The following is a 53831-nucleotide window of genomic DNA, read 5'->3' as shown; positions in this document are numbered from 1 at the left end:
AACCCCAACCCCAACCCCCACCCCCGCAAACAGCAAGGATTATTAAACTATGGCAAATTTCGAGCATCTGACTTTACTAAGAGCAGGTGCATTAACCTGGGTAAAATGGAGACAACAAAATCCTGATATAGAACCAGACTTAAGCAGCACAGACTTACATCAAGCAAAATTAATAGATACCAACCTAAGCCATGCTAACTTAAGTCTAGCGAACCTAAATGGCGCCAAGCTAAAAAACTCCAACTTAAGCTATGCAAACCTGATTGGCGCCGACTTAAGCAACTCAAATCTGAGAAATAGTTTAATGTTAAATACAAACTTAATAGCGACAAACTTACAAAATGCTAATCTTAGAGATGCGGATTTAAGTGATGCGAATTTAAAACGCGCAAATCTAATAAATGCCGATTTAATTTCAGCTAACTGTATTTCAGCAGATTTAAGTGAAGCCAACTTATATGAAGCAGAAGCAATAGGAGTATATTTTTACAAAGCAAATTTTTATAAAGCTAATCTCCAAAATGCTCACCTCGGTCACGCTTTATTATCGCGCGCAAATCTCAGCACAGCAAACTTGAACAGCGCTGACCTAAGACGCACAAATCTAAGTGGAGCTAATTTAACTTTCTCGAACCTTGAAAAAGCTAACTTAAGTAATGCAAATCTAAAAGGAGTTAATTTTAAAGGAGCAAATTTAGTTAATACAAACCTGAAAAATGCAAATTTGAAACTCGCTATTAATTTATCTATTCACCAAATTCAATCCGCGCTTAACTGGGAAGATGCAGACTATGATGAAGAATTTATAAATCAAATAACTAAGCAACTAAAAAAGGTTGATTATTAACTTTTCGGCGTTTATACTTACGTAGTAATTTAGTTGCATCTTCAGCGGAAATAGCACTACTAAATAAAAATCCCTGCATGAATTTGCAATCAAGAATTTGTAATAGTCTTCGCTGTTCTTCAGTTTCAACTCCTTCAGCAACTACATTCATATTTAAACCATGTGCTAAAGCAATTATAGCAGTGGTAATTGCAGCATCATGCGTGTTTGTCGCTAAATCACGCACAAAAGACTTGTCTATTTTTAGAGTATGTATTGGAAAATTTTTAAGATACGCTAGCGAACAATACCCAGTCCCAAAATCATCTATAGATATAGACACACCCATGCGATGCAAATCATTTAATATGTCTTTCGTTAAATTCATATTTTGCATGGCAATACCTTCAGTTATCTCTAATTCTAAACACTCCGGCGCCAATTCGGTTTCTATAAGTATTTGCTGTACCATATCTACCAAATTTGGTTGCTGAAATTGACGCGCAGACAAATTTACTGCTACCGAAAGCGATGGTATTGCCAAAGCTTTCTGCCAATACTTAGTTTGAATACAAGCAGTCCGAAGCACCCATTCGCCAATTGGTATAATTTGTCCTGTTTCCTCAGCTAATGGAATAAACTTGGTTGGAGAAATAGCTCCTAACCCACTATGCTCCCAACGTAGCAAAGCTTCCATTTTAGTAATTTTACCAGTAGTAATATTTACTTGCGGTTGATAATAAACAGAAAATTCTTCCTTCTCTAACGCATAATATAAACTATTCTCTAATATAAATAGCTCTGTAGTTTGCGTAGTAATACCAGAATTGTAAAACTGATATTTATTTCTACCCTGAGATTTTGCACGATTTAATGCAGCATCAGCATGTTTAATTAAAGTTTCTGCATCATCACCGTGTAAAGGATAAAGCGCAGTTCCAATACTGGCACTAACGTGTAGTTGATGACCTTGTATATCAAATGTAGGGTTTAAAGCTGCTAATATCCGCTCTTGTATATTTATAGCATCTTTGACATCACGAATTTTAGGCAAAAGTATAGTAAACTCGTCACCACCCCAACGAGCAATAATATCTCCTTCTCGTAAACACTGCGTTAAACGTTGAGTGACACTCTTGAGTAAATGGTCACCAACTGCATGACCTAATGTATCGTTAATCGTTTTAAAACGGTCTAAATCTAAAAAACATACAGCAAGCTTTTCTTCATTCTCACTAGCTTGTTTCAAAGCCAAGACCAATAACTCATTAAATAATACGCGATTCGGTAAATCAGTTAATAAATCGTGTAAAGATTGGTGACGAATTTTTGCTTCCGCAGTTTTTTGTGCAGTGATATCACGGAAACTCCATACTCTACCGACAATCTTGCCACCTACATACTGAGGTTGTGAATACCGCTCAAAAATTCTACCGTCTTTGAAGGTAATCGCGTCATAAACTTGTGAAGAAGGAAGCGCACACAATTTTCGGATTGTCGCAACATAATCTTTTGGGTCTTCTAACTGACTAAGTGCAGCTTTCAGAGCTTCTCGATCTGAACCAGAAGTAAGGAGAGCTTCAGAAATTCCCCACATTTGCACAAACTTCTGATTGAATCCTGTGATTTGCCCCTCATTATCTACAACCAAGATACCATCCGCCGTTGACTCCAAAGTTGCTTGATGTAACGAACGTGATTTCTCTAACTCTATCTGTATCTGATTAAAACGATTATCACATACAGAGTCAATAGGCAACGTTTTTAAAGGTGAAAAAGTCTCGTGAGTTTCTGATTCTTTGTCGTTATTGGCAAGACTTGCAAAAGCTATACCTTGTGGTTGCAAGCTTTTTGACCTTGGTAACAGCAATAATGGAAACAAGAGCGAGACTATTTTTGCTTTTAAGTGAGCAAGTAAACCAACCATTAAGCACATCATGGTAGCCGCTACTATAGTAAAACATTAGGTTTTGATATTTTTGGCGTTATTTAAATCATTTCTTGGTTCTTTAATACTTCACACTCCCTAATCATGGCGCCTTCCCACAATAATTTTGGTTAAACCAATTAAGGAGAATGAGAATAGAAACCGAGATAAGAGAGTCAAGCAAGCGAAACACCTTTTTTATTAACACTAACATGAGACTAACAAAAACTTATACACATGTATAGGTTGAAACTACTTAACGTTTTGAGGCACCATCTAGGGAATCATGCTTACACTGTATGAACACTAGTGTTTCGGATAATTGGACGCGCTTGAAAGAGGTGGTATCAATTGCCAAGGAATGATGAATTTTTAACTAATAGTAGTTCTTATAAAAATTCGATGAAGAATAAGTAGAAATAATATTAGGTGTGATGGAGGTACTGCGGGGTACAATACTTGGCAAACAGCAAGCTAATATTTTTGGTTAAGTGAGTAAAAACAATGGCAGAAACTAAAATTGGCATAATAGGTGGTAGCGGTCTATACAAAATGGACGCATTAAAAGAAGTTGAAGAGGTGCAAATTGATACACCATTCGGTTTACCATCAGACGCATTGATTTTAGGAAAGCTTGACGGTACACAAGTTACATTTCTTGCACGTCACGGTCGGAACCACACATTATTGCCAACAGAGTTACCATTTCGTGCCAACATCTACGCGATGAAAAAGCTTGGTGTTGACTATATAATCTCAGCGAGTGCGGTAGGTTCATTGAAAGAAGAAGTAAAACCATTAGATATGGTGGTTCCAGACCAGTTTATAGACAGAACAAGAAATCGAGTATCTACATTTTTCGGTGAGGGTATTGTTGCACACATTACATTCGGTGACCCTGTTTGTCAACATCTAGCTAAAATTGTTAGTGATTCGATTACTGCCTCAAACTTAGCTGATGTAACTTTGCATAGTGGTGGTACTTATGTTTGCATGGAAGGGCCAGCATTTTCAACAAAAGCAGAATCTAATCTTTATCGTAGTTGGGGCGCCACGGTAATAGGAATGACGAATTTACAAGAAGCAAAACTAGCGCGTGAAGCAGAAATTGCGTATGCGACAATGGCATTAGTAACAGACTACGATTGTTGGCATCCAGACCACGACAGCGTAACAGTAGAGATGGTGGTAGCAAATTTACAGCGCAACGCCGTCAACGCACAAAAAGTTATTACTGAAGCAGTACGGCGCCTAAGTGAGGAGGCGCCTATAAGTGAAGCGCATTCAGCATTGAAATATGCAATTTTAACTTCGTTAGATAAAGTACCAGATGCAACAAAGCAAAAGCTAGAAGTGATTTTAAAGAAATACGTGTGAAAGAGCTGTAAGCACTTCAGTGCTTAAACATTGCTTAAACCTTACGATTATTGGGCTTGAAAAACAAAACTAAAACTTGCCCAATTATTAACATTCCATACGTAAGCATCACTTGTATCTTTTTTGTCTTTATATGCATCATGTAAATCTTGCAAAAGCGCAACTGCAACTTCGCTAGGATTCGATACAGGCACAATTCGCTGTTGCTCTACTCTTGCCACTTTTGTTACAGATAGTGCAGCAAGGGTTTGAGTCAAAGGCGCCGTGCTAAGAATAAGCTGAACTTCCCACGAGTCGCTAAGTCCTTGTATAATCCACTCAAAGCCTGGGTTGGTTTGGGGAACGGTAGTAGTGGCGCCAGGTTCAATAGTGATATTTTGCAGTGATGGATTAGATGGTGCATCTTCACTCTTGTTTTGCCAAGCGTATAATCCAAAGGCATTTTTACTACTATCTAACCCTAGCAGCATTAAATAAAGAGTTTGATTCGATTTATTTTCAATTTTATATTGAATACGATTCCCTATAGAAAGTTTGTTTAATTCTATCGTCGTAAGCACTTTAGTGCTAAACGCTCGACCTCTAAAAGTTTCCCTAATCATTATTGGTTGCGAACTGGCGCCTGCGTGAGAAGCTACTACTTCGAGTGTAACTTTGACATTTAGCAGCGATGAAGCTTCGTTTTCAGTGATGCGCCATAATTTTGCAGCAAGTAAAGTTTGTAATTTTGGTGCCAGTCTTTGCGCTGCAACTTTTACTGCTTCTCCAACTTCACCTACGGTGTTGGCAATTAATTCTCCACTAAGGCTAAATAAACCATAACGACTAGATGATACCATTGCACCAGTTTCTTGAGGTTTATCTAGCAATTTACCAAATATATAATCTGCGGGTTGTTCTGCGACTGTACTCGAAATATGATTGAGTGTTGCAAAAGCACTAGTTGCGTCAACACGTTCGATACGTTCTAATTTATCTAGTCCTATATTAAGGTGGATGTTTTTTGGAATAACGCGCACAACTTCTTGAATTAATTGTCCAACCTGTAAACTAATTGGAGTTTCTGTACTAGAGTCAGTACGAAGTGAAGCTTTTGCCGTTAACCCAGAGCGTACACGCAATACCAAATTAGGTGATGAAGCTGAATTTGAGATAACAACAAACCTAGAGTTGGCGCCTATATATTCTAGTACATGCGCTGGTACACCTCCCAACCAAAGCTGTACCGCTTTACCATCTTCTTCTACACTAGTAATAGCACCTTCGGCACCACCTGAACGTACTGATTGAATATTAATATCGGCGCCTATACCGAAATTACTGGCAAATGTCCCTAACTGCTGAATTTTTTTACTGTTTATTAAAGTTGACTGTTGATTGCTGCCTAGTTGCTGTACGGTTGAATTAACTTTTTGCAAACCGAACTGCACTGTAGTTGTTAAGCTATTTTCCCAAAGGTATTGCGTCAAAGCATAAGTAAATAAACCAGTAGTAAACCCTGACATTTGTAGCTCTCTAGCTGACTGATTAGAGTTTGAGGTTGCAGATAATATTAAAGCAGGAGGTGTGGTAATTGCTTGACTTTTAAGTTGTTTTTGATACTCTAATTCATCGTTAGCGATATTAATATTATCAGGTATTTGAACCGCGCGAACTTTTAAACCACAATTTTTGCTGTGATTAATATTATAACCAGTATCAAGTACAGCAATTACATTTTCTGTTTTGAGTGCGTGTAAAATTAGTTGCAGTGTTTCTTCTAATAAATAATTAGTTTCACCTTTCTTTTCAAGACTATCGTCAAATAATATCAGTGCTTTTTGTGACTTTACATAAGTAGAGTAACCACTGAAGTGAAAATAAACTACATCACCAGGTTGAACTTGACTGTTCAAATCATTAAAAGCTTTCTGAATTAAACTCTTACTAGCTTGCTCATCAGTTAAACATAAAATATCAGACAGTTGAAAACCAAAGCGATGAATTAAGAGTTGCTTTTGTAATTCGACATCTGTCAAGCAGCCATTCAAAGTGGGAAACTGAGAGTAGTTATTAATGCCTACAAGCAAAGCCAACTTACGCGAACTTGTTTGAGCCAAAGCTTGATAGTAATCATTTCCCAAACTCAGCCACTCAGCTTCAGTTATTCCCAATACTGCGAGAATGCCGCCAATACGCTGCAAAAAAGTTCGCCGTTTCATCATTCGATACCTCAGCCCCATTTTATATCAGATAACAGATTAAAGGGCTAAAATCCTGATTGTAAAGCTGACTCAAATACTGTTTTTTAAAAATAAATACTGTATGTCGGAAAGGGGTAAGGGTAAAAAAGACCTTTCCCCTTTACCCTTTAAGCATTCACCGGGACTTGCATTGCTCTAGCTAGCTCCGCAGCAACTTCTGGACGCGAAAACTCTGGTGGTGGCAATTCTCCACGACGTAACATTTCTCTTACTTTTGTACCTGACAGGTGAACTCGTTCTTCTTGAGTGCTGGGACTTGTTTTGGTTGTCGCCATTTGCTTTGTACGCAAACAATAAAAAGCATGTTCAAACATCATTGGGGTAATGCCAAGTTCTCCAGGTTTGAACTCGTCAAAAATATACTGTGCATCGTAGGTACCATAATAGTCACCAACTCCTGCATGGTCGCGTCCAACGATAAAGTGGGTACAACCATAGTTTTTACGAATTAAAGCATGGAATATTGCTTCTCTAGGGCCTGCGTAGCGCATTGCTGCTGGGTTAATTGCTAAAATCACTCTGTCTTTGGGGTAGTGATTTTCGAGCAAAATTTCGTAGCAACGCATCCGCACGTCAGCGGGGATATCATCTTCTTTCGTTGCTCCCACTAGAGGATGCAGAAACAAGCCATCTACAGTTTCCATTGCACACTTTTGAATATATTCGTGTGCGCGATGGATAGGGTTACGAGTTTGAAAACCAACAATAGTTCGCCAACCTTTTTCTAAGAACATTTGGCGTGATGCTGCTGGGTCTATTTGATATTTTGGAAATAATGGGTGAGCATTCCGTTCTAAAAGCCATACATCACCAGCTAAATGTACTGGGTCTTGGCTGTACAGAACTTTTACACCTGGGTGCTTTTCATCATCAGTACGGTAGACTTTAATAGCTTCGCGTTCTTTGTTATAAGTATATTTTTCGGTTAGTAGCAATACACCAATATACTTACCTTCGCGGTTATCTAAACGGATATAGCTGCCCTCGGTTAGGGGTGCAGCAACTTCTTCTGATACTGATAATGTAACTGGAATTGACCAAGCGGCGCCCGATTCAAGGCGCATGTTCTCAACAACACTGTTATAGTCTGCTTGGTTTAAAAATCCTGTTAGCGGACTAAAACCGCCAATGGCTATCATTTCCAAGTCAGACACCGCACGCTCGTCGAGTTGGACTCGTGGTAAATAATTAGCCTTTGAAAGAAATTCTTCTTTCTGTGCAGGAGTGGCGATGCGGTTAACCAACTCTCCACCGTGGGGGGCAATGGCTTGTTTCTGGTAGCTCAACTTAATTCCTTCTTTCCTGTGTAATGCTATGAATGTCAAACTATTTATTAACTTATCATTTTGCCTGACTAAGAGAGAAAAAGATTAAGAAAAGGGGAAATGTATTTTCTCTTCCCCCTTCGGCTCTAAACTTCAGCTACTACTGCTTCTTCTTCTCTCTCAATGAACATTTGTACGCGAGCGCGATAATCTCTAAGAGTACTATCTACCCAGTCGCGGTCATTGCTATTGATATAAAGATGTACTAGAGGTTCTGACGCATCAGGTAGTACCAATATCCAGCTATCATCGTAAGGCTGACAGATTTTTACACCGTCAATAAGTTCTAGGTTTTGTGCTGGGTGAGTTTCTACTAAATACCGCATCAAGGCGCCTTTAACAGTCCAAGGACAGCGAACCGTATAAGTTTTGTGGATAACACGGGGTAATTCCGAACGTACTGATGCTAACGAACGTTCTTGAATTGTCAGCATTTCAATGATTTTGGCAATACAGAACATGGCGTCAAAACCAGGATGTAGTTCAGGGAAAATAAAGCCTGTATCGCCACTGCCACCGAGCATAACATTTGGATTTTTGTTACATGCTTCCATTAACGCGGTTGGGTTAGCTTTGGTGCGGATAACTTTACCATCATGGCGCCGAGCTATTTGTTCAACGGCACTCGAAGCATGAACAGGAACAACAACGGCGCCGCGTGGATGTGAGGTTAACACCATATCAACCATTAACGCGGTTAATATTTCACCACGGATAGGCATTCCAGACTCATCAACTAAAATTAGCTGTTCACCGTTTGCTGATACTTGAATACCAAAGTTGGCTTTTAAAGCTTCGACGACGTGTCCTAACTGCGTTAATAATCCTTCGCGGTTAGTTGCTGACATTGCGCTTTTATTCAAACTCGCATTGAGTACTACTGCATCGGCACCAAATTGGTCGAGCATTTGGGGTAGTACTGCACCAGAGACTGCGTAAACATAGTCAATTACAACTTTGGCGCGACTATTACGAATTGTGTCAATATGTAGAAATTTTTCAAAAGCCATGCAGTAAATGTCAGCAACCTGGCTAGGGTATGCCACATCCCCAACTTCGTGAATTAGGGCGCGTCGCATATCTTCCTTAAAAAATGCCCCTTCGATTTTCTTTTCTTTGGGCTTAGAAAGATTGATACCTTTATCATCCATAAATTCAATTAGGATGTAGTCCGCACGGTCGGGGTGTACGCGCACATGAATACCACCAGCTACACCCATTGTAGGAATAACAGTGCGTGTGATGGGAATAGCGGTTGCATCAAGGTTTTGAATGTCAATACCTACCGACATTAAGCCTGCAATTAATGACCGTGTTACCATGCGTGAAATGTTACGTTGGTCACGCGATACTGTGACTTTTGAACCAGGTTTGAGTGTAGAACCGTATGCGGCGCCTAACTTGACGGCAAATTCGGGAGTTATATCAATATTTGCTAACCCTTGAACTCCACGCTGTCCGAATAAATTGCGCTGTGCAGTGTTACCCCAAATTAAATTGAGATTTAAAGTGGCGCCAGATTCAATTTTTTTACTAGGCCAAACTCTAACAAACGGGCTGATTTGTGCTTCTTCTCCAACTGTCGATAGCGAACCTACCACTGCCCCTTCGAGTACATGGGCGCGACGGTCTACCCGTGTTCCTCGTGCTATTACGCAAGCACTTAAGTGAGCTTCATCACCAAGTATTGCACCATTCCAGACAATTGGACGTTTGAGACTAGCATCGGCACCGATTGTGACATTATCACCAACTACAGAACCAGCCTCGATTTGAACACGGGCGCCAATTCGGCAATTATCACCAATAACTACAGGAGGCTCAATTTTAGCAGATTGGTCAATGTAAGTATTTTGACCGACCCATAACCCAGGTGATACTTCGTTATAGGCAACATCTAACTTGACTTTACGTTCGAGAGCATCATATTGTGACTCACGATAAGCATCTAAGTGCCCGACATCGCACCAATACCCTTTGGCAATGTAGCCATACATTGGTTCACCCTTTGCTAGAAGTAAAGGAAATAAAAATGAAGAAAAATCAGATTCGGTATTCTCTGGTAAATAATCTAAAACTTCAGGTTCTAGAATATATGTACCAGTGTTAACAGTATCGGAAAAAATTTCGCTCGTCGAAGGTTTTTCTAAAAATCGGTTGATGCGGCCGTATGAGTCGGTAATTACAACACCAAATTCGATTGGGTTTGGAACGCGCGTTAATATCAAAGTAGCCTTTGACTTTTGCTGCTTGTGGAATTCAATTGCCCCAGTTAAGTCAAAATCTGTTATGCTATCGCCACTAATTACTAAAAAAGTTTCATCAAGAAGCTCGGCAATATTTTTAACGCAGCCTGCTGTACCTAAAGGCTGGTCTTCTTCGACGGCATAAGTCATTTGTACGCCAAAATCGGCGCCGTCTTGGAAATAATCGCGTAATGCATCGGGAAGGTAATGCAAAGTCGCAATGACTTCGTTAATATTATGCCGTTTAAGAAGATTGATGATGTGTTCGGCAATGGGGCGATTTAGTATCGGCACCATTGGCTTAGGCAGGTCGCAAGTAAGAGGACGAAGCCGTGTCCCTGAACCCCCTGCCATTAATACTGCACGCATAAATCCTCCTTAGTTATCTTTTCGACAAGTGCTGTTTATAGACGAGGTTAATAGTTAAGTTTTGCCTGCTGTCTATAGTTTCCTACGAAAGTTCATGTTTTAGGAACTTTCAAGAGAAGCATCTGGTCGAAGGATTGATCTCCCGCTAATCGAAACACTAGCTTGTTTTTGAAGAGAAAATCAAGAAGGCACGAATATGAAAGCTTAACAATTTTTAGCACTTTAGATTTTATGCAGTTTTAAAATATATCACATAATGTATCTGGATGTATCTGGAATGGGTGCCTGTCGAGTTGTAGTTAGCCCATATAATCAAGATACTGGCTGTTCGCACCCAGATTAGACTACACTAATATGTATAAATATGTATAAACTATGTTCGTGATAAGAAAAACTACCGAAGTGTAAAATCACTTGTCATTCTGTCACTTGTCATTCTGAGCGCAGCGAAGAATCTAAGGTTTCCTTATATACTAAGATGCTTCATTACATTCACCATGACAATTAAAGACACTTTTAAAACATCCTCTAGAAATACTTAGCTAACATTATTACCACTTGTGTTTGGAGTAAATAGGAATGTCTACTTTAATTGGTGTTGTATTTGTAGTTGTTTACGTCAGCGGTATTTGGAAATTCTGGAATGGGTTTGAAAGAACAAACTTTCAAAGGTCATTACCAAACCGTTTAAGCTTATCATTACTATGGCCAGTATTATTAATTACAAATAAATCCTATCGTCGCAATTTTAGAAAAGCCCTAAAGGGTTGAAAATTAAGTTAGAGATTTATATTCTTAATATAAAAATAAGATTCCTGACGCGCTCCACTGCGTTCCCAGGAATCTTATTTTTTAGTTACTGAATGTATTTATTATTATATATTACTCAGGATTTACGCCTAATTCTTTTAATCGTGCAGCTAGACGTTCTGTTTTGGCACGCTCAGTTGCCAGCATTTTTCACCTTCCCATCAAATTTTTATGTCCTGAAGATGGTTAGGAATCCAGCTATAAGTGTAACCATTCCTGGCAGTGGCGCCTCCAAAGATATCACCGTTGATTCAGAAGATGAAGTGATTCTCTCTCCCGAACAGATTCAACGTCCATTTGGTTAATTGCATGTCTGATTTACCTGCTGATTTATCGACTTTGGAAGTGGCACTCCGAAATCTAGAGTCCACAGGATTTTGTCCAAACTAATGTGTTGGGTACATTTCAGCTATTAGAAGCTAGTAAGGATTATTGGCAAAAGCTATCACCACAACGACAACAGCAATTTCGATTTTTACATGTATCTACAGATGACTAATGTCGGGTATATATAATTTGCTTACCTTAATATTGTTTCGCAGGCGCCTTTACGGTCAAAAATGCGATTATTATTACTATAATTTTTTCATTCTACGTATTTATCGCCAAAAAAGCGCTTTATAGAATATAAATGGTTGCACGAACGTTACCCCCGATTAAACTTACCTTCATTATTTCTCACTTGAACCCTCGATAATAGCTGACACTTGTTCTTTGAGTTCAGATAAATTTGACTCAACAATTTCCCAGACTAAGTTGAGATTTACCTTCAAATAATCATGAATTAATACATCTCGTAAACCTGCCATTTGTTTCCAAGGAACATCAGAATATGTAGCCTTCAGTTCCGGAGATAATCTTTTCGTTGCTTCACCAATAATTTCTAATTTTCTAATTACTGCATCTTGAATCATTGTCGTTTGCATAAATGCATCCCTTCCACCGCTGGTATATTCCTCTATTCGCTCGATACATTCTTTTATATTACTTAAATACAAGCGTTCGTCTTTCATAAGATTACAGCTTCCCTCAATACTTTTTCTCTAATTAAACCATCCAAGTTTTCTGGTTCAGCCACATCAACTTTTCGCCCTAACAATTCTGACAAATCCTGCATTAAGGCAATATAATCAAATAAACTTCGTTTTGGTTCAATTTCTACCAAAAAATCGACATCACTATTTGAAGAAGCTTCACCTCTGGCTACAGAACCGAACACTCGTACATTTGATGCACCGTGTTTAGCTGCTATTTGTAGTATTTCTTCTCGTAATGGTAACAATAATTCTTCAATTCCCATAACTGAACTTAAGCAATTTTTATAGAACCATTACTTCTAATTTTATACTTTTGATAAAAAATACACAATAGCAACGGGAAGATTTTCAAACGAATCTGTACGTTAAGCTGAGAGCAGTACAGGTAGTGCAAAATCATCCCCAGGGGCAACAAAAGCAAAACCTAAGCCCAATTCGAGTAAAAAATCACGGATATGGGAAATTAGAGCTTTTTCGAGGTCACGTTCTTGTACTTCTTTGCTTAAGCTAAGAAAATCAAAATTATAAGGGTCTTTTTTGCATGTAATATAAATTGGCGAATTTATAACTACGCTCATACCCGCCGTGCGTACTAAAAGTCCCTAGGCGTTGGGGCAAAAGTCCATTTTAATGGACTGCATACAAGAGCAATATTAATAACATCCTTATTTTAAATTAAGAATTAATACGTAGAGGTGCAAGATGTCAGTTAACTAATCTTGTGGGATGGGCGTCCTCGCCCGTCCTAATATCGGGGCGGGCAAGGATGCCCACCCCACAAGAAATGAGTGGAGATGTTTTTATTTGAAAGTCCCAAGAAATTACCTGTGTCTTGTTCGTCTATTCTTCAGGATTTATGCCTAATTCTTTTAATCGTGCAGCTAGACGTTCTGTTTTGGCACGCTCAGTAGCCAGTTGTTGCTCTGCTTGTTCTTTTGGGCTAAGTATCCAATTACAATTGGCATCATACCAGCGCAACCATAATCTTGGTACACCTTCATAAGTACCTTGCCATAGTCCTATGCCTAACTCTAATTCCGGCAACCAAATTCGAGAATTTGTAATGCTTAATTCTTGGTAACGACCTGCTGTATTTTGAAACACTCGTAAATGGTCATTATAGCGGTCAAATATTATATAGTAGGGAACGCGCAGTATTTTTTCATATACCTCCCATTTTGTTGGTGGTTTATTAATCTCTCGTAATGTTTTTCCTAAATCTTCTTTTTCTGTACCAGGAGAAAGTAATTCTACTACTACGTTTGGGGCTACTCCTTCTTGCCAAACCACATAACTTAGACGTAATTCGGTTTGTTGATAAAGACGGGGGATTCCCAAAACTGCAAACCAGTCAGGACGTTTGAACCATAGAGTATGGTTAGGGTCGTAGTATAAATTTAAGTCACTGCCAACAAATGTTTCATCTCTTGGATAGCCAGGGGGCATAAAGGTATCTTCCAACAGACGGGGTTGCCAAATATGAAACTGGTCAGGCAAGCCAGGTTCCTCCAACAATTCACTAGGAAGATCGTACATTGTCGGTAGCACTTCTTTTGCAGAGCGAGGAGGGTCTGTTTGAAACATAGAACTTAATTGTAAACCAACTTACTCTAGGTTAGCGGATGTGAGGAATTTTTGGTTGTATAGATTTTTGACGACGTAAAGCAGGCGCCCTCAGAGTGATAATCCTGCGGCGCCGCAGGATATTGGTTGTAAAACAGAGCGTTCCTTACAGGCTTGATAAATAATACGGTATTGGGCTTTAATCAAAGTCAAACTAATTTATATATAATATATCCATATTAAAGTAAGTATAAAAATGAGTTCAGAGCAAGAGCTACTAGCTAAATGGCGTGACTTACTCAAAGAAAGACAAGATGAGGTCTTAGATTTTGTTGAATTTCTTCACGTCAAAACAGTAAAACCACAACATTTGTATCGATTACAACCTTAAGTTTCTTTGTAGTAGGCATTTTTATATGATATCACCATAATCATGATACAATCATTCACTATCAGCAACGTATACACGAGTGCGTATCTCACGTTTTACTAGCTTTGCCTGAGTAAATTTTCGTGGGCGCCAACTTACAAACGCGCCCAAGATTGAAGAACGTTAACAACACAAATTACAACCACAAAAAACAAACGTTCAGTTACAGTTATTCGTGCATAGGCGCCTTTAAGAGAACTCCACGAAAAAGAATGGCCAATGTCATTCTGAACGCAGTGAAGAATCTCGCCCAAGTGCGACTTTGCGGAAAAACTATGTTTACGTTGTGCCTTAAGATGCTTCTACCTGGTGCATGACACCACAGGCTCATTCATTTTTTGGCTTACTCTAATTGAAAAACGCTGATAGAAGGACTTTAATCAAATAGCAACTTTTGTTACTTGCATAAATGATTTACTACGTATTTATCGCCCTCCGGGCAAACTGCGTTAACGCAGAAAAAGCGCTATTTTATAAAACAGATGTGTATGATTAGTATAGTTTTTATACAATTAGGGATTTAACTCACTAAAATTATTAATTTTAACTTCACCATCTGCGAAACGTGCTACTACTTCAAGCTCACCTCTCATTGCTTCAATGACCTGACGTGAATGACTAACATACATATCGGGAATAACTTACAGTAACAAAAAATAGTAATTGTTACTTAGTCCTCTAAAAGAGGACTTTTGCTATTAGCATAGTATTTTCAATACTATGCGGGTTTGCGCCATATGCGGATTTTCGACCCGATGCGAATTTTCAATCCTATGCAGGCGCCTCTATGATACGCATGAGATTTAAATAAACAAATATATTCCTTAACCTAATCTTTAAACAAATTGTAGTAAATGCTTGTTGCTCATATGATGTGTAAAAAGTAAAATGAATCCGGAATTACATATGCAAGTATATCTACTTATTGTATTTCATCTCACATTATATTGTAATCTAATTTGTTTTATTCAGAGCATTTTAGATTTTAAATGTAACTAGTTTAACAAATAAATATGCAAACTGTATTAGTAACAGGCGGCGCCGGATTTATTGGGGCAAATTTTGTCCTAAAGGCTAGACTTGAACAATGGGCGAATGTAGTTAATTTAGATAAATTGACTTACGCTAGCAATTTACAAAGTTTGGCAGAACTTCAAGACGATGGCTATAATTTTGTACAAGGAGATATTGGCGACAGTGCGTTGGTAGCTAATTTACTCGAACAATATCAACCGGATGCAGTTATCAACTTTGCGGCAGAAAGTCATGTTGACCGTTCAATATTGAGTCCGCAGGATTTTATAAATACCAACGTAGTTGGTGCATTTCAGTTATTAGAAGCTACTAGGCATTATTGGCAAAAGCTGTCACCACAACGTCAATCCTCATTTCGCTTTTTGCATGTGTCTACAGATGAGGTATATGGTTCATTAAGTCCTACTGACCCAGCTTTCCGAGAAGATACCCCTTATGCACCTAATAGTCCTTATGCAGCATCGAAAGCAGCATCTGACCATTTTGTGCGCGCGTATCATCACACTTATGGTTTACCCACTTTAACTACCAATTGCTCCAATAACTATGGGCCGCGTCAGTTTCCAGAGAAACTTATTCCTTTAATGATTTTAAATGCGTTAGAGGGTAAACAGCTACCAATATATGGAGATGGTCAAAACGTTAGAGACTGGCTTTATGTTACTGACCATTGCGAAGCTATTTATCTTGTTCTTCAACAAGGGAAAGTTGGCGAAACTTATAATGTTGGGGGTTTGAACGAACAAACAAACTTGACGGTGATTGAGAAAATTTGCACCATTCTTGATAAGTTGGCGCCGAAATCGAATTATCTTCACTCTAGTTTAATGACGTTTGTTAAAGACCGTCCGGGTCATGACCGACGCTATGCAATAGATTGTAGCAAGATTAGCCGCGAGTTAGGTTGGGCGCCGAAGGAAAGCTTTGATAGTGGTTTACTCAAAACTATTGAGTGGTACTTGAGTAACTCAGCTTGGGTAGAAGGAGTGCGAACAGGCGCCTATCAAAACTGGATTAAGCAAAATTATGAGAGTAGAAATTTGCAACGGATATAACGGATGTAACGGATGGTTGATTCGTATATTCGTAGGTTGGGTGGAGTGAAGCGTGGAACCCAACATCTAAATTATTAATAAGTGGCTATTTGAGGATTATCAAGTGAAAGGCATTATATTAGCAGGCGGTTCTGGCACAAGACTTTATCCTTTAACCCAAGTTGTCAGCAAACAACTAATGCCTGTTTACGACAAGCCGATGATATATTATCCCTTGTCTGTATTGATGCTGGCTGGAATTCAGGAGGTTTTAATTATTTCAACCCCAAAGGACTTACCTTTGTTCCAACAACTTCTAAAGGATGGAAGTCAGTGGGGTTTAAAGTTTAGTTATGTAGAGCAGCCTAAGCCAGAGGGTTTAGCGCAGGCTTTTATTTTGGGTAAAGATTTTATTGGTGATGACTCTGTTTGTTTGATTTTGGGCGATAACATATTATATGGACACGGTTTGACAGATGTCTTGCATCGCGCGGTTAAATTTACTGAAGGTGGCTTAATTTTTGGCTATCAAGTTAGTGACCCCCGACAATATGGTGTAATTGAGTTTGATTCTATAGGACGCGCGATTAGTATCGAAGAAAAACCGTTAGAGCCTAAATCTAAATATGCTGTACCAGGTATTTATTTCTATGATTCGCAAGTAGTGGATATCGCTTCTAACCTCAAACCCTCTGTGCGCGGAGAGTTAGAAATCACCGATGTAAATTTGGCTTATTTAAACCAGGGTCAACTCCAAGTGGAAGTCTTAGGTCGAGGGTATGCATGGTTAGATACTGGTACTCATGAATCTTTACATCAAGCGGCAAACTTTATCCAAACCTTAGAAGAGCGACAAGGGCTAAAAATAGCTTGTATTGAAGAAATCGCTTATAGACTGGGTTATATTGACTCTTATAAACTACGCGCATTAACTAAACCAATGGCTAAGAGTAGCTACGGTCGCTACCTAATGCAAATTTTGGATGATGAGCAAGATATTATGCATAAACAAAATATACCCGCAGTTACAGATATCAGTGATAAATTTTTAGCGTTGCTGTAGAGGCGGGTTAACAGATATTCTAAAACAGTGTTGAATATTTCATAAACCCGCCTGTACAAAATCGAGGGTTAACAGATATCCTAAAACGGTGTTGAATATTTCATAAACCCGCCTGTACAAAATCGAAAATCAACAAGGGTATTACGATGAAGGTTATACATACGGAAATTCCTGATGTGGTTATCATTGAACCGCAAGTTTTTGGAGATGAGCGAGGTTTCTTTCTTGAAAGCTACAACCAAAAAGCTTTACTAGAAAAAGCAGGCATCACAAAATACTTTGTACAAGATAATCACTCGCGTTCTGCAAAAAATGTATTGCGTGGTTTACACTACCAAATTCAGCAACCTCAAGGAAAGCTTGTAAGAGTAGTAGTTGGAGCAGTATATGATGTGGCTGTAGACTTGCGAAAAAGCTCTGAGACTTTTGGTAAATGGGTGGGTGTACATTTGACTGCCGAAAATAGGCGCCAGCTTTGGGTTCCACCTGGATTTGCTCATGGTTTTGTAGTGTTGTCTGAATATGCAGAATTTTTGTACAAAACTACAGACTTCTATGCACCAGAGTACGAACGCTCGATTCTTTGGAACGACCCTAATTTAGGAATTGTTTGGCCTCTTGAAGAAGAACCAATCTTGTCTGGAAAGGATAAGGCTGGTAAGTTACTCCAAGATGCTGAGGTATTCGTATGAACATTTTACTTACAAGTGTAACTGGCCAGGTTGGTTGGGAGTTGCAACAGACTTTGATGAGTTTGGGTGAAGTGATTTCTGTAGGACGTGGTGCTAGTCACCCAATGCAGATGGACTTGGCTCAACCGGATAGTATTCGCAGTGTTATTCGTGAAGTTAAGCCTGATTTAATTGTTAATCCTGCTGCTTATACTGCGGTGGATAAGGCGGAATCTGAAGCAGAATTAGCAATGGCGATTAATGGGATTGCTCCTGGTATCATTGCTGAGGAGGCTCTAAAATTAGGTGCCGGGATTATTCATTATTCAACAGATTATGTGTTTGATGGTAAAAGTCATATTCCTTATACAGAGTCTGATGAGCCAAATCCGCAGAATGTTTATGGAAAAAGCAAATTAGCTGGTGAACAGGCAATTCAAGCTGTGGGGGCGCCGCATTTAATTTTACGTACCAGTTGGGTATATGGGTTGCGAGGTAAGAATTTTTTGCTTACAATGCTTAAGTTGGCACGGGAACGCGAAGAGATTCGTGTTGTAGATGACCAAATTGGGGCGCCGACTTGGAGCAGGATGATTGCGGAAGCCACAGCACAGATTTTATCTCAAGCTGAGGGTAATGTGTCAGATTTTTTGGTTGATAAGGGTGGTTTATATCACTTAACCGCTAGTGGACAAACTAGTTGGTATGGTTTTGCCAAGGCAATTTTTGAGCATGATACGGGTGAACGCAGAATGCAGCGGTTGGTTGCGATTCCAAGTGAGCAATATCTAACACCAGCGAAGCGACCAAGTTATTCTTTATTGAATGGGCAAAAACTGTTTAATAGTTTTGAACTAACAATGTCTGAATGGGAAAGGTGTTTAGAGCAGGCGTTTAATTCAAATAAATAACTTCTATCCTGGCTGCTTGACACAACTTTCTAAAGCCAATATTTCACACAAAGATGTGTCAGACACCAAACTTCCATCTTTCTAACCACTATCTTTCCGAAAGAGAATAGACTTTTCTTGTAAGTATAAACTAGCAAACATATTTATCTCTGTTGAGTCTGTTAATATGTAAGTGTTACGAGGCAAAAGCGAATCTCAAAGTCACTCATCACCGAAAACTCTAGTCAATGGATATTATATCCATTAGCAGTAGCGCTTGTTTTGAGGCTTTGATAAGGAGGTAGAATTAGTTACTTCAGATATAACTTTAGACTGATTACAAAGTTAGGAAATGTAATGAAGAAGCAATTCAAACTCTAATCTAGATTGCTTCTTTGCATGAATAAAAATAAAAATTATAGTAATATAAAGTGAGTAGCAAACTTTCCAACTTTGTACTGCTAAAAAATGCTTTTGCAAATCTAGTTCGTGGAAGCTTTAGCGCCTTAATTGCAGTTATTTTACCACCATTTCTGGTGCGGACGCTGCCAACAGAGACTTTTAGTGTCTGGGTACTTATTCTACAGTTAACTGCTTATGTTAGTTATTTGGATTTTGGAGTACAAACTGCTGTAGGACGTTTTGTTGCTTATCACAACGATTTAGGAAATTTCGAGGAACGTGACCGCATCGTCAATACATCCTTTGCTATATTATGTGGTTCTGGATTATTAGCTATATTGTTGATGTTCACGCTAGTGTGGCAGTTGCCTCTGATATTCCGTACTATACCAAATAAATTACTGACAGAAACAAAAATTGCACTTTTATTAGTTGGTAGTTCCTTAGCAATTGGTTTACCATTCTCAGTATTTAATGGCGTTTTTGTTGGTATACAGAGGTACGAGATACCAGCTATAATTACAGGTGCTGGGAAGCTGACAACTGCAATATTGATTGTTATAGCAGCCAAAATGAATGGTTCTCTTGCACTAATGGGGGCTGCAATTGCAGGAGTAAATTTTATATCTTATATTGTACAGTTTCTAGCATGTCAAAGATTTAATCAAGGCATTAAGTATAGCTATAATTTAGTTTCAAAAAATGCTGCTAAAGAAGTTTTTAGCTATTGTTTTAGTCTATCTATAGGGTACATAGGGCTATTATTAGTTAGTGGAGTAGACACAACTATAATTGGTATTTTTAACTTAAGAGCAGTAGCTTATTACTCAATAGCTGCTAGTATAATTACTTTAATAGTCGGATTACAAAGCGCGATTTTCAGCCCTATTTTACCTGTAGCTGCAGTTATGGATGCACGATCTGATGCAAAGCAATTAGGTAAATTATTAATTACAAGCACTCGCTATGGGATGTTCATGTTGTTTGTAACTGGAATACCCCTAATTTTAGGCGCCAAACCTTTCCTTACCTTATGGGCTGGTCAGGAATATGCAGAAAATGGAGCAATTATCTTACAATGCTTGGTTATCGCAAATATTATCCGTCTTTCATTTGTTCCTTATGTCACACTTGTAATAGGTACTGCACAGCAACATTTAGTGATTGTTTCGCCACTACTTGAAGGGTTTTCAAATTTAATTACAAGTTTAGCTTTAGGTTCAATTATGGGAGCTACAGGAGTTGCGTTAGGAACTATAATTGGTGGAATAGTTGGTGTTACTGGTCACATTTCGTATAATATGCCTCGTACAAAAGGAATTATTTTTTCTAGATATACATTTATCAAAGATGCTTTACTTAGTCCTTCAATTTCCGTTATACCAATCTTGTTAATTTTGCCTGCTATGAGCTTTATTAATTCATCATTAATTAGTGGAATACTATTAATTACTGGTTCGATTAGTGTAACATTAGTACTTATATGGAATTTTAGCCTCTTAGATTATGAACGAAAATTTATAATTTCATTAGCCATTTCAACAGTTAAGAATGTTATTAAACTTTAGTATAATCAATCAATTTTATTCAATGTTAAAGCTCTAAAAGTTATGCTATAAACACATTTTTTACATCGTTCCTTAGCTCAAAATAGAAGCATTAAATGAAAAAATCTGAAAGAAAATTATTATCTATGGTTGAATCAAAATTTACCAAATCTGATAGTTTACAAGGCATAAATATAGACTCTATTGCTGCATTAATAGTTACTTATAATCCTGATGCTAAATTGATAGCTTGCGTTACTGCTATTAGCAATCAAGTATCCCATATTCTCATTATTGATAATGCTTCTAGTACAAATTGCAAAATAATTCTAGAAGAAGCAGAAAAGCTCAAGAATGTAAGTATTATTTTCAATAAAGAAAATGTTGGGCTTGCTACAGCCTTAAATCAAGGAGTTAGTATACTCAGGAGCCGTAATTATCATTGGGCAATCACCTTAGATCAGGATAGTACTGCTACACCAGGTATGGCTCACGAATTATTATCCACTCTAAATAGATACAGTCAAATTGAAAAAGTTGCTTTTGTTGGTCCTTACATCAAAGATGAAGGCAGTCTTGGTAGTGAGCCTAAATGGTTATCGTCAAATAAATATTTTCCCTTTCTCTTCAAAAGAGTTGAATGTCAAGGCAAAGATTTGGATGATGTAACCATAGTTATAACATCTGGTGCGTTAACTAATCTTGATATGTTTCAAACCCTTGGACCTTACAGAGACGATTTTTTTATTGATTATATCGATACTGAGTACTGCTTAAGAGCAAAAAAGAATGGCTACAAAATACTAGTTAGTTCTAAAGCTGTAATGTATCATAATCTCGGTAATAAGCAAGAAATAAAATTTTTATTTCATACTTTTAGACCGACCTTCCACAAACCATTTCGTAGATATTATATTGCTAGAAACCAAGTTGCTATGCTAAAACAATATTCCTTTTCATGTGTACATTGGCTAGGATTTGATATAGTAGCAAGCCTATATAATTTATTTCGCATTCTTCTTTTGGAAGACCATAAGAAACAAAATATTTCTATGATTTTTAAAGGATACTTAGATGGGGTTAGAGGTAAGTTTGGTAAACTATAAATCTCGAATATTTCATAGCCAATAATAGTATGGTAAATATTGTATATGCTTCGACTCTCATCTCCTAATAAGGGATTTGGATTAATTCTTCCTATTTCTTTAGCCTTTGTAGGTGCAGCAGCTGCTTTTTACGAAATATTTGGAGAAAGTAAAGATTCTCAAATATATTTGCAATATTTTGACTACATGATATCAAAGCCAAGCTGTTTTGGTGAAGGAATTTTTAATTTCGAGATTGGTTTTGAAACAACAAGTTGCTTTGTTTCGTCTATTTTAAAGTCTTCTACTCTAGTTTACTCTTTTTTTGTATTTGTTTCTCTATTACTAAAGCTAATTGTTCTGTTTTTAACACTTTTAAATACTAAGTCATCAAAGCTTAATATTAAGTTGTGTTCTTTTCTTTCTGTTTTTCTATATTTTTCGAGATTTTTCCCGCTTCATGAATTAACTCAAATTCGCGCTTCTTTAAGCATTGCATTTATATTGGTTGGCTCATTATTATTGCTCCAAGGATCAAATCTTAACAAACAAGTATCTAAAATTAATCCATTCGCATTGTTAATGTATTTTATAGCGTTTTTATTCCATATTTCAAGTATATTAATTTTACCTTTTTTACTTATTTCATTCTATATCAAATCTCGTAAAGATATTATTGTTTATTCAATTATCATATTTATATTTATCAAGTTATTTTTCTTACAAATTTTAGTTAACTTTGGAGTAGAACTTAATCCTCGTTTGAATGAATATGTGGATGCTCCAATATATTTACAACCTGTTAGCTTATTTTCACCTAGACGTGGTTTAGACGTTTTTCTTATTATCATAGGATTACGAAATTTCAATTCACAAAAACGATATTATAAATTCTATCTGAGCGTCTTCACTTTTTCTATAATTAGCCTTTATTCTTTGATGGATACACCTGTGTTTGCCCATCGTTTATCTGAGATAATGCAGGTGTTTGGTGTTCTTTTAGTGGCTGTAATGAGATATAAAAGCCAACTCATATTTACAATTCCATATGTTGTGATAGTTTCCTTTTTATCTATATATGCTTTCTTCTATACTGATGAATTTTTTGGATAAGTTATGTCGAATAATGAATTATCGGAAGAATTTTCTAAACTCGGTTTAGCTCGTTTATCTAACTTTACTTGGCTTTGCACTGCTAGAGAAACTATAAGTGTTTATGAAGGAGTATTAAAAAATTAAATATGGAAGATAAAGCTATTCTCAGTGTCTCCCTGGTTGTTTACAAAAATAACCCCGAATTACTTCGTAAGGTTATCTCATCTATTTTTGAGACTCCTTTCAAAATTCACATGACTGTAGTAGATAACTCTCCCACATCTCAATTATCGACATTATTTAGTGGAGTTAAGAATATTGATTACCTTTATAATGATAGTAATAATTATGGCTTTGGAAAAGCTCATAATATAGCTATTAATCATTTCAACGCCAGATATCACTTAGTTGTTAATCCAGATGTATATTTTAATGCAAACGTTATTCCAGAGTTGATTAAATATCTTGAATCTAATCAGGATATAGGTTTGATTTCACCAATCATTTACTATCCTAACGGTGAGATTCAGTATTTATGTAAGCGGTATCCAAGCATCTTTTTGCTCTTTGCAAGACGTTTTATACCGAAAAAATTACAAATATTATTCCAGAAACATCTAGATTGGTATGAAATGCGTGATATTGGTTATGGTAATGTTATGGATGTACCGTATTTATCTGGCTGTTTTATGCTATTTCGTAGAAAGTATTTAGATGAAATTGGCTATTTTGATGAAAATATTTTTATGTATTTGGAAGATGCTGATATTACTCTTAGAATGTCAAGAAAATATCGAACTGTTTTCTATCCGCATGTTCATATATTTCATCATTGGGGTAAAGGTTCTTACAAATCATTTAAGCTTATGATGATTAACATCCAGTCCGCAATATACTTTTTCAATAAACATGGATGGTTTTTATTTTAAATCATTAACAAAGTATGTATCTTAACTAAGCAATAACAACATAAAGCGCTCCTAGGGCAAACACATCTAAAATTAAAGCAAAAGTGGCAGCTTCGGCAGCTTCAGCTTCACTGTCATTTTATTCTGCACTCTTATGCTGCTTCGTAACTACATCGTTTTACATCAATTATTACGTATATACGTACTTTATATTTTTTAAGCTTACTTGTTTATATTTATACATATATTTCCTTGGGATGACGCTATATTTAAAGTCATAGATTTTACTAATGTTAGTAAATAGAATGATATTCACAACACCATTTAAGCAGGATTGCTTATCAACTCTGTTTATTCTAGGGGTGTGAGTAATAGTTTCTGGCGTGCGTATTGCTGTTCTGATAAAGACTGACCAATTGAAAAAACTTAACAGTTAACTGATATCTAGTAATAATTACAGATGTTTACAGAAGTTTTGTCTGAAGGTTCAGTAAGCACTAAATCCTTGTGGAGTCTCCGCAGCATCCCTGTAAGGCTTTTAGCACTCGATATTCTAGGCTTATTTATTTGTTTGAACTTAGCTGTTTGGTTACGACTAAGTGAACCAGTTGACTGGTTTAATCCCACTGTTTACGGATTTGTGCTATTTACTCTTGCAGGACTTTATTTAGCAGATACCTACAAGCCAGATACGCAAATCGCAGGTTTACGGGCGCCAGCGCGCATCTTGGTGTGTAACGTTATAGTTGGTGTAATTAGTGCTGCCTTGATTTATTTATCTGGTGCTTGGAGAGAAAATCCGCTGTTGTGGCGAAGCGTTCTACTACCAAGCTTTGCATTATTTACACCTTGGGCAGTATTATTACGGATGATAGCAGCAAGTTGGACGCGCGCACATGTTCAACAAAGTCGTTGGTTAATTCTGGGTGCAAGCGAGAATACTAAAGAATTTATTGAAGATTTCCAAGCTAAAACTCCGTTGGGACGTTTAGTTGTACTTACCGAGAAGCTTGAGAAGTGTACTGAACCCATTTACAAAAACGTCAATTGCGTGGGTAGTATTTCAGACTTCCCATCTTGGACTTCTCAGCTTTGGTCAGGGGTACTAGTAGGAAACAAACTAGAATTATCTGATGACCAGGTACGGCAATTGATGCAAATGCGACTAAAAGGGGTTCCTGTCTATAAGCTGCCAGATTTTTATGAATCATTGTGGTATAAACTGCCATCATCCTTACTTCAGGATAATTGGTTTGCCTATAGCGCTGGTTTCAACTTAATACAAGGTCGAATTGATTCAAAAATTAAGCGGATTATTGACATCATCGCAGCTACAACATTGCTCGTCGTTTTGTCTCCAATTATGTTGCTTGTAGCAATAGCTATTAAACTTGATAGCCCAGGCGCCATCTTTTACAGTCAAGTCAGAGCAGGACTCAACGGTAATCCATTCAGAGTTCATAAATTCCGTTCAATGTATAAAGACGCAGAAAAGCGGGGGGCACAATGGGCACAAGAACGCGACCCCAGAATTACTAGCGTCGGATATTGGCTGCGAATTTTACGACTAGATGAATTACCACAGATTATCAACGTCTTACGAGGAGAAATGAGCTTAATCGGTCCTCGTCCAGAAAGACCTGAATTCGACATCAAACTCAAAGAAGCAATTCCTTACTACGAAGTACGTTATTTAGTTAAACCAGGAATCACCGGATGGGCACAAGTTTTGTATCCCTACGGCGCCTCTATAGAAGATGCATACAAAAAGTTATCTTATGACCTTTACTACATCAAGAATTACTCCCTACTATTAGACGTAGCAATCGCTCTTAAGACTGTGAGAGTAGTTCTTTTAGGGAAAGGTAGATAAATTAATTCCCAAAGGGGGATCTGTCATTCTTCACTGCGTGAAGAATCTCGCGCAGATGCTTCTACCTGGTGCATGACACAGCAGGATCATTCATTTTTTGCCTTACTCTTATAATCTACTAAATAAATGAATAAAAAAGTACTAGTAACAGGAGGCGCCGGCTATATAGGTTCACATGTCGTTCGTCAATTAGGCGAAGCTGGTTATGACGTAGTAGTATACGATAACTGTTCAACAGGCCTACCTCAAGCGGTACTTCATGGTGAACTAATTATCGGTGATTTATCAGATACAGTATTTCTCCGCCAAGCATTCTGTAAACATAAATTCAGTGCTGTACTACACTTTGCTGCTAGCTTAATCGTACCTGAATCAGTCGCGCGCCCTCTCGAATACTACACCAACAACACTCGTAATACCCTAAACTTGCTCCAGTGCTGTAAAATCACAGGCGTTAACCAAATAGTTTTCTCCAGCACAGCAGCAGTTTACGGAGAACCAAAAGAAAACCCAGTTACGGAATTAACTCCAACCCAACCAATAAATCCTTACGGACGCTCAAAACTGATGAGCGAGTGGATGATTCAGGATTATGGCACCACCTCTGATTTACGCTACGTTATTCTCAGATACTTCAATGTCGCAGGCGCCGAACCAGGAGGCAGACTAGGGCAAATGTCAGATAATGCAACTCATTTAATCAAAGTTGCTTGTGATGCTGCATTAGGTAACAGACCTGAGCTAAAAGTTTTTGGTACCAACTTTCCGACACCAGATGGTACCGCAATCCGTGATTACATTCATATTGAAGACCTTGCAACAGCACATGTAGATGCTTTACGCTATCTCGAACAAGCAAATCAAAGCGAAACCTTCAACTGTGGTTATGGCAAAGGTTACAGTGTGCAGCAAGTAATTGAACGAGTTAAAGCAATTTCCGGTGCCGATTTTCCTGTCATCGAAACATCTCCACGTCCCGGAGACCCAGTATCAGTTGTCGCATGTGGCAATAAAATTCGTCAACTACTAGACTGGCAACCCAAATACAATGACCTAGATACAATCATACGCACAACCTTAGATTGGGAAACTAAGCATAAGAATTTATTTAATATACGAGAACTAAAAGTTAAAAAGCTTGAGAAGTTGGCGCCAATTTAGCAACGGATGCAACGGATGTAACGGATGGTTGATTGGTGAGGATTTTGTCTATATTATAGAAGACTGTCAAAACCGGACTGTGGTCGGCGCCTCTTATACAAAAATTGCTTGTGGCGCCGATACTTGATAAAGAGTTATAGCCAGCCCCACAGGAATTATACTAATCAACACAATACGCACTCGCTATAGCCAATCCCATAAACCAGAGAGAACAGCGCAAACAAAATTTAGCTTAAATTATAGTATTATTTATTACATAAATTTTAATTATTAAGTATTTATTGACTTGAAAGCGCCTTTTTATTTTGGTTAAAAGTATATACTGTAACTAAATAATGACACAAGAAAGGCACCTTTTACCCTTGTACTGGCAGGTCTAGAAACTCTAAACTCCTGTCAGCAAAAGGAAGTCGTGGGGGGTTCGCATTGGAAGTAATAACTGCATGTTCTATCTCCTTGTAAACTCTCTTGGCTGGAATCTTTACAAGTGCAGCAGCTTCGGTTGGAGTGAAGACAACATTCATTGTTTGAAATAAATTATTCCCTATATAGGGAACATTTTATCAAATTACGCACTCAATAACAACTAATTTCGAGGCGCCACTTATTGCTTCCAGTGCTTGATTTCTCGTTCAAATGTGGGGTATTACCCCGTTCGGTGCCAGCAGTAGGTGATACTTGGCGTTTTGGCAAGCTAGATAAACAGTCTCTTCATATTACCCAAGACATTACTCTGTACCGTGTGCCTGATGATTTAGACATTTTGATGCAAATATTAATTGGAATTATTGAATAGCACTTGCGCGGTTATTTTAACTATTTCTATTATTAAAACTAGCTCCAGTTCTGCCAGTCACAACCCACAAAAGCGAGCGTCCAAAATCTCGTACTACTCTCACCCAAGATTCTGAGATTACACCCTTTGAAGGCACAGCAACAGGTGTTATAACAATTCCTCGACTACCCAAAACAACAGTCGCAATAACTCTTGAGCGACGCATATGATAATCGGATGTAATCAAATAGAGATGCCATAACTTCTGGCTCACAAAATCATCAGCTAATGTCGTAAAATTTGTCACAGTATCAGTTGGGCGCCCATCAAGATGCAACTGCTTTAACGGCACACCAAGTTGTAAAAAAATTTGGCGATTAGCTTCATTCTCTCTTGGGAAATCAGAAACCCAAATATCTAAATTAGAATGAGACTGCCAAAACTGCGCTGCAAACTCCATCCTATCAGAGGCGCCTCCCAACACAAAAATTGCCTGTGGCGCCAACACTTGATAATTCGTTACAGTCAGCCTTACAGGAATTATACTAATCAACACAACCAAACCGACTAAAACCCATCCCATAAACTTGAAAGAACGGCGCCTATAAATCTTACTTAACATAAATTAGTAGAATTATCCCAGTAGTTCCACCGCAACATCTCGTAATATAGCATTGAGAGTCTAATTTTCAGTGATTTGCAGCCTGTAATAGTAAAATTAAATTAAAACTTAGTATTATTTATTACATTAATATTTAAAGCAATTAGAAAATCCATCAGAGTAGATTGGTTTCACATAAATCGATTTGTAGAGACCGTAAATTATCGGTCTCTACTCGCACATATACCAACCATCCGTTACATCCGTTACATCCGTTGCCAATTATCCCTTCCCACTAGGTCGTTCACCAATCCGAAGCAGAGGCGCCTCCACCTTGCCATTTTGTTCAGCTTTTTCACTCGCTTTCATTCCATAATATCCCTTGGAATGGTAGTAACCTCCATGTACATTGCTTGCGTTTACACCATTTGCAACCATTCCTAGAACCTGCTGCCCTGACTGCTCTAACTGCATTTTCGCAGCATTTGCAGCATCTGTCTGAACCACACCAGGACGCGCGACTAATAATATTCCATTTGTCAGCTTACTTACAATTAGCGCATCTGTTACCGCAGTTACAGGTGGTGTATCAACAATCACAAAGTCATAATCTTTGCTTGCTTCTTCGAGTAACGCACGCATTCGCTGCGAATCTAAAAGTGCAGCAGGATTGGGAGGAATTGTGCCGGCGGTTAGTATATCTAAGTTATGTATTGCTTCTTGTGCAATTGCTACGTACTCAGCTTGTCCAACCAAGACTTCACTCAACCCCATAAAGTTAGCTTTTTCCCAAACTTTATGCTGTCGCGGGCGCCGCATATCTGCATCTATTAACAGCACTCTATACCCCATTTGTACTTTAGCCACTGCTAAGTTAGCAGCAACAAAAGATTTACCTTCGCCAGGAACAGAGCTAGTTACAGCAATAACTCGCAGTGCTTGATCAGAAAGCGTAAAACTCAGGTTTGTCACAAGCATTTCAAAAGCTGATGTTGCGGGTGAATAAGGGTCTTTAAGCACTGGTAAGTCGTCCCCATTTCCCTTACTGCCACCAAGCTGCGGAATTGTGCCCAGCAAAGGATAACCGAGTAATCGCTTGGCTTCTTCCACACTCTTAAGCGATTTGTCCATTGCTTCCAAAACCAAGGCGGCGCCAACACCTAGTATAATTCCTAAAACTCCACCTAATGCTAAGTTAAGAGGAATTTTTGGAGATACAGGTATTTCAGGAACTTCAGCCGCAGAAACTACGCGCGCGTTACCCACCTTTTGCTGCTCTACAACTTCAACTTCTTGTAACTGCTTTAAAACTTGTTGATAAGTTGATTGTGCCACCTGCAACTTACGCTCTAACGCGCGCTGTTGTTGTTCTAATCGAGGTATAGCTGTTAGGCGCCCTTGGTAATTTAAATATGCTGTTTGTAAAACCTGCACTTGATTATTCACTGCTAACCTATCTACTTCAGATTTCACCAAATCCAAAGTCAAAGTTTGCTTGAGTTGTCCAATCTGCAAGTTTTTCTCTGATACAGGCTGTTTAGTATCAACTATTTTACCAACTCGCTTTTCTAATTGCTCCCGAAGCGCTTGTACTTTAGCTTCTGAATCCCTAACTTTTGGATGTTCTGCAGTAAAACGAGTCTGCAACACTGCCAACTCATCTTGTGCCTTTTGGTATTCAGCTAACACCTGCTGCACACCAGTCGATTGATTTAAATTTGCAAGCTCGACAGCCTGCTGCGTAGTTAATTCTAATTCTTTTTGCAAAGCAACAGAGCGACTCGATGCATCTGATAGCAGCGCTTGTGCCTTGGTAATATCACCCGACAAATCTTTAAGCGCTTCTACTCCATATTTTGCTTCCTCTGGTAACGAAACTACTTTATTCTCATCTTTAAATTTACGCAACCCAGCTTCTGCCGCTATCACTCGTCCCTCAATATTCGGCAATTGCTTACTTAAAAACTCGCGCGCACTGGTGGCATCCAAGCGGTTGACTCGTATATTATTCTCTATGTAATACTTTACTAAAGTATTAATAACATCTGCCGCGACTTTTGGATCAGTATCGCGGTAAGTCATCTCTAATACATCAGTACCTTTAACACTTTTAACTTTGAGAAGCTTAAGAAATGGTTCAACTTTTAAAGGTTTACCCTTTTTATCCTTGAGTTCTAACTCGCTAATAGTTTTCTTAACAAGCGGGTTTGAGCGAATAACCTCTGCCTCGGTATCTAAAGGACTACTAGTATTCGTCAGCGCGCTTAACGCTCCGACTTTCTCACTTAACCCAGTTAACGAAGAGGCGCCGTTATTCTTAATTAACAGCTTTCCTTGCGACTCATAAACAGGTTTTTGTGAAAAAGTAACAAGCGCAGTTAATCCAAACACTGAACCCATTACGCCTGCGGTAACAAGCCAACGTCTTTTTAATATTCGTAAATACTGCTGGAAGTCAACTTCGTTTTGATCTTCTTGATTAGAAGGCATAATTGTATTCACTCAAACTACAAAAAAATAAAAAACGTGCAGCCGCTCCTTTAAACTCACATAAGTCTTACACATATTTGTATTTTCATTAAAAAATACATTTTTATATAGATAGATCATTATATTATTAACTCTTCTAAAATATAAACTAAATATTTTATTTTACAAGTTATGTTCGTTACATTCAACACGGTTAAAGTACTGTTAATAATTCCTTAAACTTCTGAATAAAGATATTAATATTTCCTGTGGGATGGTCTGTAAGAATGCCCCGTTCTTATTTACAAAGACATAAATCAACCGCTAATAGTTTTTAATTTAGTAGTTTTTATTACACATATATTCAAATCTGGCTGATAATTCATTAAACTACATCATGTTTAATTTAAATGCAACATCATTTCATCTTTTTTTATTACCTAATGTTTTTAAAATTATCTAATTTTGTTACGTTTGTGTTTAATAAAAATTGTTGAAAGTTCCCGTACTTTATACATTTTTTAAATAAAAAAATAGATTGCCAGTAACACCGAGTACACGCAATACTGCTCGTTTAAGAATTTAAATCCCCCTAACCCACCTTCCGCGCGGGGCTAGGGGAATCAGTTATGTTATAAAAGTTTAACTGAGCAGTATTGAAAGCGCGCGTTATTATTTCGTTTCTAATTATATTTAAGTTAAAAGTAAATTAAATGTTTTCAAAATCACAATAGGCGCCATCGCAATTTAATCTGACAAAATTAAAACTCTTGTACTATATAGTTCAAGCAAGCAGAAGCAAAAACTGCGGGAAATATCAAGTAACATAGTCAGTTTTCACTTTTTGCTGTATCTTTATTAAAAATGGTAGATGTTAATCACAATTCTCCCGTCATGGTAGTTTTGACAAGGACGGGAGATTTTTATCCGATGCTTGATTTTAACGAATTGCTGGAAACCACTTTGACCATGCATCCCAATTTTGTACAAGGTCAGCTAAAACTTGGTATCCCTTCGCGCGTGGATGTGCTTTGTCATAGGCGCCTACTTCATCAAACCACACTGTAGATTGTTTGAGCAAGGGGAATATATTTAGATAAGGTATATCGAGTGAGTTGCAAGTGCGTGCAAAATATTCGGATAATTCCGCGATGCGAACATTTTGGTCGTTATCTAACGTTGGTGGGGGACCGACCATCAATACTGGATATAGCTGTTTTGCTTCGCTCAAAATTTGTCGAGCATTTAAAATAGAATTCAAAAAAGAAACTCGTGTTTTTCCACCTTCAAGAACTGTATCATTAACACCAAACGAAAATACAACTCTACCGTTATATTCGGGTTGCAAACGGTAAGTAACTTCTGGTAGCCATCGTTGTTTTAACTCTTCGCTGGTTTCGCGCCGCACTCCCAAGTTGTAGTAAGTAATATCGTAACCTTTTTGATTGGCGCCTACACAAACTCGACCAGTCCAACCCAAACACTCTGGGTCTCCGGTTCCGTTGACAAATGACTCACCAACAAAGCAAATTCTAACTTCGGGTAGATGTTCTGATTTCACTTTTATATAAAATATTTTTTGAGTAAAAATTTACTATACAAGATGTATAGAATTGGTAATTTGATTATCTTATTTATAAAATTTTTATTTGTGGCGCCTTGGGACAATTTTTAAATTGTCTATCTAAATTGTCTATTTTATGAATATAAAAAACCTATCCGTTACATCCGTTATTATCCGTTGCCAATCTTGATATTAAAATTTGTAGCACAGGGTATGAGCCTGTGCCACATTTCAGTTATCAAATTGCCGATTGCTTAACTAGACTCAGATTAATATCTGTAACCGCCACCACTTTGTTGGTTAGGTTTGTGAACAATAAAGCTAAGTACTTGACACTGCTTAATATTGTCGAAACCAACAACGCGAATGTAGCAGTTGCCGTACTGTGAACGACACTGTTGTACTTCACCTAATACTTCTTGGGTGCTACGTGCGTTGAACAAAGGTAACTTCCACATTGTCCAGTAAAATTCAGTTGGTTCTGACTGTTCGTTAAACTCAACTGCTGGAATGTAACCTTGGTTAAGGATGTACTGAACTTGCTTGGTAATTTGCACGTCAGTCAAAGGGGGAAGGTAAGAAAGAGTCTCGAAACGACGCTCTTTTGGTAAAGTTTGCATATTTCTTTGGTGCGAATGGGTATAAATACTTTATTTGAGGCGCAAATTGATTATTGGGTGGTATAATTACCCATCATCATTTGATTGCTGTTCGGGTTCTAAGTCACTGGCGCCTGGGGTAGATAAACTAATTTGCGTAATGCGTTCAAGATGCTGCTTGCGATGTTCCATATTAGCTTGCTGAATTCCTGAACGAACCATTTCTGGAAGAAATTCGCTAACTTCCTCAGCAATATGTTCACGAACAGTCATTATTCGCAATGCCAGCTCAGGCTTTTCGCTAAACAAACTTTCCAAAAACTTTTCCCCATTTTGCACTTTGTCGGCCGAAAAGTTATGCAGCCAATAAGCCAAGGGAGGATTTGTTTCATCAAGTTGTAACAACACCGTTCGCAATGCCTGATACGTCAAATAACTTTGTAACGTTTTAGCCGTGTCTTTCGCAATTTGTTTTATGTTCATGCCTGACCCCAGCCCATAAGGAGTGATGAGTATAAAGTTCTGAGTGCTGAGTGAACAGCTAACTAAGGGTCTTAGATTTTGAGCAAAATTTCTGTCTAGCATATTACTTAGCCCAAAATACTTAATGGGAGACGTAACATATTACGTCTCTACACTCAGCACTCAGCACTTTCCACTCATAACTACTAAACGGTATCCATTGCCTCGAACTCGAATTTGATTTCTTTCCAAAGTTCACAAGCAGCAGCCAATTCAGGAGACCACTTACAAGCTTCACGAATAACGTCGTTACCTTCGCGAGCCAAGTTGCGACCTTCGTTACGTGCTTGAATACAAGCTTCAAGTGCAACACGGTTTGCTGTGGCGCCAGGTGCGTTACCCCAAGGGTGTCCTAGAGTACCACCACCGAACTGAAGTACGGAGTCGTCGCCGAAGATCTCAACGAGCGCGGGCATGTGCCATACGTGGATACCACCAGAAGCAACAGCCATTACTCCAGGCATAGAAGCCCAGTCTTGTGTAAAGTAAATACCACGAGACTTGTCTTGTTCTACGTAGTTTTCACGTAATAAGTCAACAAAGCCCATTGTAATACCACGTTCACCTTCGAGCTTACCTACAACGGTACCTGTGTGAATGTGGTCACCACCAGACATCCGAAGAGTTTTAGCTAAAACGCGGAAGTGAATACCGTGGTTCTTTTGACGGTCAATTACCGCGTGCATTGCACGGTGAATGTGGAGCAGAAGACCGTTATCACGACACCATCTCGATAAAGTTGTGTTAGCGGTAAAACCTGCAGTTAAATAGTCATGCATGATGATGGGCATTTTGAGTTCTTTCGCAAACTCAGCACGCTTCATCATTTCTTCGCAGGTAGGAGCGGTTACGTTTAAATAGTGACCTTTAATTTCACCGGTTTCTGCTTGAGACTTGTGGATAGCATCAGCTACGAACAAGAAACGGTCTCTCCAACGTTGGAAAGGTTGTGAGTTGATGTTTTCGTCGTCTTTGGTGAAGTCCAAACCACCACGTAGACACTCATAAACCGCACGACCGTAGTTTTTAGCAGATAAACCAAGTTTTGGTTTAATGGTACAACCCAACAAAGGACGACCATACTTGTTTAACTTATCGCGCTCTACTTGAATACCGTGTGGAGGACCTTGGAAAGTCTTGAGGTAAGCAACAGGAATCCGTAAGTCTTCCAAACGCAGTGCGCGTAATGCTTTGAAACCAAACACGTTACCTACAATAGAAGTCAACATGTTTGTTACGGAACCTTCCTCGAACAAGTCTAAAGGATAAGCAACGTAAGCAATATATTGATTGTCTTCGCCAGGAACTGCTTCGATGTCGTAGCAACGACCTTTGTAGCGGTCTAGGTCGGTGAGCAAGTCAGTCCAAACTGTTGTCCAAGTACCTGTCGATGACTCAGCAGCAACTGCCGCACCTGCTTCTTCGGGGGGAACTCCTGGTTGTGGAGTCATCCGGAATGCAGCAAGAATATCTGTATCTTTAGGTGTGTAGTCTGGGGTGTAATAAGTTAATCTGTAATCTTTAACCCCTGCCTGATACCCTGATTTGCTCTGGGTTCTCGTTTGAGCGTAAGACATATTTCCCTTCCAAGAAGTCACTCTTTGTTATTCGCAATTCACGCACGATGCAATTTCCCACGCACCTACATACATGCTTTTGCGTTAAAGCATGTTTTGGTGGCATTCAGGGTTTACCCGTTCTAAATTGTTAGTTCAGCGTTGTTTCACTCAGCTTTCAGGTAAAAACTGTCTTGATAAAGACTACCAAGACGGATTGCCCTCAACTAGCTTTTAGTAACCAAAGGCTTGTTTACTCGTTAACACTATAACCATCTATTTAAGCAGATAATGTCTCTCTTCTTCGTGCCAGAAAAAAAGCTTTTTATCTTTTTCTTATCCTCGCGCTAAATCCTCGCGAACACTGCCATACTGAATGACCATTTAATTCAGACACAAACAAAAATTCCAATATACGGAGATTTAGGGGTTGACAAGCAAGAGATAAAAATCACACCGGAGCGTGAATTGCTACCTGTTACACAAATATACCAAGAAATTAATAAGTTAACCTTTGAATATTCTTAACTTTTATATTTAAATTTTTTATTAAATAAAGATTTAAGTTTTTTGTAAATTTTTCGTTACAAACACTTTACAAAGTGCATTATGTATGAATTAAAGAAACCGGGCTTCTGGATAAATTTTGCTTTTCTAGCAAAGACTTGATTAAGAAGCCCGGTTTATCGTTCAAGTTACTGTATAGAAATGATGAAATTTTGGGAATACTGAGGATAACCCGAAGCTTCCATAACATAAACGGCGATGGGGAGTGTCCAAACGAGGAAACAGACAGTGGTATTGTTGAAGAAACGCGCTAGTTTATTGATTATTTCTGTCCTTTTTGGGATGGTGACTCTACCTTGGGTGAAAGTCGCTTCTTCTCAAGAAACCTTACAAATTAACCCATCCGAGTTAACCCCAGCTTATCCTGCTGCGGCGCCTCCAACTGGTGCATCTGAGTCACCAGATGGAAGAATAGAAGAAGTAGACTACCGGGTTCACGCACTACAGCCTGATTTTACAGGTAATCTTTGGGTGGGTTCATGGCGAGGTTTATCGCGAATTAACCCAAACACTGGTAAAATATTGGCGCGCGTCAGTTTACCCAACATTGCCATTGGCGCCTTAACACAAGATAAAGTCGGGCGGTTGTGGGTAGGAACATACGAAGGATTAAAGCGAGTAGACTTACGTACAAGTGAAATTACAGCGCAAAACTTATTTTTACCATCCAAGCGAGTTTTATCATTATTAACAGATAAGCGTGGTTATATATGGGCAGGTACCGATAACGGGTTGGCACTGGTTAGTCCAGACCAAGGTTTAATAATGACCACCCTGAAAAACTTACCAGGTGTAAGCGCAAATGCCATGACCTTAGATGCAGATGGTCAACTTTGGGTGGGAACGCTTGACGGTTTGGTGCGAGTCAACACAAAAAATGCCTTTATATTAAAGACAATAAACAACTTGCCAGGGGGAACAGTACAAGCATTAGCAATTAGTCCACAAGGGTTAATATGGGCAGGTATGCCAAATAATCTACTTGTAATTAACCCCAAAAATGGAATGGTGCTACGTTCAGTAACTCCTCTACGTGGCAAAAACGTTACATCAGTTCGCTTTGCCAGAGATGGTAGCGTCTGGGTTGGCACTAACAACGGTTTAATGCGACTCAACCCAAACACAGGAAAATTGTTAGACCAAGTTGCCGGGTTGCCATCGAGTCGCGTTTTGGCACTGGCGCCTGACACAGGTAATAAACTATGGATAGGAACCAGCGAAGGTTTAGCGTGGTTAATGCCCAATATGCCTAAAGCAAAAGAACACCTAGCCTTCGGTAGACAGGTAAAATAAATTTTGGATTTTGGATTTTGGATTTTGGATTCCACGCCTAATATAAAATTAAAACAACTGTTCCTGTCTTACTGTCTCAATCTAAAATCCCCAATCTAAAATCCAAAATCGTCTATGCCCGTTACTATTCAACAAATTATTCAGTGGAAACAGCTAGGTCGTACAATTGTGGCGTTAACGGCTTGGGATTATATTACGGCACAGCTAATTGATGCTGCTGGTATAGATATAGTATTAGTTGGCGATTCAATGGCAGTAATGCTTGGGTACGAAACAACATTGCCAATTACATTAGATGAAATGATATACCATGCCAAAGCTGTACGTCGTGGAGTTAAGCGTGCGCTTATGGTTGTAGACTTACCATTTTTAACTTACCAAGAAAGTATTCAACAAGCTATACACTCCGCTGGAAGAGTTTTGAAAGAAAGTGGCGCCCAGGCAGTTAAAGTTGAGGGTGGGTATCCAGCCATGATAGAAACTGTAGAGCGATTAGTACAAGCTGGTATACCTGTTATGGCACATGTTGGCTTAACACCACAGTCAGTACATCAACTTGGTTTAAAACAACAAGGCAAAACCGAAGACTCTGCCCAACATATATTAAATGAAGCCATAGCCCTCGAACAAGCAGGCGCCTTTTCAATAGTCTTAGAACATATCCCCAGTAACCTAGCATCACAAATTACAGAACAACTCAGTATTCCTACAATCGGAATCGGCGCCAGCGTTCACTGTGATGGTCAAGTACTAGTAACTTCCGACATATTAGGACTCTCCGAAAAACAACCACCATTCGCAAAAGTTTACACCAACCTACGCGAGATAATTAGTGGCGCCATCTTAAAATACAGCACAGAAGTCAAAGAACGTAAATTTCCCACGTAGGTTGGGTGCTAACCCAACATTTATCCCAACATTTATAATTGGAATATTTTTACCACAGATACACTCTTGACACAGAGAAAAGAGCTAAAGCAATGCTAGAAAAACAATAGGTTAATACCACAGGTGAAAAATAACCTGTAGTACTATACTTATAGTTTTCAGACTTTCCTTTTTTCTTCTCTTGAAATACCAAAGCTAATTTTACACATTACAAACAATCTAGGTATGATTATTCATGGGCTTCCATATATGCTCGAAGTAATGTGTTAATTTGTGTTTGATATCCGTGCCCTCTCGCTTTAAACCAGTCTAAAACATCACTATCTACACGTAGCGTAACTTGTACTTTCTTGGTAACAGGTTTTAAACCACGACGTACAACAGAATTAGCAAACATTTCTGGTGTAATTTCTGGACAATCTGAAAAATCAATATCCTCATCGGTCATAGCATCAACTCGTTGCCAGTCAGTTTGCGATTTGTTGGAAGTATTTGGTTCTTTCATTTTTTGTTATAAGAATTAACATATGAATTGTAGAGCAGAGATAAAATTAAAGTCATTTAAGCAAACAGATATATTAATTTCTCATAAGTAAGATTTGAAAACAAGGTCACTTAAATATTATTACTAAATATTGGTGTAAATATGGTGGTTTTAAATTATTTGTGAAACTGATAATTGTAGAGACGCGATTAATCGCGTCTCTACATGTAGGCATTTTTGACTGGAAAAAATTATACAGCAAAGAAGGTAAAAATAGATACCTATGTATAGACGTTATATGCTATGGCTAGTGAAAATGTAAGAATTTTTGATAAATAATAAGCGATTAGCCCACCCAATGGTTTATATTTACCGAGTGGGTGTATGGGTGCCAACTGCTTGAATATTGTAAGTTGATTAAGTGGAAGCATTTAAGTCAAAACTTTAAAATCCTGCCCAGAATTACCTCAAATGCAAGAATTCAGCCATCATGTCTAAAGTTCTCGTTTCCGATCCAATTGACCAAGCTGGGATAGACATACTATCTCAAGTCGCTACCGTCGATGTCAAAACGACATTAAAACCAGATGAACTAGTAAACATCATCGGTGAATACGATGCGTTGATGATTCGTTCAGGTACCCGTGTTACAAAAGAAATTATTGAAGCTGGTACAAACTTAAAAATCATCGGTCGTGCGGGTGTTGGTGTAGATAATGTCGATGTCCCAGCGGCAACACGCCAAGGTATTGTAGTAGTTAATTCCCCTGAAGGCAATACTATTGCTGCTGCGGAACATGCACTAGCAATGATGCTTTCCTTGTCACGTCACATTCCAGATGCAAATGCGTCGGTTAAACGTGGTGAGTGGGATCGCAAAACTTTTGTTGGCGCCGAAGTTTATAAAAAAACTTTGGGTATTGTGGGTTTGGGCAAAATAGGTTCTCACGTTGCTGCTGTTGCAAGAGCAATGGGAATGAAGTTGCTTGCTTATGACCCATTTATTTCCACCGAACGCGCGGAGCAAATTGGCTGTCAGCTAGTAGATATGGATGTACTCGCACAACAAGCCGATTATATTACTCTACATATTCCCAAAACTCCCGAAACCACGCATTTAATTAATGCCGAATTATTGGCGAAAATGAAGCCAACCACTCGGATTATAAATTGCGCGCGTGGTGGCATTATTGACGAAGCCGCGCTAGCGAGTGCAGTTAAAGAAGGTAAAATAGCAGGCGCCGCATTAGATGTATTCGAGTCGGAGCCGTTAGCCGAATCAACTTTGCGCGAAGTTGGCAAAGATATAATTTTGACACCGCACTTAGGCGCCTCCACAACCGAAGCCCAAGTCAACGTAGCAATAGACGTTGCCGAACAAATACGCGACGTATTGCTTGGACTGCCTGCACGGTCGGCAGTAAATATACCAGGATTGGGGCCTGATGTACTAGAGGAACTCAAACCCTACATGCAACTGGCAGAAACACTTGGTAGACTAGTTGGGCAGCTAGCGGGTGGAAGAGTTGAATTACTCAACATTCGATTGCAAGGGGAAATAGCAACAAATAAGAGCCAGCCTTTAGTAGTTGCAGCGTTGAAAGGCTTACTGCATCAAGCTTTGCGCGAACGAGTTAATTACGTAAACGCCAGCATTGAAGCCAAAGAAAGAGGAATACGAGTAATTGAAACTCGTGATGCTGCTGTTCGTGATTATGCAGGCTCACTTCACCTCGAAGCAACAGGTAACTTGGGTACCCACTCCGTGACAGGCGCCTTATTAGGTGACGGAGAAATTCGGCTTACCAACATGGATGGTTTCCCAATAAACGTTCCTCCAAGTCAGCACATGCTGTTTACCCTCCACCGTGACATGCCAGGAATTATTGGTAAATTAGGTTCCCTTTTGGGTAGCTTTAATGTCAATATTGCCAGTATGCAGGTAGGTCGCAAAATCGTTCGCGGTGATGCGGTAATGGCACTCAGTCTTGATGACCCTCTACCCGATGGCATCTTAAGCGAGATTACCAAAGTCCCTGGAATCCGCGATGCATATACAGTAAATTTATAACCAGTAAAGACGCGATAAATCGCGTCTCTACTCAGTACAAGCGCACTCTTATGGCAAACACTTGGTGGGAAATACAAATAACTTGCGAACCTGAACTTGAAGATTCTATTTTCTGGCGCCTAGAAGATTTTGGGTGTCGTGGAACTGCAAGCGAACGAAAAGGGGACGTGAATTTAGTTAGGGCATATTTGCCGCAAGTAAAAGTACATCTAATCGATTTAGCGGCATTATCATTATTATTGCGCCAAGATGCATTATGCATTGAATTACCACCCCCCACTTTACAGTGGCATTTAATTGATGAGCAAGACTGGGCAAGTAGTTGGAAGCAATATTGGCATCCTCAAGAAATTGGTGATAAATTCTTGATTAACCCAGCATGGCTACCCATGCCTACAGACTCCGACCGACTAGTAATTAAACTTGACCCAGGTGTCGCTTTTGGAACAGGAAATCATGCCACCACTCAGCTTTGTTTAGAAGCCTTAGAAATGCGATTTAGTGACTATGGGACATCTTTTACAGGTGAGAACACTAAACTTGATGATGTGGTAATTGCGGATATAGGATGCGGCTCTGGTATACTTTGTGTCGGCGCAATTTTACTCGGCGCCAAAAAAGCTTATGGAGTCGATACCGACCCATTGGCAGTAAAAGCAACAATGGAAAATAGGATTCTTAATGGTATTGAGGCAGACCGTTTATTTTCGGCAGAAGGTAGTGTCGAAACTCTAGCAAAAATACTTGAGCAACCCGCAGATGGGATAGTTTGTAATATATTAGCTGACGTTATTATTAAGCTTGTACCACAAATAACCGCTATAACAAAACCTACAACTTGGGGTATTTTTAGCGGTATTCTTGTAGAACAATCCAAAGCCGTCGCTGATGTATTAGAAAAGCATGGCTGGATAGTTGCTGCACTATGGAAGCGCAAAGAATGGTGCTGTTTAAATGTGCGACGGTGTTGAGGCGAGTTTACGAAATATTACAATACCGTTTTATGATATCTGTTAACCCGCCTTTACGATACTTACTTCTATAGGTTTGTTCCGCGTCGCTTTGTTATAGTTAACGTTATTTCTTTTAGAAATGATGATTTTTTTAGCAAACCCCTTATCTCTCAAAATACCTGCAATCTCTTGTCCTCTATTGGAAGCAAGAGTCTGACTCAATTCTGATTCCCCTACACCTACATTTATACGTATAACCACATCCTGTGAATTATATTTCACTGCTGTATCCGCTAGTTGCTCAAGAGCTTCTCGACCTTCGGGTGTAAGTAAAATTGTATCAATTACAAACTTTACCTCTTCTTGGATAGGTAACTTTTGTATATTTTCAACTTTTTTAACTGGTTGAGGTGTTGGGGTTAAAGTAGGAGTTGCGGTAGGTGTTGGTGTTTGTTCTACAGGTAACTGAGCTTCAGATGGCGCCGTTGTACTGGGTGTAGAATCTGTTAAAGATTGTACACTGTTAGAATTAGTACCAAAACCAAATTGATATGCCCACCAAATACTACCAGCACCCAAACCAAATGTAACTAACAAAGCTATGACAATTCCTATCGAGCTTTCACGCATACTCATAAGACCTAGTTTAACCAAGCAGACACTTAGTTCTTTTTTTACAATCTTTCTTGGTTAATTACTAGTCATATTTGATACCATTGGCAACGGATAATGAACGGATGTAACGGATGGTTTTTTATAATCGCTCATCCGTTACATCCGCTGCAAACTATATCATTGTTTCGAGGCGCCGTACTAAGTCTTGTGCTTGTAAAACACCTTCGATTTTGTCTACAGGTTTTCCCTGTTTGAACAAAATAAGTGTTGGTAAAGCTTGAATACCGTACTCACTAGCTAGCTGTGTATACTTTTCGGTGTCAATTTTCGCTACACGCATCCGACCTTGGAGTTGAGCATTAACTTGTTCCAAAATCTGGCTCATTAGCTTGCACGGCCCACACCAATCTGCATAAAAATCTACTAATACAGGTACATCAGAACTAGATAGCATTTCCTCAAAGCTATTGAATTGCTTTTTTGTAGACATAGAATACAATGCCTTTTTATTAAGGTTTGATATCAATCTTAATTCAAATGCTTTAATTTCGACCTATCGCGTCAAAATGCGTTGCCTTGAAACAATTTACCTTCTATAAGGCGCCTTTTGACCAAACCAGGCAGAATTTTTCCTTTAGCATATACCCATCTATTCAACTCAGAGGGTACAGCATCATAATCAGAAGCGTTTAACTTTCTTAATAATGTGGAGTTAGCGAAGTTAGTTTCACCCAAATTAAACACAAAGCTTACAAGTGCATCAAACTGATTTTGATTTAGAGGTACTTTTACAAGCTTGTTTACCACAACTTCGGCGCCGCTCACATCCGTGCGTAGAATTTCCATCGCGCGTTGACGTGTAATTCCACACTTAAATTCTTCTGGTTCACTTCCATTGATGGGGCCGTAATGTACGAGGTGTCCTACTCCAATTGTGGCGTGGTTTGCTGGGCAATTGTATAAATTTAAAAATATACCTTCAAATTGAATTATTAACTCCAAACCACGGTCGCTGATTTTATAGGCGCCTTCTTTAGCTGGTAAATATATAATTTGCCCAATTCTCAACTTACGCGCTTCTGCCTCAGTAAAGAATTGTCCGTTTTCATGGGTAATTTCTTGCCAGCGGTTAGCATTTCCCAACTCACGTAACGCTATAGCACTCAGCGTATCACCTGCTTTAATTTTGTAAGAATTATTCATAATAAAAATTTATTGAGAAAACTTACTTAGTAAAACATCAGGAATCGGACGTGGACGCATTATTTTAGTATCAACCCATACCCATAAAGCTTCAGCAGTTACTAATAAATCATCTTTGTTTTGTTTACGGATTTCATAACGTCTACGGGCACGAGTACCACGAATTTCTTCGAGCCAAGTTGTAATTTCTAATGTATCGCTTGCAACTGCTGGACGTAAGTAATCAATTTCAACCCGTCGCATGACAAACACACCACCAAGTTCTTGATAAAGTTCAAAATTGAATCCTAGCGATTCTGAATGCTCAATGGCAGCTTGTTCAAGATAATTTTGATACACAGCATTATTTACATGTCCAAGAGCATCCATTTCATAATGACGAACACGTAACAGCGTTTGAAATTTTTCCATTTTTAATTATTCGATATCACCTGTAGGAGCGCAAGATTGAGCAATTGGTTGAATGCTAGCTTTTTGCATTAATTCAACTATTTGTGTCAAAGTACATCCATAGGTAGATGCAAGTAGCTTTTCGGCTTCACTTTTTGCTGCATCAACAGATATACCAAAGCTCATAATTTCCTCGTCTAAATTTCCTGTGATGCTCTCAACAGGAACTACACATATGTATTGCGGTTCGTTTTGCCTAATTTGTTGTACCATACCATTTCTTGATGAAGTAATATTAAGATTAAGTTAAGATTGATGTCAAAAATAAGAGCTTCAATATATATCTAACTCAAATTAGGGAAAATATAAATACAGTTCAAAAAATAGTTCAAAAATAGTTAAGAAAATGTACTTGTGTAATTTACGAAGAAACCGGGTTTCTACGCATTCATTGTCGCAGACAAATTGTCGTTGTTATTACAATATCTCAACGAAGAAACCCGGTTTCTAGGGTTTCTAAGCTACACAATTATATCTTCTAAACCTTATTCGTGCCTATTGGTTGTTTTACCTTGGCATTAAGGAGCGCGCAAGTAATGTCAAATTTTGATTGCAAGAAAAATCAATTTAAAAAATAAACAGATTTGAGGGGAATATCATGGCTCGCAACAATTTAGTTAGCAACGTGCGGCAGTCAATGCAAAAAGATTCCGTAAGCTGGGGGTCTTTAGCACTTTGGATTGGTGGATTAATTGTACTAGTTTCGATTATCGTTAGTTTTTCTAATTAATACGCGGTCGTCGTTGTAGAGACGTTACATGTAACGTCTCTACATCTAGGTATTGTGTTATGCGGCGACTAATTCTGATTCTTTCTCGACAGGCGCCCCATCTTGAACAAGGGAACGGTTTTCACCTTTACCTTGTAGAATATTGCCAGCGAAAGCTAACATCGCATTAATTTTGCGCTGTCTCCATTCATCAACTAGTTTTTGAACTTGGATGGGAGACATTCTTCGAGTCATGGCTTCATAAAGATATGCAGCATGTCCAGTTTCATCTTGCGCGATGCTTAACATCCCTAGTTTGAGGTTGCGTGCTGTCGCATCGTCTTTGGGTAAAACTTTTGCCATGCGCGCAAAGTCTTTACTCGCATCCAGTTCCAGGATGTATGTACTGCCCATAAACACATCCCAGTCTATTACCTCTGGTTTGAGTTGTTCTTGAGAATATCCTGTAAAAAAGGCGCCGAAGAAAGGACTGCGTTTTTCTTGGGATGCTTTCTTGTCGCTGTCTTCCTTTTCAACAGCTTTTGGTTGATTTTTAAAATCAATTACTTGTTTATCGAGTTGCTTAAGAGCATGAGCAAAGATTTGACCGTGCCGAGTTTCGTCGGCAGCATGTTTTACTAATCTTTCTGCAAGCCATGTATCGCCCTCTGCGGCTGCACGTTCTGATAACTTTGTCAAAAATGGGACTGACCCTGACTCAGCAAGCTGAAACCCTGCCAGTACATTAGGACGAGTCTTAATATCGCGAATCTGCAACGCCGAATAGTATGCAACGGCGCCTGAACCCGCTAAATGCATGAGATATGTGAGGAAATTCATCTCTAATAGCGCGCTTTTATTTTATATACAAACACTTTTACTATACTAACGGTTAATTTTTCCAATGGACTGAACCGTAAATTTACTTGAAAAACTTCTGTACTGTGACTATATTAGGTAACTGTTGAGACTTGTTAATATTTCTTAACATAGCTTAACTAATTGCAACAGACTTACCTTCCAAGAATCACTATGGCGTGCATCTGCCCTCTAAATTTAACTAAAACAATGCTATAGCCTCGAATCATATGCTCGTGATTCGAGGTATTTTATTATGGGGATAATATAAACATTTATATCTATGTTCAAACCTAAAGGGTTTTTGATTGCTGTTATTGTGGTGTTACTTATTTTCACTACAGGGTGTGCATTACTTTTGCCTTCTAAGCCTGTAAGTGTACATTTGACATTAGGTAATCCTAGCAATGCGAGTACATCAGACCCGAATAACTACTTAATTATAAAGAAACAATATGCACTTTCTTACAACCGTGATAAAGGTATACCAAATTGGGTAAGTTGGGAATTGAATAAATCTTGGTTAGGTGAGGCGCCTCGGTCAAACAAATTTCGACCAGATGATACACTACCCGAAGGATGGTATCGTGTTACACCAAGTGATTACACCCGCAGTGGTTACGATAAAGGACATATGGCGCCTTCGGCAGACCGTAGTAAAATCGGTGAAGATAATGCTGCAACTTTTTTAATGACTAATATTATCCCACAGGCGCCGGATAATAATCAGGGTTACTGGGCTGACTTAGAAAATTATGGTAGAAAATTAGCAGCAGAAGGAAAAGAACTGTATATAATATCAGGTGGTTATGGTCAGAAAGAGACGATAGCTCAAGGAAAAGTCGCAGTTCCAGAAAGAGTATATAAAATAATAGTAGTTACCGAACCAGGAAAAGAAATAAACTCATCAACAAGAGTAATTGCCATAGACACACCCAACACCAACGGTAATAAGGAAAGTAGCTGGACACAGTATTTAACTACTGTTGAGGCATTGGAGAAGAAAACGGGTTATGATTTTATTACAAGTGCCGACAAATCAGTTCAACGGGTGATAGAGGCAAAGGTTGATGATGGGGTGGCGCCAGGAATTAAGCAAAGAAGATAATCAACTACTGCTTTATATCATTAATTTAAATGGGCTGGTTTGCAACGGATACAACGGATGTAACGGATGAGTTATTGGTTAAAAACACAATTTGTTATCTAAAATCAACTATCCGTTACATCCTAGAGTCATCCGTTGCCAGATTTGCCTACTCCCAAATTTAAGTTTCAATAACCTTAGTACAAAGTCCAGCCAAACCACCCGATGAAGCTTTACCAATAATATAAACATCAATATCAATATCACCCAATCTCACAACCTTAATATCACTAAGACATTCCTTAATCACCTTAACTAAATTCTGATACTTGTGAACTATTTCCTTATCTTCTGAAGAATGCCAATCTTCTTCAGTAGTTGCAACATCAAAAAAAGATTCTAACTCCACAAATTCAACTTTAGTATCAGGCGCCTTGTCCAACTTAGATAAAATAAACTTAGTATCCACTACCTGCTTTTCTTGACACTCCCAAAAAAGCACTTCAAAAGGATACTCAGACTCGCTCATAAACAGCAAGCCATCCGAAGCTTGTTTGAGTTTGTCAAACAACTGTTCATTGTTTAGGGCGCCGTTTGTGTTTACGTTAGTATTCGACACATCTGCTTGAAATTAGGAAACATCTTTATATTACACACCTTTGGATTACTTTCCAAAATTTTAGCCAGTGTTGCCTAACCAACCACCTTGACCGATTTAATCCCAGCGCTACACCATTGCACCAGCAGCCATCTATCAGACTCCTTGTCCAGTGCGGGTTTGAGGCGAAAATTAAAAACATCTTCCCATACTTCTAATCCGTGTTTGCTTGCGAACTCACGCTCAAGCTCTTTGAACCTCGCCCAATTACGTTCGCCGATAGCGGCAAAAATTGGCATTAAATCAGTTAATGGCACTAATGTAGCTGTTTCACTCATTAATTTCGCCCTCAAAAATGCAAATAATAGGCATAAGTACTGTTTCTTCTGTATCAATTTTGTGAACCATTGGTTCACATTTTAATGGGGCGTGAACTGCAATGCCTGATAAATAGCTTCAGGATTGGCAGCAATAACCTTGAGGTAAGCCTGCGCTGTCTGGTCTGGCTCACTGCGTCCTTGCTCCCAGTCCCGCAATGTGCCAAGCGGAATATGGTAACGTGCTGCAAATTCTTCCTGCGTCAACTGCAACGCACGGCGAATAATTTTTACACGGGATATCCGCCGCATACGCTTTAAATCTGTATCGGTAAGCGGTTGTGCGTCAGGGTCGCTAAGAGCTTTCTCGTAAATTTCTTCTTCAGTCATAGAACGCACAGGCTGTTTAGGAAATGGTTTTTCGCTACCGTCAGCTAACACCTCAACCACCGTCCCATCCTTGTGCATTCTCGCGGTAATAATCGTTTCGTTCATTCTTGGTTGCCTCACGTGCTGATATAATCCTGATTTTCTGCCCTCGTTCCGTGTATACGACCATTAAAAGTCTGCTGCCCGCTACGCCAATAAGGATAAACCTTTCCTCACCATAAGCTTTTCTATCGTCTAGTTTTTCAATGCCGAACGGGTCACGAAATACTTCTGAAGCTTCCTCAAAACTTACACCATGCTTTGTATAGTTTGTGACAGCTTTTTGATAATTTCATTCAAAATTATCTGCATCATTCATAATATACGGGATACCAGTAGTTTTGTCAATATAGCTGCGTGAGTTGGCGACCCTTATGCGAATATTCTCACAAATGGTCGTTTGTGAGAATATATGATGACTTTTTGTTCAAAGTATAAAATCCTGAAACTAAGCATAATAATTTAAATGCCGCAAACTTTGCCCCAGCATTGTCATGGCAATATTATAATATAAAGAAGTATTTTTGAATAAAAAATTATGGTTACAAATATCTCGACCGTTACTATACCTCATAGTTGTTATAAACGATTACTGAGAGAAAATCCGCAACTTAATAAAAAACGGTTACATAAGGATTTACGAATTGGAGCAATTACACTCTCTGTAAATGCAGTAATGGTAACTCGCAATTTTAAAGATTTTTCTCAGATTCCTGGTTTAGTGCTGGAAAATTGGACATAGTTGTTGAATTATTGGTTCCCATTTGTGAACCACGGTTCACACTTTGTCAGTAAATTTGTACTTATTTTCGTTTAACTGGGTTCATCCAGGTTTCGAGACGGCTAAAAGCTTGGGAAGATAGTAGAGTTAGACATAGATATATTATTGCGACGCCTGCATAAATTTCAAAGGGACGGTAGTTTTGCGCTACTATTAATTGTCCTCTGCGAACTAATTCGTCGAGGCTGATAAATGCCACTAAGCTGGTATCTTTAAGCATACTGATAAATTCGTTACCTAAAGGTGGTAGCATACGGCGAAAGGCTTGAGGAAATATGACGTAGCGCATTGTTTGTACTGCATCTAACCCTAGTGATTCTGCGGCTTCAGATTGTCCTGTTTCGATAGATTGAATACCTGCACGTACTATTTCAGCAATATATGCAGCACTATTTAGACTTAACGCGACGACAGCAGCAGCAAAGCGGTTAAAACTAAAATCTAAACCTAAATTTTGCACTACGGCAGGAATACCGTAGTAAATTAGCAAAAGCTGGACTAATAATGGTGTACCACGAAAGAAATCAATATATGCTCTGGTAGCCCAACGTAATGGTGTAATATGTGAAAGTCGAGCAATACCAATTAAAGAACCAGCAATTAATCCTAGAAATACTGAAAATAGAGTTAGTTGCAGCGTTATTAAGGCGCCTTGTAAAAGTAAAGGAAACGCTTGCAATAGAATATTAATGGAGTTTGGGCCACTATCAGTTTGGGTAGCAAAGGCTAATTTTTCGGGTAGTTTTGGAGGTGCAGTTTTAAACCATTTTTGATAAATCTTATTATAAGTCCCATTCTCTAAGATTTTCCCTAAACCATTATTAATCAATTCTAAATTTGGTGATTTTAAAGGTGTGGGAATACCATAATACTCTTCTGTTAATAACTGGTCTATAACGTTAATACCTGGTAAATTCCCTGAATTAATAGCATAAGCAATCACAGGTGCATCACCGACCATCGCATCAACATTACCATTCGCCAACTCTTGTAACGCTAAAGGAGTAGAATCAAAAGTGCGAAGTTCGGCACCAGGAGCTTCTTTTGCTTTTGCGGCGCCTGTAGTACCAATTTGAACTGCAACTCTTTTATTCTTTAATTTATCAAAACCTGTAATATCTTGATTATTATTGCCAATTGCAATCGCTAAACCCGATTTAAAATAAGGACGAGAAAAAGAAACAGCTTGTGCGCGTTGCTTAGTAATAGTCATCGAACTAATAGCGGCATCGATTGTTCTTGCCTGTAAAGCAGAAATCAATCCATCAAAAGGAGTAGATTGAAACTCAACCTTAAAACCAGCTGCACTACCAATAGCATTCATTAAATCAATCGAAAAACCCTGTAACTCACCCTTTGGTCCTTGAAACTCCATAGGTGGATAAGCAGGTTCTGTACCAACCCGTAAACTCTTGGCGCCATCTTCATTACCCGACCCACACCCATTTATAATCAGTAAAAAACAACACAACCCCGCCAATACCCAACTAAAAATTCCTTTCCTCATTCTCTTGCCTTTGCTTTCCTAGGGTTGAAACCCAAGGCTATTGTGGTTCGTTAATATTAATAGACAGGACGGGCAAGGATGCCCATCCCACAAGAATAATTAATACAATTTATTAAAAAACCAACAATGAGCAACGCAGTAATAACATTTGAAAACGTAGAGAAAAACTTCGGCGCCCTCAAAGTCCTCAAAGGTATTAGTGGTAATATACACAGAGGGGAAGTCATAGCAATAATAGGTTCATCAGGATGCGGCAAAAGCACCCTACTACGCTGCTTCAACCGCCTAGAAACCATTAACACAGGCAACTTAACCGTAAACGGAATAGACTTATCTCACCCCAAACTCCATCGAAACGTACTACGGCAACTACGCACTCAAGTAGGAATGGTATTTCAGCAATTCAACTTATTTCCCCATCTAACAGTTTTACAAAACTTAACACTTGCACAACGCCAAGTACTAGGCAAAACACCCTCAGAAAGTACCCAACTAGCAAAACAATATCTAGATAAAGTAGGTTTATTCGATAAAGCCGAATCATACCCCGAACAACTATCAGGAGGGCAAAAACAGCGAGTAGCTATAGCACGCAGCTTGTGTATGAACCCGCAAATAATGCTATTTGACGAACCAACAAGCGCACTAGACCCAGAATTAGTAGGAGAAGTACTACAAGTAATGCAACAACTAGCAACCGAAGGAATGACAATGGTAGTCGTTACCCACGAAATGCAATTCGCACGTGAAGTAGCCAACCGCGTATTTTTCATGGATAGTGGAATAATTTTAGAACAAGGAACCCCACAGCAAGTAATTCAAAACCCCAAACACGAAAGATTACGCAATTTCATGAGCAGATTAAAAATGTAGGGGTGGGTTAATCGCGCATCTTCAATTCACGCATGATATACTAAACCCGCCCGCAGCAAAACGCACGGAGTTACAAATATTCGCTTAAAAATTCATATGGGTCTTCATCCCAAGAAGGTTCAGGACAAAGCATATTCAACTTACTAATAACATCCGCTTCAATATCATCACTATCATGCCTATCAAATAGTGACATAAGCTCCTTCCAGTCACGCTCTTTAAGAGGTGTAAGTGGAGCAGCATGACTATTTGCTTCTTGTGCTAAGAAGTTGTTATATGATTGACCTGACTCGCGCGGATGATAATTATTCACGGCATATAAAGAGCAAATAGTCTAGCGTAGTATTTATTACATTAATACTAAAATTATATGCCAAGAACCGGACAATTATCCTATCAGAGAAATTACCGTGCTTGTGCGATTCAAATCAACAACTAAAACTGACAATTACCGCTACTAACAGTCGTAGAACCACTTACATTACTTGTAGATACCGTATTATTACCAGGAATTCCATGTTCAACTTGAATCGAACCGCCAATTGTATTATCAATATTAAGTACACCAATTTGATTATTGCGTGGTCGTAAACAAATATTGGCGCCAGTGCCAATTGTGATAGCATCTAAATCTGAATATTTGTATTGTGTGAGAAACCTGGTTTCTTTTAGAGTAAGCCAAAAAATGAATGATCCTGTGGTGTCATGAGTAGCGAACGAAGGGCGCAGTTTTCGCGCTTTCGCGCGCATCTTAAAGCGTGATGTAAACGTATTTTCCAACAATAAAGCATCTCCGCTAGATTCTTCACTGCGTGACTAATGACCGAAAAGCATTTTTTTTCGTGGAGTTCTCTTATTGAAGCTGAGGATTGTTATGTTCAGTGAGAAACCTGGTTTCTTTTGTTAAGGTTGAGGATTGTTATGTTCAGTGTTGAAGAAACCAGGTTTCTTGGGGTTGTAGGGTAACTCCGAAAACTTGAGCGAAGCTGTGAGCGATTTTGAGACGGACTTCATCGCTGCTTATATTCGGTATCCATTCTGCTAAAGAAGCTACGGGTTTGTCAACTATGCCGCATGGAACTATATTGTTAAAGCCGGTCATGTCGGGGTTGACGTTGAGTGAGAATCCGTGCATGGTTATCCAGCGTTTGACTTTGATGCCAATAGCGGCAACTTTGCGACCTTCTACCCATACTCCTGTTAACCCAGGAATACGGGCGCCCACAAGTCCATATTCTTGAAGTACTATAATTAACACTTCCTCTAATTGGCGTAGATACCAGTGTAAATCTGGTTGATAGCGATGTAAGTTTAAAATTGGATACCCGACTATTTGACCTGGACAGTGGTAGGTTACTTCACCACCACGTTCGATGCGATGCACTTCATATTTACTGTCTAAAGGGTCAAATTTCAGAAATTCGAGATTGGCGCCTTGTCCTAAAGTATAAACAGGCGGATGCTCGACCAATATTAGCACGTCTTCTAAATTCGGGTTATTGATGCGTTCTTGCAACAGTGCGCGTTGCCATGCGAGTGCTTCTAAATATGGCATCAAGTCTTGGTTATATAACGAACAAGAATAAGGAGTAGAAATATTGTTAAAAATCATAGTGAAATTCAACTATTTAACAAAAAAGGGAGTATTGCAAGATACAGGCATGGAAAAACAGAATTAATTAACATTTGTAAGGCTATTTTCCCCTTTTCCCTGTTAAGGAACGAAACAAATGTCAAGCTGTGCAAAAGATTGTAAAGGAAAGTCAAGATAAGCGGTTTTATAAATTACAAAGTGCTAGTTTGAATATATAACCTCAATGGTAATGGTGCTGGAGGGAATTCTCTGCCACATACGTCACGCCAAGAAGAAAGAACAAATGCACTCTTCTCCGGCGCCTAGTTTAAAAATGCAAAAGCCATGTTGAACAAAGCTACTAAAAGCCTTCGGAGATTTACAAGGAAAGCTAGTTAGTTCAGGAGCCATATTATATAGTAGAGGCGAGTTTAGAAGTGGAATTCATGTGGCAACAATTAGGCATAGGGGGAATTGTAATTTTGATTTGTAACTTAATTTTGGCGGCAGATAGACCTTACCGCATTCTAAAGCGTAATTCAACTCAAGAAAAAGTTTGAGCGGGAGAGTTTACACATGAAGCTTGTCATCCACGGCAAAAATATAGAAATCACCGATGCTATCCGTGAATATGTGCATCAAAAAATTGAAAAGGCAGTAAGTCACTTTCAAAATATCACCAACGAAGTGGATGTCCATTTAAGCGTTGCTAAAAATCCCCGAATTAATACCAGACAAGCTGCGGAAGTGACGATTTATGCAAATAAAAACGTTATCCGTGCCGAGGAAAGCAGCGAAAACCTATACGCAAGTATTGATTTAGTAGCGGATAAAATCGCGCGTCAATTAAGAAAATATAAAGAACGCATTCAAAATAAGAAAGCTCCCAATCCAATTGAAGAAACCGTCGTTGAAACAGCAACAGTTGTTGATGACCTAATAGGTAATCGTACCCCTGAACTACCCAAAGAGGTTGTGCGAACTAAATATTTTGCCATGCCACCAATGACAATGACAGAAGCTTTAGAGCAACTGCAAATGGTGGGTCACGATTTTTATATGTTCCACAACGTAGAAACTGACGAAATTAACGTTATTTACGAACGTAACCACGGTGGATACGGTGTCATCCAACCCCGCAAAAATAACAACGGGAATGGGAAGAACGGTAAAGCAAATCACGCTAGTGTTGTAATGCCAGAAAAACACCAGGTTAACCGATAAGTTACAACACCCTCAAGGGTGTCGCGACACGAGCAAAGCCCGCCTTCGCGGGCTAAAATGCTTTGTGCTTTGTAGGTTGGGTGGAGGAACGGAACCCAACATTAAACTACTAGTAGTTTGTGTCATTAATTTTGGTGGGTCGGTTGGCAACGGATGTAACGGATGTAACGGATAGCTGATTCGTTTAAACGAGGCGCCGCAAAATCAAATCTTGTTTGTAACAAATAAATCATCCGTTACATCCGTTAAGTAGTGAGGCAAAAATATTTATATAAGTAAGTCGGCGCCAATAAACCAAACTATGTAAAGATATATAAATACGGAAATGCATCTACATGAGGTAACACA

General features: G+C 38.8%; 56 protein-coding genes and 2 pseudogenes. 28 read left to right on the top strand and 30 right to left on the bottom strand.

What is annotated here, in order from left to right; all coding sequences use genetic code 11:
* Positions 1 to 49 precede the first annotated feature (49 nt).
* A complete protein-coding gene (locus tag DSM106972_RS46600) occupies positions 50 to 847 on the top strand; it encodes a pentapeptide repeat-containing protein (protein WP_127087087.1) in 798 nt (265 codons plus the stop codon).
* Here the strand turns inward: DSM106972_RS46600 and DSM106972_RS46595 are convergent.
* A complete protein-coding gene (locus DSM106972_RS46595) occupies positions 819 to 2765 on the bottom strand; it encodes a sensor domain-containing protein (RefSeq protein WP_233787754.1) in 1947 nt (648 codons plus the stop codon). The genes DSM106972_RS46600 and DSM106972_RS46595 overlap by 29 nt on opposite strands.
* 492 nt (positions 2766 to 3257) lie before the next feature.
* On the opposite strand from DSM106972_RS46595, the gene DSM106972_RS46590 reads away from it, so the two are divergent.
* On the top strand, positions 3258 to 4130 hold the full coding sequence (locus DSM106972_RS46590; protein WP_127087086.1) for an S-methyl-5'-thioadenosine phosphorylase: 873 nt from the start codon (positions 3258 to 3260) through the stop codon (positions 4128 to 4130).
* 47 nt (positions 4131 to 4177) lie between these two features.
* On the opposite strand, the gene DSM106972_RS46585 is transcribed toward DSM106972_RS46590, so the two are convergent.
* The 3 genes from DSM106972_RS46585 to DSM106972_RS46575 form a co-directional block, all read right to left on the bottom strand.
* Positions 4178 to 6331 carry a caspase family protein gene (locus tag DSM106972_RS46585; RefSeq protein ID WP_127087091.1) on the bottom strand — a complete coding sequence of 718 codons (2154 nt, stop codon included), beginning with the start codon at positions 6329 to 6331 and terminating at the stop codon, positions 4178 to 4180.
* 149 nt (positions 6332 to 6480) lie between these two features.
* A complete protein-coding gene (sat, locus tag DSM106972_RS46580; protein WP_127087085.1) occupies positions 6481 to 7659 on the bottom strand; it encodes a sulfate adenylyltransferase in 1179 nt (392 codons plus the stop codon).
* A 125-nt stretch (positions 7660 to 7784) separates the two neighbouring features.
* On the bottom strand, positions 7785 to 10313 hold the full coding sequence (locus tag DSM106972_RS46575) for a mannose-1-phosphate guanyltransferase (protein ID WP_127087084.1): 2529 nt from the start codon (positions 10311 to 10313) through the stop codon (positions 7785 to 7787).
* 579 nt (positions 10314 to 10892) lie between these two features.
* Between DSM106972_RS46575 and DSM106972_RS46570 the strand changes: the two genes are divergently transcribed.
* The 3 genes and pseudogenes from DSM106972_RS46570 to DSM106972_RS46560 all read left to right on the top strand — a co-directional run.
* Positions 10893 to 11084, top strand: a complete 192-nt coding sequence (locus DSM106972_RS46570) for a hypothetical protein (protein ID WP_127087083.1) — start codon at positions 10893 to 10895, stop codon at positions 11082 to 11084.
* Positions 11085 to 11227: 143 nt separating this feature from the next.
* Positions 11228 to 11428 (top strand): hypothetical protein, encoded by a 201-nt coding sequence (locus tag DSM106972_RS46565; RefSeq protein ID WP_127087082.1) that lies wholly within the window; start codon positions 11228 to 11230, stop codon positions 11426 to 11428.
* Positions 11429 to 11487: 59 nt separating this feature from the next.
* A pseudogene (locus DSM106972_RS46560) lies at positions 11488 to 11619 on the top strand (GDP-mannose 4,6-dehydratase); the annotation flags it as partial.
* Positions 11620 to 11794: 175 nt separating this feature from the next.
* On the opposite strand, the gene DSM106972_RS46555 reads toward DSM106972_RS46560, so the two are convergent.
* The 4 genes from DSM106972_RS46555 to DSM106972_RS46540 all read right to left on the bottom strand — a co-directional run bounded on the left by DSM106972_RS46555 (position 11795) and on the right by DSM106972_RS46540 (position 13744).
* Positions 11795 to 12136 (bottom strand): HepT-like ribonuclease domain-containing protein, encoded by a 342-nt coding sequence (locus DSM106972_RS46555; RefSeq protein WP_127087081.1) that lies wholly within the window; start codon positions 12134 to 12136, stop codon positions 11795 to 11797.
* The gene (locus tag DSM106972_RS46550; protein WP_127087080.1) at positions 12133 to 12423 is read right to left on the bottom strand and encodes a nucleotidyltransferase family protein; all 291 of its coding nucleotides are present in this window, start codon (positions 12421 to 12423) and stop codon (positions 12133 to 12135) included. Before DSM106972_RS46550 ends, DSM106972_RS46555 begins: the two co-directional genes overlap by 4 nt.
* Before the next feature lie 102 nt (positions 12424 to 12525).
* Positions 12526 to 12738 carry a PDDEXK nuclease domain-containing protein gene (locus tag DSM106972_RS54485; RefSeq protein ID WP_233787755.1) on the bottom strand — a complete coding sequence of 71 codons (213 nt, stop codon included), beginning with the start codon at positions 12736 to 12738 and terminating at the stop codon, positions 12526 to 12528.
* Positions 12739 to 13000: 262 nt separating this feature from the next.
* On the bottom strand, positions 13001 to 13744 hold the full coding sequence (locus tag DSM106972_RS46540) for a Uma2 family endonuclease (protein ID WP_127087079.1): 744 nt from the start codon (positions 13742 to 13744) through the stop codon (positions 13001 to 13003).
* 235 nt (positions 13745 to 13979) lie between these two features.
* Between DSM106972_RS46540 and DSM106972_RS55230 the strand changes: the two genes are divergently transcribed.
* The 13 genes from DSM106972_RS55230 to DSM106972_RS51890 all read left to right on the top strand — a co-directional run bounded on the left by DSM106972_RS55230 (position 13980) and on the right by DSM106972_RS51890 (position 27044).
* Positions 13980 to 14114, top strand: a complete 135-nt coding sequence (locus tag DSM106972_RS55230) for a hypothetical protein (RefSeq protein WP_267901233.1) — start codon at positions 13980 to 13982, stop codon at positions 14112 to 14114.
* Positions 14115 to 15166: 1052 nt separating this feature from the next.
* The gene (rfbB, locus tag DSM106972_RS46530; protein ID WP_127087078.1) at positions 15167 to 16243 is read left to right on the top strand and encodes a dTDP-glucose 4,6-dehydratase; all 1077 of its coding nucleotides are present in this window, start codon (positions 15167 to 15169) and stop codon (positions 16241 to 16243) included.
* A 103-nt stretch (positions 16244 to 16346) separates the two neighbouring features.
* On the top strand, positions 16347 to 17285 hold the full coding sequence (gene rfbA / locus DSM106972_RS46525) for a glucose-1-phosphate thymidylyltransferase RfbA (RefSeq protein WP_127087077.1): 939 nt from the start codon (positions 16347 to 16349) through the stop codon (positions 17283 to 17285).
* A gap of 146 nt (positions 17286 to 17431) precedes the next feature.
* On the top strand, positions 17432 to 17977 hold the full coding sequence (rfbC, locus tag DSM106972_RS46520) for a dTDP-4-dehydrorhamnose 3,5-epimerase (protein WP_127087076.1): 546 nt from the start codon (positions 17432 to 17434) through the stop codon (positions 17975 to 17977).
* Complete coding sequence (gene rfbD, locus DSM106972_RS46515; protein WP_127087075.1) at positions 17974 to 18867, top strand: dTDP-4-dehydrorhamnose reductase; 894 nt, start codon at positions 17974 to 17976, stop codon at positions 18865 to 18867. Before rfbC ends, rfbD begins: the two co-directional genes overlap by 4 nt.
* Positions 18868 to 19277: 410 nt before the next feature.
* Positions 19278 to 20816: an MATE family efflux transporter gene (locus DSM106972_RS46510; protein ID WP_127087074.1), complete on the top strand. Its 1539-nt coding sequence runs from the start codon at positions 19278 to 19280 to the stop codon at positions 20814 to 20816.
* A gap of 95 nt (positions 20817 to 20911) precedes the next feature.
* Positions 20912 to 21901, top strand: coding sequence for a glycosyltransferase family 2 protein (locus tag DSM106972_RS46505; RefSeq protein WP_127087073.1), 990 nt, complete (start codon positions 20912 to 20914; stop codon positions 21899 to 21901).
* Positions 21902 to 21946: 45 nt separating this feature from the next.
* Positions 21947 to 22993 carry an EpsG family protein gene (locus tag DSM106972_RS46500; protein ID WP_127087072.1) on the top strand — a complete coding sequence of 349 codons (1047 nt, stop codon included), beginning with the start codon at positions 21947 to 21949 and terminating at the stop codon, positions 22991 to 22993.
* A 3-nt stretch (positions 22994 to 22996) separates the two neighbouring features.
* On the top strand, positions 22997 to 23119 hold the full coding sequence (locus tag DSM106972_RS55225) for a hypothetical protein (RefSeq protein WP_267901232.1): 123 nt from the start codon (positions 22997 to 22999) through the stop codon (positions 23117 to 23119).
* A gap of 2 nt (positions 23120 to 23121) precedes the next feature.
* Positions 23122 to 23904 (top strand): glycosyltransferase, encoded by a 783-nt coding sequence (locus tag DSM106972_RS46495; RefSeq protein WP_127087071.1) that lies wholly within the window; start codon positions 23122 to 23124, stop codon positions 23902 to 23904.
* A gap of 439 nt (positions 23905 to 24343) precedes the next feature.
* Positions 24344 to 25756, top strand: a complete 1413-nt coding sequence (locus DSM106972_RS46490) for a sugar transferase (protein ID WP_127087070.1) — start codon at positions 24344 to 24346, stop codon at positions 25754 to 25756.
* A 126-nt stretch (positions 25757 to 25882) separates the two neighbouring features.
* Positions 25883 to 26917 (top strand): UDP-glucose 4-epimerase GalE, encoded by a 1035-nt coding sequence (gene galE / locus DSM106972_RS46485; protein WP_127087069.1) that lies wholly within the window; start codon positions 25883 to 25885, stop codon positions 26915 to 26917.
* Positions 26895 to 27044 (top strand): hypothetical protein, encoded by a 150-nt coding sequence (locus DSM106972_RS51890; protein WP_158632996.1) that lies wholly within the window; start codon positions 26895 to 26897, stop codon positions 27042 to 27044. The genes galE and DSM106972_RS51890 overlap by 23 nt, the downstream gene beginning before the upstream one ends.
* Before the next feature lie 229 nt (positions 27045 to 27273).
* Here the strand turns inward: DSM106972_RS51890 and DSM106972_RS46480 are convergent, their stop codons facing one another.
* Positions 27274 to 27441, bottom strand: a complete 168-nt coding sequence (locus DSM106972_RS46480; RefSeq protein ID WP_233787756.1) for a hypothetical protein — start codon at positions 27439 to 27441, stop codon at positions 27274 to 27276.
* Positions 27442 to 27533: 92 nt separating this feature from the next.
* Between DSM106972_RS46480 and DSM106972_RS46475 the strand changes: the two genes are divergently transcribed.
* Positions 27534 to 27713 (top strand): hypothetical protein, encoded by a 180-nt coding sequence (locus DSM106972_RS46475; RefSeq protein ID WP_127087068.1) that lies wholly within the window; start codon positions 27534 to 27536, stop codon positions 27711 to 27713.
* Positions 27714 to 27729: 16 nt separating this feature from the next.
* Here the strand turns inward: DSM106972_RS46475 and DSM106972_RS46470 are convergent, their stop codons facing one another.
* The 6 genes from DSM106972_RS46470 to DSM106972_RS46445 form a co-directional block, all read right to left on the bottom strand.
* The gene (locus DSM106972_RS46470; protein ID WP_127087067.1) at positions 27730 to 28314 is read right to left on the bottom strand and encodes a YdcF family protein; all 585 of its coding nucleotides are present in this window, start codon (positions 28312 to 28314) and stop codon (positions 27730 to 27732) included.
* A 261-nt stretch (positions 28315 to 28575) separates the two neighbouring features.
* Positions 28576 to 30783, bottom strand: a complete 2208-nt coding sequence (locus DSM106972_RS46465) for a GumC family protein (protein ID WP_170213650.1) — start codon at positions 30781 to 30783, stop codon at positions 28576 to 28578.
* A gap of 919 nt (positions 30784 to 31702) precedes the next feature.
* Positions 31703 to 32323: a GDSL-type esterase/lipase family protein gene (locus DSM106972_RS46460; RefSeq protein WP_127087065.1), complete on the bottom strand. Its 621-nt coding sequence runs from the start codon at positions 32321 to 32323 to the stop codon at positions 31703 to 31705.
* A gap of 272 nt (positions 32324 to 32595) precedes the next feature.
* Entirely contained in the window at positions 32596 to 32946 is a 351-nt protein-coding gene (locus DSM106972_RS46455) for a ribulose bisphosphate carboxylase small subunit (RefSeq protein WP_127087064.1), read from the bottom strand.
* A 66-nt stretch (positions 32947 to 33012) separates the two neighbouring features.
* A complete protein-coding gene (rcbX, locus tag DSM106972_RS46450; RefSeq protein ID WP_127087090.1) occupies positions 33013 to 33408 on the bottom strand; it encodes a RuBisCO chaperone RbcX in 396 nt (131 codons plus the stop codon).
* A 185-nt stretch (positions 33409 to 33593) separates the two neighbouring features.
* The gene (locus DSM106972_RS46445; RefSeq protein WP_096692398.1) at positions 33594 to 35024 is read right to left on the bottom strand and encodes a form I ribulose bisphosphate carboxylase large subunit; all 1431 of its coding nucleotides are present in this window, start codon (positions 35022 to 35024) and stop codon (positions 33594 to 33596) included.
* 774 nt (positions 35025 to 35798) lie between these two features.
* On the opposite strand from DSM106972_RS46445, the gene DSM106972_RS46440 reads away from it, so the two are divergent.
* A complete protein-coding gene (locus tag DSM106972_RS46440) occupies positions 35799 to 36863 on the top strand; it encodes a ligand-binding sensor domain-containing protein (protein WP_411675399.1) in 1065 nt (354 codons plus the stop codon).
* 114 nt (positions 36864 to 36977) lie between these two features.
* Entirely contained in the window at positions 36978 to 37751 is a 774-nt protein-coding gene (gene panB / locus DSM106972_RS46435) for a 3-methyl-2-oxobutanoate hydroxymethyltransferase (protein WP_127087062.1), read from the top strand.
* A 229-nt stretch (positions 37752 to 37980) separates the two neighbouring features.
* Here the strand turns inward: panB and DSM106972_RS46430 are convergent, their stop codons facing one another.
* Positions 37981 to 38256 carry a BrnA antitoxin family protein gene (locus DSM106972_RS46430; protein WP_201800880.1) on the bottom strand — a complete coding sequence of 92 codons (276 nt, stop codon included), beginning with the start codon at positions 38254 to 38256 and terminating at the stop codon, positions 37981 to 37983.
* A gap of 469 nt (positions 38257 to 38725) precedes the next feature.
* Here DSM106972_RS46430 and serA point away from each other — a divergent pair, with 469 nt between their 5' ends.
* Together serA and prmA are read left to right on the top strand one after the other, a co-directional pair.
* Complete coding sequence (serA, locus tag DSM106972_RS46425; RefSeq protein ID WP_127087061.1) at positions 38726 to 40306, top strand: phosphoglycerate dehydrogenase; 1581 nt, start codon at positions 38726 to 38728, stop codon at positions 40304 to 40306.
* A 50-nt stretch (positions 40307 to 40356) separates the two neighbouring features.
* Positions 40357 to 41277, top strand: coding sequence for a 50S ribosomal protein L11 methyltransferase (prmA, locus tag DSM106972_RS46420; RefSeq protein WP_127087060.1), 921 nt, complete (start codon positions 40357 to 40359; stop codon positions 41275 to 41277).
* 42 nt (positions 41278 to 41319) lie between these two features.
* Here prmA and DSM106972_RS46415 read toward each other — a convergent pair whose 3' ends face one another.
* The 5 genes from DSM106972_RS46415 to DSM106972_RS46395 all read right to left on the bottom strand — a co-directional run bounded on the left by DSM106972_RS46415 (position 41320) and on the right by DSM106972_RS46395 (position 43740).
* Positions 41320 to 41889, bottom strand: coding sequence for a hypothetical protein (locus DSM106972_RS46415; RefSeq protein ID WP_127087059.1), 570 nt, complete (start codon positions 41887 to 41889; stop codon positions 41320 to 41322).
* Between the two features lie 157 nt (positions 41890 to 42046).
* Positions 42047 to 42364, bottom strand: a complete 318-nt coding sequence (trxA, locus tag DSM106972_RS46410) for a thioredoxin (protein ID WP_127087058.1) — start codon at positions 42362 to 42364, stop codon at positions 42047 to 42049.
* 71 nt (positions 42365 to 42435) lie between these two features.
* On the bottom strand, positions 42436 to 43077 hold the full coding sequence (locus DSM106972_RS46405) for a lysozyme (protein ID WP_127087057.1): 642 nt from the start codon (positions 43075 to 43077) through the stop codon (positions 42436 to 42438).
* A 9-nt stretch (positions 43078 to 43086) separates the two neighbouring features.
* A complete protein-coding gene (locus tag DSM106972_RS46400; protein ID WP_127087056.1) occupies positions 43087 to 43488 on the bottom strand; it encodes an acyl-CoA thioesterase in 402 nt (133 codons plus the stop codon).
* A 6-nt stretch (positions 43489 to 43494) separates the two neighbouring features.
* Positions 43495 to 43740: a hypothetical protein gene (locus DSM106972_RS46395; protein WP_127087055.1), complete on the bottom strand. Its 246-nt coding sequence runs from the start codon at positions 43738 to 43740 to the stop codon at positions 43495 to 43497.
* A 385-nt stretch (positions 43741 to 44125) separates the two neighbouring features.
* Here DSM106972_RS46395 and DSM106972_RS55220 point away from each other — a divergent pair, with 385 nt between their 5' ends.
* Entirely contained in the window at positions 44126 to 44257 is a 132-nt protein-coding gene (locus DSM106972_RS55220) for a hypothetical protein (protein WP_255666796.1), read from the top strand.
* Between the two features lie 57 nt (positions 44258 to 44314).
* Here the strand turns inward: DSM106972_RS55220 and DSM106972_RS46390 are convergent, their stop codons facing one another.
* Positions 44315 to 45076 (bottom strand): ferritin-like domain-containing protein, encoded by a 762-nt coding sequence (locus tag DSM106972_RS46390; protein WP_127087054.1) that lies wholly within the window; start codon positions 45074 to 45076, stop codon positions 44315 to 44317.
* A gap of 301 nt (positions 45077 to 45377) precedes the next feature.
* Between DSM106972_RS46390 and DSM106972_RS46385 the strand changes: the two genes are divergently transcribed.
* Positions 45378 to 46202: a DNA/RNA non-specific endonuclease gene (locus DSM106972_RS46385; RefSeq protein ID WP_127087053.1), complete on the top strand. Its 825-nt coding sequence runs from the start codon at positions 45378 to 45380 to the stop codon at positions 46200 to 46202.
* A gap of 160 nt (positions 46203 to 46362) precedes the next feature.
* Here the strand turns inward: DSM106972_RS46385 and DSM106972_RS46380 are convergent, their stop codons facing one another.
* From DSM106972_RS46380 to DSM106972_RS46365, 4 genes and pseudogenes are all read right to left on the bottom strand, one after another.
* Entirely contained in the window at positions 46363 to 46800 is a 438-nt protein-coding gene (locus DSM106972_RS46380; protein ID WP_127087052.1) for a nuclease A inhibitor family protein, read from the bottom strand.
* A 74-nt stretch (positions 46801 to 46874) separates the two neighbouring features.
* Positions 46875 to 47117, bottom strand: a complete 243-nt coding sequence (locus tag DSM106972_RS46375; RefSeq protein ID WP_127087051.1) for a hypothetical protein — start codon at positions 47115 to 47117, stop codon at positions 46875 to 46877.
* Between the two features lie 81 nt (positions 47118 to 47198).
* A complete protein-coding gene (locus tag DSM106972_RS46370; RefSeq protein ID WP_201800879.1) occupies positions 47199 to 47606 on the bottom strand; it encodes a helix-turn-helix domain-containing protein in 408 nt (135 codons plus the stop codon).
* A pseudogene (locus DSM106972_RS46365) lies at positions 47539 to 47754 on the bottom strand (BrnT family toxin); the annotation flags it as partial. The gene DSM106972_RS46370 and the pseudogene DSM106972_RS46365, both read right to left, overlap by 68 nt.
* Before the next feature lie 309 nt (positions 47755 to 48063).
* On the opposite strand from DSM106972_RS46365, the gene DSM106972_RS46360 reads away from it, so the two are divergent.
* Entirely contained in the window at positions 48064 to 48267 is a 204-nt protein-coding gene (locus tag DSM106972_RS46360; RefSeq protein ID WP_233787757.1) for a PIN domain-containing protein, read from the top strand.
* Positions 48268 to 48328: 61 nt separating this feature from the next.
* Here DSM106972_RS46360 and DSM106972_RS46355 read toward each other — a convergent pair whose 3' ends face one another.
* Positions 48329 to 49813, bottom strand: coding sequence for an ABC transporter permease subunit (locus DSM106972_RS46355; protein ID WP_127087050.1), 1485 nt, complete (start codon positions 49811 to 49813; stop codon positions 48329 to 48331).
* Between the two features lie 126 nt (positions 49814 to 49939).
* Here DSM106972_RS46355 and DSM106972_RS46350 point away from each other — a divergent pair, with 126 nt between their 5' ends.
* A complete protein-coding gene (locus DSM106972_RS46350; RefSeq protein WP_127087049.1) occupies positions 49940 to 50686 on the top strand; it encodes an amino acid ABC transporter ATP-binding protein in 747 nt (248 codons plus the stop codon).
* A gap of 70 nt (positions 50687 to 50756) precedes the next feature.
* Here DSM106972_RS46350 and DSM106972_RS46345 read toward each other — a convergent pair whose 3' ends face one another.
* The 3 genes from DSM106972_RS46345 to lipB form a co-directional block, all read right to left on the bottom strand.
* On the bottom strand, positions 50757 to 50999 hold the full coding sequence (locus DSM106972_RS46345) for a hypothetical protein (RefSeq protein ID WP_127087048.1): 243 nt from the start codon (positions 50997 to 50999) through the stop codon (positions 50757 to 50759).
* Positions 51000 to 51121: 122 nt separating this feature from the next.
* On the bottom strand, positions 51122 to 51436 hold the full coding sequence (locus DSM106972_RS46340) for a hypothetical protein (protein WP_127087047.1): 315 nt from the start codon (positions 51434 to 51436) through the stop codon (positions 51122 to 51124).
* Between the two features lie 175 nt (positions 51437 to 51611).
* The gene (gene lipB, locus DSM106972_RS46335; protein ID WP_127087046.1) at positions 51612 to 52298 is read right to left on the bottom strand and encodes a lipoyl(octanoyl) transferase LipB; all 687 of its coding nucleotides are present in this window, start codon (positions 52296 to 52298) and stop codon (positions 51612 to 51614) included.
* Positions 52299 to 52835: 537 nt separating this feature from the next.
* Here lipB and hpf point away from each other — a divergent pair.
* Positions 52836 to 53483, top strand: a complete 648-nt coding sequence (hpf, locus tag DSM106972_RS46330; RefSeq protein WP_127087045.1) for a ribosome hibernation-promoting factor, HPF/YfiA family — start codon at positions 52836 to 52838, stop codon at positions 53481 to 53483.
* The last annotated feature ends 348 nt before the right edge of the window (positions 53484 to 53831 follow it).

Source organism: Dulcicalothrix desertica PCC 7102 (assembly GCF_003991905.1).
GTDB classification, from domain to species: Bacteria; Cyanobacteriota; Cyanobacteriia; order Cyanobacteriales; family Nostocaceae; genus Dulcicalothrix; species Dulcicalothrix desertica.
Note: the sequence above shows the minus strand (reverse complement) of the source record. Positions and strands in the feature narration are given on the sequence as shown.

Coding starts and splice junctions, on each gene's coding strand:
- DSM106972_RS46490 (WP_127087070.1), top strand. CDS start 24,344: ATGTTTACAGAAGTTTTGTCTGAAGGTTCAGTAAGCACTAAATCCTTG.
- DSM106972_RS46430 (WP_201800880.1), bottom strand. CDS start 38,256: ATGAAAGAACCAAATACTTCCAACAAATCGCAAACTGACTGGCAACGA.
- DSM106972_RS46340 (WP_127087047.1), bottom strand. CDS start 51,436: ATGCGCGCGAAAGCGCGAAAACTGCGCCCTTCGTTCGCTACTCATGAC.
- DSM106972_RS46570 (WP_127087083.1), top strand. CDS start 10,893: ATGTCTACTTTAATTGGTGTTGTATTTGTAGTTGTTTACGTCAGCGGT.
- DSM106972_RS55220 (WP_255666796.1), top strand. CDS start 44,126: ATGGCTCGCAACAATTTAGTTAGCAACGTGCGGCAGTCAATGCAAAAA.
- DSM106972_RS54485 (WP_233787755.1), bottom strand. CDS start 12,738: ATGAGCGTAGTTATAAATTCGCCAATTTATATTACATGCAAAAAAGAC.
- DSM106972_RS46600 (WP_127087087.1), top strand. CDS start 50: ATGGCAAATTTCGAGCATCTGACTTTACTAAGAGCAGGTGCATTAACC.
- DSM106972_RS46470 (WP_127087067.1), bottom strand. CDS start 28,314: ATGTTAAGTAAGATTTATAGGCGCCGTTCTTTCAAGTTTATGGGATGG.
- trxA (WP_127087058.1), bottom strand. CDS start 42,364: ATGTCTACAAAAAAGCAATTCAATAGCTTTGAGGAAATGCTATCTAGT.
- DSM106972_RS46480 (WP_233787756.1), bottom strand. CDS start 27,441: ATGAATGTTGTCTTCACTCCAACCGAAGCTGCTGCACTTGTAAAGATT.
- galE (WP_127087069.1), top strand. CDS start 25,883: ATGAATAAAAAAGTACTAGTAACAGGAGGCGCCGGCTATATAGGTTCA.
- prmA (WP_127087060.1), top strand. CDS start 40,357: ATGGCAAACACTTGGTGGGAAATACAAATAACTTGCGAACCTGAACTT.
- DSM106972_RS46555 (WP_127087081.1), bottom strand. CDS start 12,136: ATGAAAGACGAACGCTTGTATTTAAGTAATATAAAAGAATGTATCGAG.
- DSM106972_RS46495 (WP_127087071.1), top strand. CDS start 23,122: ATGGAAGATAAAGCTATTCTCAGTGTCTCCCTGGTTGTTTACAAAAAT.
- DSM106972_RS46585 (WP_127087091.1), bottom strand. CDS start 6,331: ATGAAACGGCGAACTTTTTTGCAGCGTATTGGCGGCATTCTCGCAGTA.
- DSM106972_RS46550 (WP_127087080.1), bottom strand. CDS start 12,423: ATGGGAATTGAAGAATTATTGTTACCATTACGAGAAGAAATACTACAA.
- DSM106972_RS46360 (WP_233787757.1), top strand. CDS start 48,064: ATGGTTACAAATATCTCGACCGTTACTATACCTCATAGTTGTTATAAA.
- DSM106972_RS46405 (WP_127087057.1), bottom strand. CDS start 43,077: ATGAATAATTCTTACAAAATTAAAGCAGGTGATACGCTGAGTGCTATA.
- rfbD (WP_127087075.1), top strand. CDS start 17,974: ATGAACATTTTACTTACAAGTGTAACTGGCCAGGTTGGTTGGGAGTTG.
- DSM106972_RS46465 (WP_170213650.1), bottom strand. CDS start 30,783: ATGCCTTCTAATCAAGAAGATCAAAACGAAGTTGACTTCCAGCAGTAT.
- DSM106972_RS46390 (WP_127087054.1), bottom strand. CDS start 45,076: ATGAATTTCCTCACATATCTCATGCATTTAGCGGGTTCAGGCGCCGTT.
- DSM106972_RS46355 (WP_127087050.1), bottom strand. CDS start 49,813: ATGAGGAAAGGAATTTTTAGTTGGGTATTGGCGGGGTTGTGTTGTTTT.
- DSM106972_RS46505 (WP_127087073.1), top strand. CDS start 20,912: ATGAAAAAATCTGAAAGAAAATTATTATCTATGGTTGAATCAAAATTT.
- DSM106972_RS46500 (WP_127087072.1), top strand. CDS start 21,947: ATGCTTCGACTCTCATCTCCTAATAAGGGATTTGGATTAATTCTTCCT.
- DSM106972_RS46590 (WP_127087086.1), top strand. CDS start 3,258: ATGGCAGAAACTAAAATTGGCATAATAGGTGGTAGCGGTCTATACAAA.
- rcbX (WP_127087090.1), bottom strand. CDS start 33,408: ATGAACATAAAACAAATTGCGAAAGACACGGCTAAAACGTTACAAAGT.
- DSM106972_RS46350 (WP_127087049.1), top strand. CDS start 49,940: ATGAGCAACGCAGTAATAACATTTGAAAACGTAGAGAAAAACTTCGGC.
- panB (WP_127087062.1), top strand. CDS start 36,978: ATGCCCGTTACTATTCAACAAATTATTCAGTGGAAACAGCTAGGTCGT.
- DSM106972_RS55225 (WP_267901232.1), top strand. CDS start 22,997: ATGTCGAATAATGAATTATCGGAAGAATTTTCTAAACTCGGTTTAGCT.
- DSM106972_RS46415 (WP_127087059.1), bottom strand. CDS start 41,889: ATGCGTGAAAGCTCGATAGGAATTGTCATAGCTTTGTTAGTTACATTT.
- DSM106972_RS46385 (WP_127087053.1), top strand. CDS start 45,378: ATGTTCAAACCTAAAGGGTTTTTGATTGCTGTTATTGTGGTGTTACTT.
- rfbC (WP_127087076.1), top strand. CDS start 17,432: ATGAAGGTTATACATACGGAAATTCCTGATGTGGTTATCATTGAACCG.
- DSM106972_RS46540 (WP_127087079.1), bottom strand. CDS start 13,744: ATGTTTCAAACAGACCCTCCTCGCTCTGCAAAAGAAGTGCTACCGACA.
- DSM106972_RS46400 (WP_127087056.1), bottom strand. CDS start 43,488: ATGGAAAAATTTCAAACGCTGTTACGTGTTCGTCATTATGAAATGGAT.
- serA (WP_127087061.1), top strand. CDS start 38,726: ATGTCTAAAGTTCTCGTTTCCGATCCAATTGACCAAGCTGGGATAGAC.
- DSM106972_RS46395 (WP_127087055.1), bottom strand. CDS start 43,740: ATGGTACAACAAATTAGGCAAAACGAACCGCAATACATATGTGTAGTT.
- hpf (WP_127087045.1), top strand. CDS start 52,836: ATGAAGCTTGTCATCCACGGCAAAAATATAGAAATCACCGATGCTATC.
- rfbB (WP_127087078.1), top strand. CDS start 15,167: ATGCAAACTGTATTAGTAACAGGCGGCGCCGGATTTATTGGGGCAAAT.
- DSM106972_RS46455 (WP_127087064.1), bottom strand. CDS start 32,946: ATGCAAACTTTACCAAAAGAGCGTCGTTTCGAGACTCTTTCTTACCTT.
- DSM106972_RS46375 (WP_127087051.1), bottom strand. CDS start 47,117: ATGAGTGAAACAGCTACATTAGTGCCATTAACTGATTTAATGCCAATT.
- DSM106972_RS55230 (WP_267901233.1), top strand. CDS start 13,980: ATGAGTTCAGAGCAAGAGCTACTAGCTAAATGGCGTGACTTACTCAAA.
- DSM106972_RS46575 (WP_127087084.1), bottom strand. CDS start 10,313: ATGCGTGCAGTATTAATGGCAGGGGGTTCAGGGACACGGCTTCGTCCT.
- lipB (WP_127087046.1), bottom strand. CDS start 52,298: ATGATTTTTAACAATATTTCTACTCCTTATTCTTGTTCGTTATATAAC.
- DSM106972_RS46445 (WP_096692398.1), bottom strand. CDS start 35,024: ATGTCTTACGCTCAAACGAGAACCCAGAGCAAATCAGGGTATCAGGCA.
- DSM106972_RS46595 (WP_233787754.1), bottom strand. CDS start 2,765: ATGATGTGCTTAATGGTTGGTTTACTTGCTCACTTAAAAGCAAAAATA.